The organism is Pseudobacteroides sp., from assembly GCF_036567765.1.
In the GTDB taxonomy this organism is placed as follows: domain Bacteria; phylum Bacillota; class Clostridia; order Acetivibrionales; family DSM-2933; genus Pseudobacteroides.
In genome coordinates this window covers 57672-115342 of sequence record NZ_DATCTU010000033.1, presented here as the reverse complement: position 1 = coordinate 115342, position 57671 = coordinate 57672, and the positions used below count along the sequence as shown (strand labels likewise).

The following is a 57671-nucleotide window of genomic DNA, read 5'->3' as shown; positions in this document are numbered from 1 at the left end:
TTCCCTAGATGCTGAGTTCATAAATGTTATTTTTTCTTAGAACTGGCAAACAACATCAGATGTTTTCAAATACAAAAAGCTTGTACACTTGAATCTCTAAAGCATTTGCCAGTTTTTCAATATTATCTAAAGATATGCTCCGAGTGCCTCTTTCAACATCAGAAATATATGTTCTGTGAAGCCCTGTTATTTCTGCCAGTTTCTCCTGGGAAAAGCCCTTTTCATTCCTGTACTTCCTGACATTAACTCCGAACTTCCCACATATACCACTTCCCACTTTTTTATATCCTCCCTATCTGATCCATCTCACTTAGTCTGTTCCTTATTTCTACTACTAGAAGCTCTTTACCTTGCTCTCTGTCTTCTCCGGTATATCTTAGCGAGAAAACTACTGTCTCATTGTTGGTACCACTTCTCTTCTTAATATAATATCTCGTTGAGCTCTGTTTAGACAAGAAAAGATCAGGACCCAAGTAGCACTGACTTTTGGCAAGATCTACAGGGTTCTTTAATGTTAAAACCGCCTTATTGCCTTCCATTTTGAATTCTCGGACGCCATTTCCAATTCTTTTTAAATAATCCTTGAGTTCTCTTTCTGCCCTTCCGAATTCCATTTTAGGCAGATGGGCTGACCCGCTTTTTTTCCTTCTAAGACAAGCAGTTACTTCAAAATATATTCCCAGACTATCGATAGGTATAAGTATCATATTACCATCAGGTTTTGTAGATGTTATAACAAATTTACTTTCTTTTGCCTTGTAATGATTTATAACCCAACTTATCAGGGTGCTGCTGAGACACTCTATGTTTATAGCAGACTGTACCACATTATTAAACTTTCCGTAGTTTGTATTTAGATAACCTATAATATCCTGTGCACTCTGGTAACTGCAATCAAGCTTATTACCCGGAGAGAATGTATAAGAACTGCCTGAATTTACTATAACAAACTGGCCGCCTTGAGAAGGAGACAGCTTTGACTCTACAGTAAAAACAACGTTACCGTCTTTACTTATTATTATATCAGCCTCATTACTATTGGCGCCTCCGCCTTGGGTCACGGTTACCCCTAAATTATTATCCTTACAAACCTCTCTAATATACCCAGCTGCATTTTGCTCAAATATCTCCCATTTCTTCATAATCTGCACCCCCTAGTAATAAAATTCCACTACATTTAATACCTCATAAAAATCAATTGATTTTTATGTAATTATATATATATCCTCCAATATATGTTATTAAAATTCTGCTTATAAGTCTACAGACAATAAGTTGCATGGTATATGTACAATCATTGTATAGTCATTGTATCTTTCATATTTAAGGTTTTTAACAAATCTTTTCATATATGGCCTTCTTAAAGCATAAATATACCATAGGATTTATCACCAATAATTCCATATACAATTTCAATGCTATACATATTTTACCAACAAAGGTGTGACAGGGGGGAATTCTGAATTGAAGGAGTACATAGAAGAGCGTGCTGTAGATTTGGCCAATTTTATTATTGAAAACAAGGCAACCGTTAGAGCAGCTGCAAAAAAGTTTGGTATAAGCAAAAGTACTGTACAAACAGCACTTATAAAAAGGAAAGGAATTGGTCATTTTTCTTCAAAATTGATTAAGGGGGAAAAACGACTATGAAAGAGTATATAAGTGAAAGGGTTTTGTCTCTAGCTAATTATACCATAGCTAATAAAGCTACCGTTAGAGATACGGCAAAAAATTTCGGCATTAGTAAGTCCACAGTTCATAAGGACATTGTTGAACGACTCATGGATTTATATCCGCAGCTTGCAGAAGAAGTAAAAATCATTTTAGAAATTAATAAAGCTGAAAGACATATCAGGGGTGGAAATGCAACACGTAATAAATACAAAATAAGTACCTAATAATTGTTTTATAAAAGTCTCTATGAGGGGTTACTCATGGTGACTTTTTTTTAAGTCTTTATTTTTAAGACGTTGGGTACTTTATTCAGTGACATATTCCTTTATAGTCAACACTATAAAATAAAAATATGACTGGAGTGAATTATTTATGAAAATGTATGGGTATGTTCGAACTTTTATATTGCCACAGGCTACATATTATCAAATGAAGTTAGCAAAGGAGAATAACGAAAAGATTTTAAATGAAAAGGTTATTGCATTATTAGCAATAGTACCAAAACAGAACATATTTGTTGATAAAAATATACGGAAATATGTACAGTTACCAATAAATGCTGACTTGCCAGGGTATGCCTCTTTGCTTCAAGTACTAAATAAGGGAGATGTTGTGGTTGCTATGGACATTAAAAGTATGGCATCATCTGTCCAAGAACTATTAGAGTTTATCAGTTTTTTAAGAAGCCAAGGTATATTTTTTAAATCTATTTCAGAACCGTATATAGATACATCAACAATAAGAGGAGACTTTGTTTTTGAATTTATAAAATTACTTGCGGAACTTGAAAAGCAAACAACTTCATTTTGTAATGGACGTTATGCAAAATACAATGATACTTGTTATTATAGGGTAATTGATACATTTGATATGTTTATGAACAAGGTTATACAGCTTTTTGGTTCACAGGGGTTATTTCAGAAAGACGTCACTCCTGTTGCTTGTAAACACTCTGATAGTATAAACTACGGAGGAACTAATGCTTGTAAATGGTATGCTTACAGCCAATACGCATTTCATGAACTATTAACGGATGCTGGTATTATAAATAGTACCAAGAAGTAGAATATCACATCCACTTGAATAACTCCGCTACAGTTAAGTAGAGGGGTTATTTTTGTATTTAAGCTCACTTTATGGTAAATCTTGTTCTTCAAGGATCAGACTAATAAACTTTGATATAATTTTTATGCTTTTTTCGTTGCACTTGTTAAGATTCTTCGCAATTTCGTCTTTTATATATTCTTTTGATGTATAAATTGAATCAATTAAAATATAGTCAGGTGTAACCTCCAAAGCATTGCAAATTTTGACTAATGTATCAAGGCTTGGTATAGAACGGTTTAACTCAATATTACTTATATAGTTATTTGACAGTTCTACCATTTCAGCAAGTTGTTCTTGAGTTAACCTTTTCTTTTCTCTTACAATACGAATTCTACTGCCAAGTTTTTTATAGTCAATTTGCATTTTTATCACCCCAGTAAACTGTAACAAGTTTTACTGGTCGTTAAAACACAACATAAGTGTAAATTACACTAATATATTAAATGTTGATATAATTATAAGTGTAATTTATACTTGTAATTTTATTGCTACTAAATTAAACTATAAGTGGAAATTACATTTATAGCAACATATAAAAGGAGGACTGCACATTGGATAACATGTCATTTGCAAATATTTTAATCTGTTCAGGGGTAATTTCTTTTGGATGCACATTTATTTTTAGTTTAATCTTTGCGATATTTCAACGAACTCTTGGGAATCGTTCTGTGTCTCATACGAAATATAGTACAGTTATAAAAGCTGGCTTTTTACTTTGGATACCAGTTTTTGTTATTGTGTCGCTAAAATCTTGCGGTTTATGATTTTAATTTGTATACTTATTATAATAAATAAACATATAGTTAAACATTAGAAATAATAAGGGGTTCTGATGATTAACTTAAATGATATGGTGTTACAATCCAACGACAATTTCGGCAACTTCTGGATTTGTTTTGGAGATTTTTTAGACATATTTTACAGTACCAAAACAAGTTATGCTGAAAGGATACTTGCAGTGGAAAAAGAGCTTGAATTTCAGTAAGTTTACCCAAATTCAGGCAACATCTGTTGTAGCATCCGTTAATTTTCTATGTGACAAGTACGGAATAGAAAACCCACTTTGGTTGTTTAACAAAAAATATTTTCTAGAGACATCATATTTCTCGTTAAATTCGAAGGGTAACTTGCGAATAATATTGTTAGCGGTGTCGCCTTTGCAGTACAAAATGTGACAAGTATAAGTGGTATTACTAAAAGTGCAACAGTTATTAACTATATGTTAAACTGAATACATATTACATATATAATAAATTTAAGTGGACTAGGAGGATTATTATGGGCACATATGAAGAACTATATAAACAGGTGATTCGCAGGATTGATGATTTAGAGTCGGGTAGCGAATTTTACTTGCGTGACATCATTACCATGCCACCTGCATTATTGGGAACGTGGTTATCTGTTGATGTTGAAAGCGGTAAAATACCTGATGTTGAGCGTCTAGGATTCGTAGTATCTGCTCAGAAATATCGAAAGAAGTAGTTTGATTTCAAATCCACCGAAAGATTATACTAGTTCAGTCAAGCAGGAGTGTATTTATGAGACATTTTATTCTTAAAAAGAAGGACATAGCGTTAATCGACTTCAATTTATCATGGAATGCACTTGGTGAGATTACTTATCAAGTAAACAACATATTGGTTAACGACGTACTATTACCATACAACTTTAAAGTGGATACCCTAATTTCTTGGTTACAGCACAGATTTGTACCTAAGAACAGGGCATTTGTCGAGAGTATTTTAGGCTCGTTAGTAGGAAATAACGAGCCTAGACTAATATCTCTATTAGGTATCACACTAGGGTTAAGTCTTGTAGATGATTATTGGGTAGTCCCTCATGATTCTAGCTACTTATGGAAGGACTACAACCTATACGACAATAACTTTTCTGAGGTTTTAGCATTATCTGCGTTTACAGGGCACATTACCAAAGTAAGTGGGGTTATAAGTTCGCCTGAGCCTACAACGAATGGAATGTTGAGAAAGTGTTGGAGAAGGATTAACAACGAGGTTTTGTTATACAAAGCTGGGACAGAAGGGTATTCTAATGCGGGCAAAGAACCCTACTCGGAGTATTATGCCAGTCAGGTAGCCTTAGCTATGGGGTTGGATGCTGTGACATATGACCTTGAGCGGTGGAAGGGGGTTTTATGTTCAACCTGTAAATTATTTACTTCTGAGAGTCTCTCTTTTATTTCGGCTTTTGATGTTTTTGGGAACATGCCAGTATCAGAAATACTTTCCAACTCAAGTGACAATACTAAAAACAAGCTACTTGACCTAATGGCTTTTGACGCTGTAGTAATAAATGAGGATAGGCACTTTAATAATTTCGGGTTTATAAGAAGCAACACAACTGGCGAACTGTTAGATGTTGCACCTATATTTGACAATGGGGTGTCGTTGCTAAATTACGGACTTGACAGTGATTTGCTGAACTTGGACGAGTATTTGCAGTCAAGGCAAATGACCTTTGCATTTATTCCTGCGACAAACTTGGACGTAGTGAGGGGTTATTTGACTTCTACCCAAAGAGGCAGATTGAGGAAGTTATTAGGCTTCGAATTTAAGAGACATTCAAATTACAACTTATCGGAAGAGCGTTTATCAGTCTTAACCCAGTTAGTAAGACATCGAGCTGGGGTTTTATTGGATAAGTCTTAAGCGTGACGGTGTATTCTATAAATTGGAGGGGTAACAAGTATAAATAAGGAGATGATTAAGTATGTTAACTTGTGATAGTTGCGGACGTACTATTGAGAAGGATGAAAAGTATAAGAAATGTCCTTTTTGTGGTGACATTTTGTGTATAAATTGTGCAGAAGATGGGGAACAGACACCATGTTGTGGTACTAATTGGGATGAAGAGAGTTTAATGTGGTAGTTGCCTTTGAATAAATTCAGTAGTTTAGAGCGAGCTATAAGAGCCTACATTGCATGGGCGGTTAGTTATGTTTAAAATTAATATCCTCGTTCGTGGTCTATTTGCCTTTACGGTTTCGTTAATTTGCCCGTAGGGGTTTTTATTTTGTTTTTGGGTAGTTTTCTTCAGAAAGTAAATAAGCGGTTTTAAAGGGCAATTTTGGCGGTTGATTTGTGATTTGTGAATGCAGACCAGTGGCTACAAAAGTAAGCTATAATAAACGTCGCAAATTCAAGTCTATAAAGGTTTATTATTGCTTTTTTAAACGTTCGATAAATATAAGTGAATTTTACGGACATTTTTATATAAACGATAAATAATAAATTTGAATAGAGGGGGCTGTATAAAATGTCCAAGATAGGTTATATTCGTGTAAGTTCATATGAGCAAAATACAGATAGACAGGAATTTGCCTTACAAGAAATAGGGGTTGAAAAAGTTTTTCTTGAAAAGGTAAGTGGAAAGGATACAGATAGAGCAGAACTTAAAAAGATGTTGGACTATATTCGTGAAGGTGATATTCTTTACATTGAGAGTATCAGCAGACTTGCTAGAAGTACAAAAGACCTTCTTTTTATAGTTGAACAATTACAAGAAAAGGGGGTTGGACTTGTTAGTTTAAAGGAGAGCATTGACACAAACACACCACAAGGCAAGTTTGTACTTACACTTTTTGGTGCTTTAGCTGAACTTGAAAGGGAGTATATTCTCCAAAGGCAAAAGGAAGGCATTGCCATTGCTAAAGCTAAGGGAAAGCATTTAGGAAGACCTAAAACAGAGTATCCGAAAGACTTTTGTAAAGTTTATCAGGATTGGAAGAAAAACGATATACAGGCAGTAGAAGCTATGAGACTTTTAAATTTAAAGAAGAGTACCTTTTACAAGTTAGTGAAAGAGCTTGAAAAAACTGTATGATTTTGTTTCTATATATGTTAAAATTTATACTGACTAGGGAGGATTGATAAATTAAATATTGATAGTGAGGGGACATAATGAATTTTAAGGTATCTATTTTAGGCAGTATAACCTTAGAGAAATGTGTGCAATCTGTCACTTTTTATGTAGAACCACCATCAGATGATTATACCAGTAGAAGAACTTACCCAATAAACTCTATGATAATTAATGGTAAAATCGACGCAGACGAAAAGACAATACCACTTTATGAGTGGGCATTAATTCCAGCAACTGACCCTAATTGTTATAAGGACATAACTGTTGAGGAAACCCAGTCCAATCAAGTGGTACGAAAGGTTAACTTTTCCAAAGCTTTTGTAGTAGACTACTCGGAACGGTTCTCAAATAATACAGGGGTTGGATACTTTTCGCTTTTTGTTAGGCAGTTAGCTGGAACTGATGTTGAATGCACTTCATCTGCACAGCAGACAGCCAAAGCAGAAATGAAGTCTCCAGAGATTAAAGGAACTAAGATTTTACCTCAAACACAGGAAGAACAAGTATTAGAAGATAAAAGTCTTGGAAAAACTACTGTAGGTGGAATCAGTTTCACTGATCGGCTTATTGCAAGTAAGAAAGAAATGCAATTTAATAATCAAGCTCCTACACTGGAAGACAAGCGTGCAGTGCAAGCAAGAGTTGATGATATTAAAAATGTTATGTCAGAGGAAGAAAAAAAGAGGACAACTTTTGGTGTAGCACTTGTTAGAACCAAAGATGGTAAAAAAGAATTTTGGGTTAGCTCCGCAGGACAAAAAGGCATAGTACGTACTGATATTCGTAAAAATGACAGGGTTATTAAGAATAAAGTACCTGAAGGTGATAGTATTAACCGCCTTAATGACGCAGAACAATCTTTGATGAGAGCAGCAGAAGAACAAGAAGTAGAAATTTTAGCAATGGGAGCAACAAGGGACATGTGTCCAGTCTGTCAAGAAGTCGCTATGTCAAAAGGTCTATTGAATAAAATGGTTACACCATTAAAAAAGTGATTTTAGGAGGGGTTATTTATGTTTACTACACAAGAAAAGAATTATATACAGGATATTAATGAGTTAACGGATTACATTAGGACTGATTCAGATTGGGATGAACTTAGGTCTATATTAATTGAAAAGGGGTTTGACATAGCCGAATTATTATTAGTTTCTTTTATGGAAGATGAAGAAATGAATGAATATGGTGTCGTTGTAACTTATAATAAAAAAGTATTTGAATATGAAAGGCAAGTTGGCGGCAAGATTGAGCAGTTTACACTAAAGGAAATAACAGATAATAATTGTAGACAAAACGATTTCCCACAAATCGCAACTGCACTTAAGATGATTGATGAAGAAAACAAATAGTCATATTGTATATTTGAATTTAATATAGTAGAATGCGGTATTGGAACAGGTGACAAAGCAATCACCTGTTTTTTTTGTGTCCATTTCTTCTTGAATTTACATGACACAGCGTTTTGTAAACTCAGTCTACAAAGAATTTAGACAGTACAGTAGATTTGTTACAGGAATTATTTTCATAAAATTTGGTTACGATGTAGTAGAAATCTTGTGACTGAATTTGTGACTTATTTTAGGTTAATTTAGCGTAACAAATATTTTTTAGCTGAAAAGTCCTTAAATTTCTGCGTTTATAAAAAAAATAGAATATAAAAAATTAATCTTTGTGACTAATTTTCTGATACAAAATATTTTTGAATGAAAAGATACAAAAGAAAAAGTTATATTTATTTGAAAGTTTTTTAATAATTTTTGTAACTTTTAGTGACTTTAGTTTCTATGCGTCTAACCTGAAAATATAATTTTTGAAAAAGCAACACATTTATCTTTTTAAATTTGCTTCTTGTGTTGCTTTTTGCAAAAAAGTTACATAAAAGTCATTAAATTAATTAATTCAGGAGGTGTCAAGAGTTGAAGTCAATTTTTAGAGAGTTGAAAGATGCACTAGCAAGAAAAGACTTATCTTTAGAAAGGGTAGAGCTTCTACAAGAAATTCAAGATTACATTTCAAGTGGAAGTTGGACTCAGAATCGTAAGTTTGCCAAAAAGGTAAGCATAGCTTTACAGCATGGAAATTCAAAAGCAGCAGACAGTCTTGGTATCAGCACAAGTGGAGTGCGGTTATTATTAGCAAGAGCTTCACAAGTAATTCGTAATGTTATTGGAAGCAATTTAATCCACTTAATAGCTGATGGTTCAGAAGAAGAGTTTTTAGCAGCTGAATTTCAATTTTTCTTAGTCAAATGTAACGTCAATCCAAGTATGTACTTTCAACCAGGTGTATTTCCCCTAATACCAAATACTCACAGCAGAGCATATTGCTTTGATGAATTAACTGCGGAAATTAGTTTTTTACGCAAGCAAACTTTTCGGGAAATACAGAAGGAGCTCGAAGTACTAAATGAGGATAAACTGGCTTTTTTAGTAAGTGAGCTATTTTCTGTACCTTCTGAGCTTACCACATTAAAAGTTAAATTGTTTAATCAGTTTTTTCAAAATAACTAAAGGGGGTTTTAAAATGATAAGAACAATTGTTGCAACTACACTTATAGTAACTACTTTTTTATTTCCGACTTCGTCAGTTTTGGCTCAAACAGCAGGGCTTGATAGTGTGAAATTGGTAAATACAGGAACAACAGAAAAAAGAGGCATATCTGACTACGGTTCAGGAGGAACTATATGGTCTGACGGTTCATGGCAGGATAACTTACCAGAAGGAAGAGTAAAAGTATCAAAACAGTTAACACCTATTGCTGATTATTTCAACCAAACTGCGTGGGCGAAGTACTCCATGCTGACATTAGACCAAAAGTGCAATTTAGACCCATTATCAATGATGGCCATAAGGTATGGGGAAAGCTTTCACAGCAGTAAGTATAATACAAAGTCATTAGAGTCCTTACCGCAGGGGGTTAATAAGGGAGCTACCATACTTGATATTATAAGCAACCCTAGAATACAAAGTCAGGTAAATGAAGCTGTAAAAAGAGCATTCCCTTACACCAATCCTAGCACTGGTAAACCTGATTTTACAGGTAACGAGTGGTATGCCAAGTACGTAGGTTTAGGTGTAGCAAGTGGAATGATCGGTGGGAGGTCAATAGATGCTAAATTATTCTTTGACGGAACTGCCGAAGTGACAAGAGCCGAATTTTTAAAGATGTTATATTTTTGTGCAACAGGTAGAGATGGCGAATATAAATATGGAGATACCCTTGATAAGGCTTCTATTGATGGAATTGTCACCAAAACGGATTGGTATAGACAAGCCTATAATTATTTTGTAGTGACTTCAGCTAGTCCTCTATATGGGTTATACAGTAAAGAAGAATTAGCCAAACCTATAACCAGAGCGGAGATGGCATATATCACTGCACGTTGTTGGAGACTGTGGGGTGGTATAGAGGCTAACAATAATAGCAAGTATAGAACAGGTTACTTTGCTGATTGGAGTAAGCCAAATGATTATAAAAGTATATTTAGTGACATGCAGATTAATATAGAAACTAAGTACATCACTTCAGTTGTTGAGGATGAAACAGGTGTTGTAGGCAGTAGTAAGCGTGTTTCAACCAATCTTAAGGATTATTTAAATGGAAGGTCTGTCAGTAAAGTGGTTTTCGATGCAAGTGTTAACAAATCCTCACTGCCATTGCCGTTGTACATGAGCATATTCGAGTTAAACAAGAGAGGCATTATAAATGGATTCGGTAACGGCCAAGTTGGAGCTTTGAAGACTTTAACTCGTGCCGAGGCTTTAACAGTAGTATTTAATATATCCAAAACAATAGGCAAATATTGGGGAGATAGTTTAGATAACTAAAAGAAAGGGGTTAAAATCATGAGCTTAAAAAGTAAAGTTTGTATATGTTTAATTGCTATTATGTTGTTAACTATATGCGTTCCTGTTACAGCATTACAAGTATTTCCAAGTGTAGATAGTTCACCTAGTGGTTCTACAATATCAGGAAAAACAGATATAAATGTTGACTGGTATGTATCTACTATAACTGGAGTAAGAATTTACCCAGTTGATTTTAAAAGGAATGAAGAGTATATTAACGACTTTAAAAGATTAAAATATCTGCCTTTAGCTTTATACTTCACAGAAGATGTTCCAGTCCATGTAAAAGGAGCGGCTTATAATTCACGTGTAGACAGTTCAGATAAAAAGATTAAGTTTGATATACTAACACCACACTATATAAACAATGTGTCAACAAGCAATAAGTTTATTAAAATGGTTAAAGAGCACCAGTCTAACGGATACACACTAGGAAGTAATCCTTGGATAGATTATTCAGGAGGTAAGGGGTCTGCCAGTCCAAATGACGGCTTAGTAGATAAGTTATTTGGAAGTAATAAAGATACAAATTCCGAGATTTTGGATGATTACATTAAGTACATCCAATCAGCTTTTGCAGGGAACAGTTTACTAACAAGTTTTTTATCTGACTTTACGCAGGTAGATGGTAGCGGTAACAGAACAATACAAAGAGACTGGGCACTTTGTATTGAGCCTATTATAACTATTCATCCACCCAACAAGTTAACTGGAGGTAACTCCTACTGGTTTTCAGGGACAGAATACGCTAAGGTAATGTACGATTTGGCTAAGCTTTATGAGCCAAATTTAGAGGGGTTAAACGATATTCTGCCTTACGAAAGCAGAAAAATATCAGAAATCACTTACAACAAGTACTGGTTCAATTATGGGGTAAGATTTGCATGGGCAAAGTCACTTGTTATAAAAGGTGCTGGCAATACCTACATGTTAAATGATGTAATGCGACCAAAACTCCATAATGATGATGGTCGAGTCGGTGGCTTTTCTTTAATCTACGTTCAGGATATTGCCAACACTACCTCTGTTGTACGATCAGTAAAAATCGGTGGTCTAATGGACTTAAATGCTGACGGTACTTGGAAATATAATACTAACAGTGCCACATTTGCAGAGGGATTACCAGAAGATATTAATACTATAACTGCTTTGTATAACAACCCTTTTGCTTCTCTTGTCGGATCTGTTGATAATCCTTCGTTACAAGAAGCATTAAACATTGTACAGGACAAATCGGTAATGACTTTACTATCTTCTCCAGTGAAAATGAAGATGGGCAATAGTTCAAGAGCAGTGTTACTGGGGTCAAATAATTTCTCTGACTATGTACAAGAAGGAAAACTAACTATTGGAATGTCGGGTTACAGGTATACTAAGTCAAACAATTTATCTTACACATCAGTATCATTCACAAGTTTGGACGATTATCATGAAAAAACAATGTCTGAACTAATGTCTAATGAGCCTTACAAGGATGCTGATATAACTGCTTTTGCATTTGGTTACATTACATTTAAAGACGCTTTGTTACCTAGCGGTTTCGCCATAGGTACAGCTAATCTTAAGGTTGGAAACACATCTAACATGACAAATAAAATCGCAGCTAGTTTCACCAATCTCAAGCCGAAAATGACAAAGGATACGTTGGAGAGCGGATTTTACATTGGTCAGGGTAAGTTTAACTTCGAATCTGCTGATGTGTTTAATACTATTCGGTCAGGCATTCAGTCTTATGTAAACGAATTAAAGGAGACTGATAATAAAAAGGCGGTGACAGCTTCGGGGTTGCCAGCAGGGGATATAAGTGTAGGCACAAGATTTGCTACCATCGGGTTAGAAGAGGTAATCCCAAACGGAGAAGCAGTTTTTAGCTCTAAGTTATTTTCAGCTTTATGGGCAAATATTAGTTCGGGTTTAAATGTCATACCTTTAGCAAGCTCTGTTACTGTTAAGAATGCTCAAGGTGCTGATGTTACGGTAAGTAAGTACAGTGGTGCAGTACCTGTAATATTTGCAATTAAGACTCAAGTTACAAGAGTTCCATTTAAGATTAGTTGGTCGATGTTAAGAGAAAACGGTGTAACACAGACAGTTGGAACTAAGAATGGTAATTTTCCAGTCAATGGGGTTGTACCAGTCTCACCACGACATGCTAATTTACCATCTAACGCAAACACTTTTGTAATAGGTTGGTCAGATCCTACCAAGGCTAAGTCTCCAACTGACATAGGTAAGTTAATCTCTAACGCTTGTAAAACGTCAGGAGTTTACGACTACAAATTGGTAAATGAAAGTTCAGTTAAGACAGCTACAGGTGCTGACTTTGTAAAGAAAGTTCCAGCAGATACCTTAGTTCAAGGGGTTTGTTCAATGACTGGAGGAAAATTCAACGGTTTTGAAGCTATAGTTATGGAAGTTGAAAATCCTGACTTAACTAAGGTAGATGCAACTGACGCTGACATTAATCAGCAAGAGTTAGCAAAGTGGTGGGGTAGTTTAGCTAAATCTGGAGGGTTGTCAAGCGTTTCACCTTCTGCTAGCTTACCTTCGTGCAGTGACTGTCCAGGGCACACTTGTACTCACGAGGATGGTTATTCGCATACTAATTACCATACCACAACACACTCGGTTAACAATTGGTCATACTCAGTAAAACCTAACATGACTTCAGCTAAAGATATTTTAAGTTATGTACTATCAGGTGAATGGAGTAAGACTGGAACAAGTTTAGGTATAACTTCAGTTACACCTAATATGAGTTTTATGTTAGCGAGAAGTTCAGATGCTTTTGAGGATTTACCTACTAATGCTGATTGGGTGCAACCTTTACCGACTTACTTACAAGGCTTAGGGTTTAAGGGTGGCTTATCGCCGAATGGTGGAAGAATTCATGGCACACCTAACAGTTCTACTATAAAAAATGCTTATGACACAGTTAGTGTAGGAGACTTCACAAGTTCTGTTTCATATCATCATAGTTACGGTTGTGGTTCAAAGAACTCTAATAGTACATTGGACGTTACTGATTTACCTGCGTATGGTATAGCTACAACTCTCGATAAATGGACTCCAAAGTCAATAGTTCCAGCACCTGCTGATGCTACTGAAAACGACATACAAACAGGAGCATTTAATAACGGGGAGTTATGGTTTACTGACGTGTCTAACAGTAAGTTACATGTACGCCCCGAAGTACTGATGAAGTACCAGTCATCGTCAGGTGGAGCTTGGGTTAACAACTACATGATGGGTGAGACAATGAGAGATTTTTACCCTACTGGTTACTTTAGTGTGGCATTAAGTAGCAGTGGTGAGGGTAAGGTTGACAGTGACACTATTGCAGTTGACAGCCGAGCTAGAGCCTTACAAAGTAAAATTGCAGGGTTTAGTGGAAGTCCTGTTATTTACTCTGGTGGTAACCTAAGAGTTGCGGCTAATAACAATTTCAAATTTACGTTAACTTCATACACTATGGATATAAGTACTAACATTAACGGGCACAACGTAAAGCAAGCATGGGGTAATACTACTTATAATTCTGCGGACGTTCACAGTTCTTTTGCGACCAAGGTTGAAAGTGTTCTGTCTCCTAACATGTACATTAATGTTAACGGTAAGGAGTATCAAATGAACACTAGATACACTCCTGCAAAGTCAACTAACCCTGTCTTATCCGATAGCTACAATATAAAGTTCCATAACGGGGTTGTGACAGACTGGGGTGGGTTACCTAACGACTTACGTACTGGCGGTGCAAGGTCAATGCGTATTGAAGAAACATTAAAGCAAGCACTGGAGTCAAAGAGTGGTTCAAATCCAGTAGGTTGGTATAACGAGGACACAACAGGTGTAGTTATTAACAAGTACACATCAACCTTTACAATTAACTCTGTAACTGCATCTGATAAATTAAACATTACATGGGGACCGAAAGCACCTTCTAACAGGAACAACTTATTCTCTAACGGGTATGGAGCGTTTATAACTTACAAAGTGTTACTTAAGAACAATTACGTACCAACTCCGTTTACTGGTAGTCAGCAAAACGCTAAACCTATTATAAGTGGCGAATTGCCTAACACGAGGTTTATCATACCTGACGCATCAATAAATGATATGCGATACTAGTTGGAGGTGTTAACTATGAATTTTTTAGAATATTTAAGTGCAATTAGTATTCAACCAATCGGAATTTTTTCTCCGCTTGTAACCACTTCGTTGAGTCTCATTATAGCAAATATATTTACAAACAAAGTTCCTAATGTAAAACACAAATACATTTTTATTCTATCAATAGTGCTTATTATAAGCACTATACTCTACTTTTTGCTGACTTATGCACTCTTTTTGTCTACTATATGTTTAAAATAAAACAATATTAGGAGGATGTTTTATGGAATTGTATTTTGTTGAAGTTATCAAAAAAACTGGTAAGATCATGGAAATTTCTTTAAATTTCTTTTCATATCTATTGCAGGAGTTTTTTACTGAAATTGAGACTGAAAAACTTATAGCAGATTTGAAAGAAGGAAAAACAGTGGAGCACAATAACGTTATTTTTTCTTTATCAAGAATTACAACTAACTAATAAGGAGGAGGTTTAAATGAAGAAGTTTTTTGTCCTATTATTTATTGCATTATTGCTTTTAGGTAGTACTTGCTTTGCAGTAGGTAGTGAGCCTTATAAAATGTACTATAGTGAACTTGAAGGTGCAGGACATGGAAGTTCATCGTACAATAAAAAGCATGAGTATAACTCACAACAAAATATATGGTATTACGAGAACTCATCGTCAGAGCCACATTACATAATTGAAAAAAGCGGAAGTAAAAATGTAATAAAAGAGGTAAGAAACGGTGGAGTTCACGAGTCAACAGCTAGCTTGCAGGGTTTAAATAAGACTTTTATAGGTGACATGACAGGTTATGTTACTAATGAGTTCTCAAGGGGTATGGACTCTATAACTCAGGTTAATTTAGGCTCGATAGGTAACTTTTTTAACTACTTTAGTAGTTTACAAACTCCGAGTATGAAGCGGTTACGTTCTAATAGTTTTACAGAAGAAGTTGAAGGCTTTGGTGAAAACCAAGTAACAAAGAAAATATGTACTGACTGTACAATTGGTATGCCTACATTTGAAATGGTTATTGGTGGTACTACTTACCCATTTGAAATTGGTAACAGGTCGCCTTCTTCTGGAAGTGATTCAGTTGTTACTAATGAAGAGTTATTTAACATGGCTAAGTTAGGTAAAGAAGCAACGGGGTGGTCGGCAGTACCATATGCATTTTCAATATATGACGTTACACCTAATAAAAGAATGAGCTTATCTGATTTTATAGGTTCTGACGGAGACCCTTTGCAACAGATAAAAAGTAAGAACTCCGGATCATTTGTGTTTAACAGGCACATACATCCATTTTACGGTGAATCTAAGGATATAAAGACTGATATTGTTAAAGTAAATGAAGCATACAAAGGAAGTTATATTGCTATCAATCCTGACTATCAGTACTTTGTAAAAAACACTGAGCCTAGAGGACTAACAAAGTCTACAAAAGAAATTTTGAAAGATTCTGGAGGATATCAGGATGTTTTGTTCAACGGTGAAAAGAAAGACCCAAATTTTATGGTTAATATGAGATACCCTGTTTCTGTACCTGCAAAATTAATTAACAATAATGGTAGTTATAGTTTTTCAGAAGATGTAAAGCTTTCAGATAATCTTAAAATTGATATAGGTACAAGTAAACTGTATAAAACTAATCCTAATGGTCGAGATGAAGAACTAGGAGACTATGCTAAGTACGGTTTAAGCAGGGATTACATTTACATCCAACCACAAAAAGCTAAGTCAGATAAAGCTATTGCAGATTGGGGTACACCTTCACTTGTAATTACTTCATTTAAGGAAGCAGTTAGGTCTAGGAGCGGCATTTTACTACCAACAGGTAGAACTATAAGGTTTAATAAGTTTGAAAATATAGATCAAGACACGTTAGATTCTGGAGTGGAGTATTTTAAAACATATTATGATATGAAGTTAAAATATTTGTTAACAACATTACCTTCAGGTGAACAGGGGTTGGATATAGAATATAATGAGCAAGTTGGGTATTGTGTGGTTCTTGACACATATTATGCCAATGATACTCAATTATTAAAGTGGTTGGAGACAAGCGAAGCAAAGGACTTTTTAGCGGAGCACCAAATACCTATGAGGGAAATAGTTGCCACGCTAAGAGGTTTATTTCCTGAAAATTGGGATAAAAGCCTCAGTTGGGAAGAAATGCAAAGACTATCAGTAATGAAGCAAGAAATGGAGAGTAAATCAGCCTTTAAGTTTGCTGAGGGTTACAGAGGGTTTATAACATTTGTAGGTATATTAATTATAGTATACTCAGTATTTCTACTCTTAGCCTTTTTTGGAGACATGGTAAATAATATAATAGAGTTTAAGTTTTTACCTACATTGACTTTTGGACGACTAAATGTTGCACCTGACGCAAATTCAACTACTCCATTCGTAGGTAGCGGTAAGAGGTTCATAAGACTAAAGACGATGATATTTATATTTATGGGTGGAGTGTTATTGGGTATATTTATAATAAGTGGGACAATTTATGCCCTAGTAGAATGGCTTTACTTTACTTTTAAATTAGGGTAAAGAGATAGCTGTAATAGAATTTCAATAAGATTTGTAATTGATGGAGAGGGTGGATTACAACAAATATCCACCCTCTAAATTTTTCTTGTTTTACAGGTTAAAATCGTTTTAAGATACGCTGAAATCGAAACAACTCTTTATATAATTGAAATAAGTTAGATAAAAATTGAAATATGTTTTTATAAAAACGTTTAAACCTGTAATTATTTTCTTTTAACAGTATTTACAAAACGTTAATAGTTTTTCTTTTTGTCGTTTTAATATGTTTTGTATGTGTATTAACATCTTTATATATAGTGTAACTGAATTGTATATGATAAAATAATTCCAAGTACTTAACAATTCTATGAAATGAGGTGTAACAATATGGACGAGGCATATAGTTTGGATTGTGAACAAATTGTTGATGCTGAGAAAGCGTATGACCTTTATTGGTCAGGGGTTATTAAGGATAAAAGAAATTTTGAGTGCCCAGATTACAAATGCTCTGCTAAGCTAACATGTGCAAACATTGATAAACCAAGATATGCAATGAAAAAACTACCGCATTTCCGACTTGTTGGCAAACACCATCCAGATTGTGAGCTTTCAGAAAATAAAGATGGAACAATAAAAGTTCCTGACAGTAGATTGGGTATTGGAAATAAGTATATAGATTCTCAGACTGATATATTTTTATCGGATAAACCAAAGAAAACAGCTCAAAGTAAAAGTTCAGATGGCGATGACAAAGAAGCAACTCATATTGAAAGAAAGAAGCGGACATATATTCAAAGGTCAGAGAATGTAACAAGACAGCCTGAGTATAATACAATTAAGCCATTAGTTTCAAAGTACGAAATATACTTATCTGAGTGTACTTTAGACAAACACTGTATTTGTATAAATAAAAAAGGTGTAAATATTCAATATGGTGAAATGTTCAAACCTGTTGAGGGACTTGATTTTAGCCATATTGATAAATATCCCAGAATATATTGGGGTGAAGCAACTATTTTCAAGATTTCCAAAAGCGATTCCTATTCAGTTACATTTAAAAATACGATACTTAAGGATGGGGTTGAATTAAAAGGTTCTATATTTTTAGCCAACTCTATAATTAATGAAAACTATCGAAAGAATATATGGCTGGATATGCTTAGTGAGTTGGCAAAGTCTAGGCAAAGGGCAGTTTTTTACATATACAGCAAGCCAATTTTAAACGAACAGAATAGTGATTATGTAAAATTTCCTATAATAAATTTAAATAATTTAGACTTTAGGATTATTGAAAACTAAAAATCATTAAGTTATTCACAAAATCCAGACCTATAAGGGGTTAATCTAAGTAAATGAACAAGACTAAAACACAAAAGTATAGTTTTCGTGCAAATCCGTTGATAATTGAAAATTTGCAAAAGAAGTATTTGACTGACAATACCAGTGAAGCTATAACATTGGCTATTCGAGAAGTTCTAGCTCCGAAGCCGGCAGAACATATTAAAGTAAAGCCCTTGTTTTCTATATTAGGCACGAAGTCTAAAACACTGGCTTCAAGAATAATTAAGATAATGCCCGAACATGTTACATATGTTGAACCATTTGGCGGTACTGGTGCTGTATTATTAGCAAAACAGGAAAGCAAGGTTGAAGTATATAATGATTTAAACGGACGCCTTTGTAACTTGTTTACTGTGCTGAAAAAACAACCTTTAGAATTCTATTTAAAATGTAAAGAGTTATTTATTGCCGACTCGATATTGAAAGAGCAAAAGCAGGTTATTGATTTTGCAAGTCCTCTTGAGGATGCGGTAAATTATTTTTACCTTACTGCGACTACTATATATGGCAATAAACAAAGTTTAAGGCATCAAGTTGGAAAGAATTTTTCAAAAACTTATCAGAACAGGCTTTCACTTATTAATTCTTTGTCTGAAAGATTAGAAAATGTTTCTATATTCAATAGAGACTTTTCTTATATAATTAAGAAATACGATAGTCCTAATACCTTATTCTATTGTGACCCACCTTATTATTCTAAGGAAGGATATTATGATGAAGTGTGTCTTGAACAGCATAATTTACTTGCGGATATGTTGCGTAACATTAAGGGCAAATTTATTCTTTCTTATTATGCTAATACTGCAATTTATAATTTATACCGAAGTAAGCGTATTTTCCATGTCAGTTATAGAATGAAGAGAAAGTCAGGCTTTAGCAAAACAGTCACTGAAAAAATAATCACGAACTTCTCATTCGATGGTTGTAAACCTATGGGGTAACATTATAATAAAAAGTGGAGTATAAAATTGTCCGACAATCTTTTCTATTACATATTAATAATAGGTCTTTAAAATGTTGAATCTAAAGGGAAGGCGATATTTATTCATGATAATTTCAAATACACAATGATTGACATGTTGAAAATTGTTTATAAATTAAAGCCTAAGCAAGCAAATTGAAGTTTAAGATAGATAAATTGATATGAACACTAAGAAGAATTGGTATTGTTCATCCCGATGTTTTTTAAGATTTTTAATGTGTTTTTACAGTATTTGCCTGACATAAGTATTTTGTATATTGAAGTTGAAAGTCTCTAGAGATGCTATATTACGAGTTTAAAAGAACAAAGGAACTTTTGATAAAGAAGGAACCTATGAGTGTGACAGGTTTTATAGCTAGTGAGTAGGAATGTAGAAAGTGTGATATATTGAGTAACGCATACATGAACTCAATACAGCAGTCATCCATATACGGGAATTTGTGTGTATGTTGAGTAATTCCGTATATATATAAATTCAATACAGTTAATTGCAGTGGAAACACTCAAAGTATAAAGTTCCGTGTACAGTAACTTGAAAATTAATTTGACTTAAGTAAAGAACTCCATATATCAGTCTCAAAACTGATGCGGAGGTATAATAATGAATGTTATCAACTGTATTTTGAAGTATACTACTGCTGCTTTACTAAATAGGAACAATATTAATTTTTTTGAAAATTGTAATAATACTAGGTTGTCCTCCTATAAACTGTACTATAGGGGGAACGATTACAATGTATAAGAAAAATAAACTTAAAATAAAAATTGTTTCTTCTGAAAGTGCCAGTAAGTTTTTAGAGGAAATACTTATTAAGAATATTGCAAAACAGATATTTGAAAAACCTGAGTTTCAAAGAATGTTAATAGACCTTGAAAAATGTGAAAAAGCCATGTAGGTTGCGATGTAAGTGAATATAATAGGATTTTTAAAGGGGTATATTGAATATACTCCTTTTGTATTTTATAATAATTATTAAATGGAACGTAGTACTTAGTATATGGAATGCAAAGTGAAGAAGGTGTCATATGAGAGTAGCATGCTATTGTCGAGTTTCTACAAAGAAAAAAGAACAGTTGGAGAGCCTTGAAAACCAAATAAAGTTTTTTAATGACTTGGTAAATAGTCATCCAAACTATGAACTTTTTCATATATATTATGACGAAGGTATCTCTGGAAAAGCAATGACAAAGAGAGATGATTTCTTGAGAATGATGGACGAAGCAAGGAAAGGGTCATTCGAAGCGATACTTGTCAAGGATATTACAAGATTTAGTAGAAACACTGTTGACTTTCTTGTTTCTATAAGGGAATTAAAATTAAGAGGTATTAATGTAATATTCGTAAGTTATGGACAAGAAACATTAAAAGAAGAAACTGAACTTAACCTTACTATGCAGATAGCATTTGCACAAGAAGAGTCCGCAAGATTATCAAGAAAGGTAAAGTTTGGAAAAGCACTTGCTGCAAAAGATGGAATAGTACCTAATTTTGTATTTGGTTTTGATAGGATTGATAAACATACTCTAGTTCCTAATCAGATTGAGGTAGGTGTAGTACAAAAAATATTTGATTTATATGTTAATGAAAGTTGGGGCACAGCCAGAATAGCTGGACACCTAAATGATTGTAATATACGTACAAAAAAGAACAAGAAAAATAAATGGTCTCAAGTTGTTATTACGCAAATACTAAGAAATGCTGTTTATATTGGAAAAATAGTTAATCACAAAAGTGAGGTTGCTGACTATATAACAGGCAAAAGAAAACGATACTCAAATGAAGAATATATTACTGTTGAAAAACCTGAGATAAGAATTATATCTGATGAGCTATTTTATCGAGCACAGGAAATACTTGAAAGCAGAAAAGAATCATTTAATTTAATGAATAAACGTGATAGTGTTAAATATCCATTGTCTAACTTAATTAAATGTTCAGAGTGTGGTTATAGTTTCAGAAGATGTCAAAGGAAGTATTCAGCAGAAGGTAAGACATATAAATGGTGGACATGTAGTATTCGGAATGCGAGAGGGGTTAATGCCTGCATCAACAATATAGTAGTAGATGAAGACGAATTACATAATGCTTTACTACAGTTTCTAAATCAATTTTTAATTAATAAACCAAAGACTATCAAAGCAATAAGCAAAGAGATTAAGAATTTAATTATTCAACATAATAAGAATACTATAGCTGAAAAGGATAATAAGCAAATACAAGCTGAGATTACTCGCCTAAATAAAGAAATAGAGAAGAATAAAGAAATGTATAAGAAAGACATAATAGGAATTGACGAATTGAAATATGAAGTATCAACACTAACAGAAAAATTAAATCAATTAAAATTAGCACAAGGTACATCAAGGACAATGTTTAAACTGTCGGTAGATATTGATAGTTTAGTAACAAGTTATATGTCTAAGGTTGAACACATATGTTTAAGTGAAGCATTGGACAACTCATTCTTAAAACAAATTATAGAAAGGATAACAGTGTATCCTGATGGTGTACTAAAAATAGTTTTAAAAGTAGACAATAAGAATAATCTAAACGTTGAAGTTCCTTTAGAGATATATGAAATTCCATTAGATGATATAGTTCCAATGACGAATGACGGCACACAAAGATGTTACCGAACGACTTGTTCTGGTAAATCATAACCTTGCAAATGATGTCAGGATCATTCTTGAGGAAAACAAAGCCGAAAGGCATATAAGAGGCGGTCAGGCAACAAAATCAAAATACAGGCAGGAAGATAAAAAGGATGAATAAAAGCCTGATATCAGGCTTTTTATCTTATACATTAATTTTTTCTCACAGAATTTTTTCCTAATTATTCAATCATTCCTCAAAAAATATTGCAATATTAAAATAGTGTGATAATATTAATATGAAATTATATTGAAAGGGAGATGCATTTTGTTTGGTTTCGGACAAGATATAGGTATTGACCTGGGGACAGCAAGCGTTTTGGTTTACATAAAGGGCAAGGGTATTGTACTGAAAGAACCTTCCGTTGTTGCAATAGATAAAAACACAAACAGGCTTCTTGCAGTTGGTGAAGACGCTAGAAAAATGCTCGGCAGGACACCGGGTAATATTGTTGCCATAAGACCCTTGAGAGAGGGTGTAATCTCTGATTATGACATAACTGAGAGAATGCTGAAATATTTTATAAATAAAGTATGCGGTAACAAGGCTTTTAAGCTGTTTAAGCCAAGAATAATGGTTTGCGTTCCCAGCGGGGTCACAGAAGTAGAAAAAAGAGCTGTTATAGATGCAGCGATGCAAGCCGGTGCCAGAAAGACATATCTTATAGAGGAGCCCATAGCTGCAGCGATAGGGGCTGGCATAGACATTGCAAAAGCATGTGGGAGTATGGTAGTAGATATTGGCGGCGGTACCACAGATATCGCAGTAATATCCCTTGGCGGAACTGTTGTAAGCTCATCTATAAAGATTGCCGGCGACAAATTTGATGAGGCAATAGTAAGATACATGCGCAAAAAGCATAACATTATGATTGGAGAGCGTACTGCAGAAGAGCTTAAAATCCATGTTGGTACGGTTTACCCAAGGGTGCAGGAAGTGACAATGGATATCAGAGGACGTAATCTCATATCAGGGCTTCCAAAAACAATAACCATTACATCAACTGAGATTATGGAAGCACTTGAGGAGCCTATTTCAAGTGTTGTGGAAGCGGTTCACTCTGTCCTCGAAAGGACACCCCCTGAATTGGCTGCAGATATTAGTGACAGAGGGATAGTAATGACGGGTGGAGGCAGTCTCATATACGGGTTGGACAAGCTATTGCAGGAAAAAACAGGTATCAATGTTCTCATAGCAGATGATGCAATCTCATGTGTTGCATTAGGTACAGGAAAGGCTTTGGACAACTTCGAAGCAATAGAAGAAAGTGCAAATGCAGAAAGTAAGGCATTAAGGAGATAAGATTTATAGCAATTAGCTTTCTAGACATTAATAAATGGAATTATAATATATAGATATGGTAGAGTTTATTATAATTTAGGAAAATAATGCTTGCACAAGTTTTATTTTTATGTTAAAATGTTTTTTGTCTCTTTGAGTTCAACAGACCAATGATGATCACAATGAATATTATCATATAAAGTTATATGCGAAAGAAGGTGAATATAATGAAGGAAGGAATTCATCCAAAATATGAGCAGGCTGCAGTAAAATGTGCGTGCGGAGAAACATTCACAACAGGTTCAACTAAGGGAAGTCTTCATGTTGAAATTTGTTCAAAATGCCATCCTTTTTTTACTGGTAAACAAAAGCTCATCGATACTGGTGGACGTGTTGACAAGTTTAAGAAAAAGTTTGGAATTGTTGATAAAGCTTAATTTATGTTTGAAAAAACTTTATAAACATGTTAAACTAAGGCTGAGATATATTTTTCAGCCTTTTATTTTTATGGGCAAAATTAACTTTAGAAATATACAGAGATATATTTATTACCGGAGGTCATAATGAAAAAAACCAGTATAGGCGGAGAAGCCCTCATCGAAGGCGTTATGATGAGAGGCCCTGATGATATTGCAATAGCAATAAGAAAATCAGACGGAGAAATAATTATAGATAAAAAACCTCTAAAAACACTTGCGAAAAAGCACAGTTTTTTTAAGCTTCCAATAATCCGCGGAGCCGTTGGCATGTTGGAATCTATGATTATAGGAATGAGGGCTCTTTTGTATTCCGCAGAGTTTGTAGAAGTTGAAGAAGAGGGCGGAAAAGAAGCAAAACCGTCAAAGGTTGACGCTTTCTTTGAGAAGATATTTGGCGACAAGTTTTTTGACGTTGTTATTTACTTTTCAGTATTCATATCAATGATATTTGTTATTGGACTTTTTATGCTGCTGCCAAGCTTTTTGGCGGGTCTGCTGCATTTCAACAAGGATACTACCTCGGGCCTTATTGGTCTTCACCTTTTTGAAGGTGTTATAAGGATAGTTCTGTTTGTAGGGTATATCGCACTGATATCCAACATGAAGGATATCAAAAGGGTTTTCCAGTATCACGGTGCAGAGCATAAAACAATTCATTGCTACGAAAGCGGACAAGAACTTACTGTTGAAAACGTAAAAAAATTCACAACAAGGCATCCTCGATGCGGTACCGCCTTCATGTTTGTAGTAATGATAGTAAGTATAATAGTTTTCTCATTTACAGGTTGGGGCACACTTTTATGGAGAGTGCTGTCAAGAATAATCCTTATTCCTTTGGTTGCAGGCCTCTCATACGAGGTTATAAAGTTTGCAGGCAGAAGTGATTCAAGGTTTATGGCCATTGTAAGTGCTCCAGGCCTTGCACTTCAGAAGTTCACCACAAGAGAGCCTGATGATCAACAAATCGAAGTGGCCATCACAGCATTAAAAAATGTTTTAGTTGAGGATTCTGATGCAGATAAATGGTAATATTACGTTAAAAGAATTATTTGATATAGGAATAACCAGCTTGAAGAAAGCTGCTAATAAAGCCCCGGTTTTTGAAGCCGGGGTTATGCTTTGCAATTTGCTTAAAATGGACAGGGCCTTTTTGTATTCAAGAGGGGACCAGATAATAAGCCCTGACGTATCCGCAAAATATCTTGAGTGTATTAAAAGAAGGTCGGAAGGATACCCACTCCAATATATAACGGGGCACCAGGAGTTTATGTCACTAGACTTTAAGGTTACTGAAGATGTGCTTATCCCTAGGCAGGATACTGAAATACTGGTGGAAACGGTGATTGAGCACGCCGAAAAAACTCCTGATAAAAACTTAAGAATCCTTGATATTGGCACAGGTTCAGGGTGTATAGCAATAAGCCTTGCATACTATATAAAAAACTGTCTTGTTACAGCTTTGGATATATCACCAGATGCACTTGAAACAGCCAGATATAATGCACAAGCCAATGGCGTAAAGGATAAGATTGCTTTTGTGGAGATAGATATTCTTAGTAACGACACAAATGTCTTAAAGGGTTTTTGCCCCTCCGAGCCGCAAATTGAAACTTCTCACTGCTTTGATATTATAGTTTCCAATCCGCCCTACATCCCTTCAATTGAAATATCTTTACTTCAAAAGGAAGTTCGGGATTATGAACCCAAAAATGCATTGGACGGCGGTGAGGACGGTCTGGACTTTTACAGAGAAATAATAAAGAAGAGCAGCTCACTGTTGCCAAAAGGAGGGCTTTTAGCCTTTGAAACAGGTTATAATCAAGCCCTTGCTGTTAAAGCACTTATGGGTGAAATGTCCTCTAATGTGACAATATATAATGATTTGTCCGGTATAGCCAGGGTAGTTGCCGGTGTCCGGGACAATTAGAGGGCCAGTTAGAATTGGCCCTTATTCATTCCAAAACCTAACAGCACCTGAATCCTGAAGCTTTTTAAGTATTATAATTGAAACAGGACCCACAAACATTCCTATAATTCCAAAAAAGCTTAATCCAACATACATTGCAATAAGCGTAACCAGCGGATGCAGTCCAATCTGATCACCAATGATCTTAGGTTCAAGTATTTGCCTTATCAAGACGCCTAGAACATATATTATCGAAAGCCCCACCACCATTCTGTAATCTCCTATAATAGCGTTCCAGGCTATCCACGGAACCATCACTACTCCTGTCCCAAGAATGGGCACAGCGTCGGAAAGGCCTGCAATAAAACCCATTAGAAGGGCATATGGTGCACCTAGGATGGTAAGTCCTATGCTGACCTCTGCAAATGTAATGAACATAAGTATAAGCAGTGCTCTTACATAGCCAAAAAGTGCAGTAAAAGTTCCTGACTTTACGTCAAGAAAATTGTTTCTCCAGCTTTCGGGAAACTGCTTGCTGAAAAATTCATATATCTTCTTCCTGTCACTACTTACAAAGTATGCAGACAAAATAGATACAATCAAAAATACCGTCAGCTTTGGTATTGATGAAATAGTGTTAATTAGGTACGTAACTATTGAGGAGATTATCTCCTGTACCCTTGGTGCCAGGCTGTTCACATTTTCGTTTATGGCACCGGAAATCCCTGGTGGAAGCTTGTTGTAAATGGTCTCCAATCTTTTTAAATAGTCGTTTATCTGATCGGATGTGTTATTAACATAATTTGTTACATTGTCCTTAAATATCAGAAGCTCATTATAAATTTTCACAAGACCGATAGTTAGCAGCACCCCTATAACCACGATTGTAAAGAGCAGGGAAATAAGTGCTGAAATCCTCCTTGGAAGCTTCATCTTTTTTTCCATGAGCTTTATCAGCGGCTCATTTATTAATGCTAAGAGTATTCCTATAACAAAAGGGGCAAAAAAAGGTATCAGGTAAGTAACAGATATATAAACAATACCTAAAAATATTACTATAAATAATAGTTTTAATGCACTTTTATAGTACTTTTGCACAATGTTATGCATATTTTAATATTACCCTTCGAAAATTTTTTGATTCAACATCGATAAAACTTTGCTGAATAACTAAAGTATAGTTTTGAATTGGCGATAAGCTTATACAATATTATAATATAGTATATTATAAAAGGCACTAGCATTTTTTATAAACTGACATTTATTTTTATTCCTAAAAGCAACATTGACTTAATTTATTCAAATAAAATATAATTTTATTTATATGTGGCTCTGCAATTCTCAATTTAAAAAGACAGGGTGATTGCCTATGGTTTTTATAGATATTATGGATATTGCCGGAACAGCGGCTTTTGCCATATCTGGTATACTGATGGGAATTAAAAGCAAGCTTGATTTCTTCGGCCTGTTTGTGCTTGGAGTCTTTACCGCTTGCGGTGGAGGGCTTATAAGAGATGTCATACTTAATAGGGGCATGCCGGTGCTTTTTACAGACTCAAAATATATGACAACCATAGTAATTTCCACCATACTAACATGCTTACTTTATAGGTTTATAACCAGACTTTCCACCTTCATACAAATTTTTGATGCACTGGGACTTGGCACCTTTACCATACTCACTGCTTATCAATGTATACTTCTGAAAGTGCCCCTTATAGGGATAATATTCATTTCTGTTTTAACAGGAGTAGGGGGCGGCATAGTACGAGATATTATGGTAAATGAAGTTCCATTAATATTTAGGGGTGAAATATATGCATTAGCTTCTATTATTGGTGCTTTTTCGTTTTATATCCTGTATAATAATCTGGATAGCATAATAAATTTGTATCTATGCATCCTTATTGTTTTTGCTGTTAGAATCATATCAATGTATTTTAATATTAACCTGCCTGTGCTAAAAACAGACGGCAAGCTATTTCAAAACGGCAAATCATAAGGAAACGAAGGAGGACCTTATGGAAATAAAAGTTTTAAAAAATATAATGCATGCAAATCAGCAGATCGCTGAAGACAACAGAAAGTCATTCAGCGAAAAACATATTACAGTCATAAATGTTATGGCATCCCCAGGTGCCGGCAAGACCAGCACAATTTTGAAGATTATTGATACACTTAAAGACAAGGTAGGTCTTGGGGTAATTGAGGGTGATATAGCCTCAAGCATTGATGCAGAAAAAGTCGACGCTCTTGGGATTCCGGTCATACAAATAAATACCGGAGGCGGTTGCCATCTTGATGCAAATATGATAAAGACAGTTATGCCTGACCTTAAAATTCAAGATAATTCTATTGTTTTTATAGAAAATGTAGGTAACCTTGTATGCCCTTCAACCTTTGACCTTGGAGAAAGCATTAAAATGGTCATAGCCAGCGTTCCTGAAGGCCATGACAAGCCCTTTAAGTATACTTCCATGTTTGAAGCTGCTGATATAATTGTCCTCAATAAGACCGATCTAATGCCATATATTGATTTTGATAAAGACATGTTCTATAAAGGAGTACAAGCCTTGAGCCAGAAAGCCACTGTAATAGAAGTATCGTGCAGGACAGGCGAGGGTGTTGACTCGCTGGTTGACTGGTTAATAGAAAGGCATAACAGTGCATCTTAGTACCGTGGTTTACGTTTTTATAAAAATGACATTCTGGCAGCCAGAATGTCATTTTTGATTTATGGTCCCTATGCATTATGAAGGCCTGACTCGCAGGCTCCCAAAAAGTTGATCATGCATTCTTTAGTCCCCATAATATTTTTATGTCAACCTTTCCCAACATATAACAAAACCGCCTACCATTCCGGTAAGCGGCTTTTCATGGTGTGCCCAAGAGGATTCGAACCTCCGGCCTGCGGTTTAGGAAACCGACGCTCTATCCTGCTGAGCTATGGGCACATGAGATAAAAATTAAGACTTATATATTATACAAGATTACTAAAAAATTTTCAAGCATTATTTTATGTTATTATTATCCAATAAGCTCATTTCGATCTGGACATGGACAAGATCACCAAGTGATTTTGTAACTTTGATCGTGGATTTCCTAGCTAGACATCAAAAAATACACGATGATAAACCGTGTATTTTCATTATTTTTTGAATTTAATAAGCTTATTTAGTCTTTCTCTTTCCAGATGTTTCATCCAAACCTTCTTCTTCATCTTCAAAAGTCATTTCTTTACATTCATTCCATTCAGGTGAACATACCATCATATGAAACGCCTCCTCTCATATTGTTTGTTAAATAATATATACCCAATGTTAAATTTCATAAACAAATATTTAAAATTTATTTCTTTACGCAGCAAAAAACCCCACAACCGTTAGATTGTGAGGTTTGGAGCTGGTGGACGGAATCGAACCCCCGACCTGCTGATTACAAGTCAGCTGCTCTACCTGCTGAGCTACACCAGCATATTTGCTTGTATAACAGTTTATTTCGATTTAAAAACCTTGCATAAACCGCTGACACTATGATAGTATAGCAGGTGAATAATAATGTGTCAACACTTTTTTCAAAGAAATTTAATCCACTTTCTAAAATTCACTGAAATCTGACAAAAGGAGCAAATATATTATGAGAAGCAATGAATTACAACAAAAACACAGTAAAGTATTGGGGTTTTTATCCACTCTCATGCCTGCTGCAATATTTCTTTTAATATTAAACTGGCTTTTTAACATAACACCGCTTCAAAAGCTTCAGGGTATGCCGTTATTAATGTCTCTACCATCTTTATTAGGTTTTATTCTTGCCGGCATTTCACTTAAAAGATCCCTTGGTAGAACAGGCAAGCTTGGAATGGTGATGAATTCCATATTGTTTATACTCCCATTTTTATACTGGACTTTAGGAACCGTATTTTTTGGTGCTTGACTGTTACCTTAGGTTATACGTTACTCTATATTAAAAGCAATAAATGTATTACATTTGTCTTTGGAGAATCCCAGAAAATCAATCGATATTTGCTCTGCCAAATGTAAGATTGCTAACACTTTTAATATAGAGACAGGAGATGATTATATGACTATTAGCGAAGCTATAAAAGAGACAGGGCTTACAAAGAGGGCAATACGTTTCTATGAGGAAGAAGGCCTTATAAATCCTGCAGCTAATCCTGAAAATGGCTATAGGAATTTTAGTTCAAAGGATATAGACAGGTTAATAAAAATTTCACTGTTAAGGCAGCTTGGGCTTAGCATTGATAACATAAAAGAGCTTATTAACTCACCTGACAGCATTATTGGAGTCCTTACTTCCCATCTTGACAAAATAGACAAAACCATTAAAACCCTTGAAAAGAGCAAAGATTTAATCAACGAGATTATTGCAGATAACAACATTAAAAATTCTAATGATTTTATGACTAAATTGAAAAGCCTTAGGGATCATTTTGAATATGAAGACAAGACCAAATCGGGTTATGTCAAAAGACAACTACTAAAAATATTTCCCGGTTCTTTTGGAAAGATGCTCATACTTCATTTTTCCCCCTTTTTAAACGACCCTATAGATAGCAAGGATAAAGAAAAGGCATGGGGTGAAATTGTAAGTTTCTTGGATAAGTCTGAGCCATTTAAGTATCCAGATGAATTCGGTAAAAATCTGGACTGTATTCCTGAAGATACTCTTTTAGAAATCGCAAAGGAGCAAAATAAAGAAATACAGGCCATTATTAATTATACTCCCCAAGAGCTGGAAGAATACAAAACAAAAATTATAGATTCAATAAGGTCCCTGAATCAAAATAAGGAATTTATTGAAAATCGTCAAAAGACATGGCAAACAAACTTGGATTTAAAAAACAGTCTTTTATCCGAAGGGTATTATGACCGATTTGTGAGAAATCTTAGAATAATCAGCAGTGATTATGACAAATATCAAGAAATACTTAATAAACTTAATGCCGATTTGGGTCTATATTATGATGAAACTGGAAATATTCAAATACCCCAGGATATACTGTAATATCCCAGACATAAACAAAAACAGTTTACTTCAAGAAGTAAACTGTTTTTTAATTGGTGGGCACTATAGGGCTCGAACCTATGACCCTCTGCTTGTAAGGCAGATGCTCTCCCAGCTGAGCTAAGCACCCGTCAAATTCACCGTGCAGATGTTATTATAGACCCTTTTTATATATAAGTCAACCCCTTTTTAAATTTTTTTTTGTTTTTTTATTAATATTTATTTATTACCGCAAAAATCATAAATAGCTGCATAAATCAAATTTTATAGCTTTCCCGGAAACATGGTAAAGCTTTGCTACTTTTATCCTATATGATATAATGGTAATACTGTTGAGAAACATTAAATATATGAAAAGTACCAATGAAGGGAAGATATTATGTTTTTTGAGTCGTATAAATCAATCCTCTATTCAGATACGCTTGTTCCGGATATTTTTATAAATGAGTACATGCCCTCAATGGATGGGGATTGTGTTAAAATATTTGTGCACTGCTTGTTCCTTAGCAAGTATAATAAATATGCTTCTGCCAAGGATCTTTCAAAAAAGCTTGGCATTGATTTAAACAAAGTAAAGGATTCACTGATATACCTGGAAAGTATAGGCGTTATTACAAGGAAGGAAAACAGCAGCAGCATCACCATCAGCGACCTGAAAGAAAAAGAAATCAAAAAAATATATAGACTTAAGCAAACTTCAACTCCTGAAGAAGCCATTCTTAGTTCCGAGAGAAATAAATCCAGGAATGCGATAATTAAGTCTATAAACAACAAATTTTTCCAAGGGGTAATGCCCCCATCATGGTATACTGATATTGATGCATGGTTTGATAAATACAATTTTGAGGATGATGTAATGTTTGCACTCTTTCAATATTGTTATGAGCATAACGGGCTTACCAAAAACTACATAGTAAAGGTAGCTGACAGCTGGAAAAGCAAAAATGTTCGCAATTCAATTGATCTTGATAATTATTCTTTGCAGTATGAGAGGTTTAAGAGCATCCGGGGCAAAATTGTGAAAAAACTTGGTCTTGGAAGAAACCTTACCGAATATGAAAGCGAATATGTTGAAAAATGGGTTGAGAAGTACAAATATGATTTTGAGATAATTGAATTGGCCCTTAAAAAAACGCCTAAAAAGGCTAATCCAAGCTTTGAATATCTCAACTCAATTATAACTGACTGGTACAATAACAACCTTAAGACTAAGGATGAAATACTGGCCTATGACAATGCGAGAAAGCAAAGTATGAAGCAGCAGTACAAGGTCTCGGAAGTGCCTCAGCATTCCAACTTCAACCAGCGAAAGTACGACAAGGATTACTTCGAAAATTTGTATGAAGAAATTTAAACCTTTCTGGAGGTTTTATGAGAAAAAACTTATATAGTATACTTAAAAATGAATATGACAAAAAGCAAAGGCTCGCTTATGATAACCTTACAGAACGGCGCAATGGGCTCTACCAAAAGGTACCCCGGCTGATGGAAATTGAAGACGAAATAAACAAGCTTGGTTTGAAATACAATAAAATGATTCTGCTTTCCGAAAACTCATACCTCCAAGCTGTTGATGAACTGACAAGGAATATTGATTCATTGAAGGCCGAACGGGAGGCTCTACTAGTACAGATGGGCTATTCCAGAGATTATCTCGAGGCTGTCTATGAATGCAGCCTTTGCAAGGATATGGGGTATATTGAAGGTGCTCATGGTTTCGAAAGCTGTGCCTGCTTTAAGCAGCAATTTGTTGCCCTAAGCTTTGAAAAATCCAATCTTAAGCTCACAGAGAGTGAAAACTTTGAGTGCTTTGATGAAACCTTGTTTCCTGATGACGTAGATGAAGAAAAATATGGGATCAAAAAATCTCCTCGAGATCACATCCTAGGTATAAAGGAAAAGTGCCTCAAATTTATAGATAACTTTTCAGATCCAGACGAGAAAAATTTGTATTTCTGCGGTCCCACAGGTATAGGCAAAACCTTTATGGCCAGTTGCATTGCTTCAGAAATACTTAAAAGAGGCGGTACCGTACTTTATCATACCGCCCCCATACTCTTTGACACAATAAGCAGTTTCAAACTTAAGTCATTAAAAGACGAAGGGGATGAGGATACAAAGTACAGCAGCATCTTTGATACCGACCTTCTTATAATAGACGATTTGGGAACTGAATCCCAAACAACTGCCAGGTATGCAGAGTTTTTAAATATTTTGAACATAAGACAGCTCAATAATCTTTCAAGGCCGTGTAAAATCATAATATCTACAAACATTGAGCCCGGCAAACTATATGACTACTATACCGAGAGGGTAGCCTCACGAATAATAGGCGGTTTTTCCTTTATTAAGTTTACCGGAGAAGACATCAGAGGCAAAACAAAACCTCAAAGAATAATAAAGCAAGTTAAAAACGGAATGGAATAAAGGATATGAATGGTTTAAAGTCAGTTTTAAAAGATCTTTTAAGCAATTTAATTATACCTGCTGTTATATTTGCAGCTATATTTATAATTGGGGTGATGTTGTGGGTCTTTAAGATTGAATTCCTGATTGACTACTTTGACTCATTAAAACAATTTTTACTTGTGTGGATCCTTTTTGATTTAATTATCACCATAATAGTTTATAACATTGTTCTCTATGGAATTGGAATAATATTAATCGCTTCAAAATTATTTCGCAAAAAATAACTGCAAATAGAGGCAGCATCAAATAATAATAAAGTATACCAAGGGGCTATTTATAGCCCCAATACTTTTATTATGCTTCTTAAAAACTCATTTTCCATCCCCGCCATGGAAACACCCTGAAGCAAATAAATCAAGACTATTACAGCAACGCCCGGTATGATCCACAGCAAACCTTTTACCTTGCTTTCATCTCGGGTCTCAAAATCTGTATCTGATGGTACTGTGGTAGTTTTCATAAATGCATAAACCAGGCCGCCTAAAGCTGCCAAAAAGCAAACAAACATTACTGCGAATATTCCAAGTGTGGTTATAAGCTGAATCTTAGGCATTGCTAAAAACATGGAAAGACTTTGATCTCCATCTGACGTCCCACCATTAGCTCCTGCTATTTTTCCCAGCGTTGAAAGTTTCCCAAGCCCATATGACAGCAATACAACAAGAGAATTATTTGTAAAATGTGCTACCATCCCTGCATATATGGAATCTGCCCTGTACACCAAAAAACCCATGAGTATACCCAAAAGAAATGTTCCTAAAAACCTTTGAAAATCATGATGCATCAACCCAAATAAAAAGGCAGTAATAATAATTGCTTTGGTATTACCAAGCTTTTCATATCCCCGCAATATAACTCCCCTAAAAAGGACTTCCTCGCATACTGCCGCTGACATACCTATTACAATAAAACCCTTTACAAGAGTTACTACGTCAGGTATATTTACCTGAGGTAAATTTATGCTGCCAAATATCAATTTAATTATAAGCATATTGGCAAAATTCAATATACCCACCACTGGTATTGAAAAGCAAGTTATGAATACTATTAATACAATGTTAATGAAGCTTATCTTATTTAGACGAAGTACTTTCCTTATATCGTACTTTTTGTGGAACAGGAATATAATAGGCGGCAGCAAAACCAATAGTATCTCCGCTGATATAGCCTTGATATAATAATCTCCAACAGGAAGTCTTACTATAAGATTGCTAAGCAGCATAAATATTATAAGTGCAATAGAGAACAATACACTTGCTTCCTTGATGGTAGGCTTGCTAAATGTTCTGCGTGTCCCTTCATGAGACATCCCACTATTTACATCTTCTTTTTCAAAACTGTTTTCATTCACAAGGAAATCCTCCATAAAGTATTTTTATTAATTATAATACAACTATGGCAAAATTTATGCAAGGACAAAACCGACATATACCTAATATCGGAGTATTATAAACATATAGTAACACCATAACTCCCCAGACATAATAAAATAGTCTGAAATTTTCCATCATTGATTGTTGTCGTGAGAAAATAAAAAACGGGCAATGAGCCCGGTTTTTTGTAATTTATTTAATTCTTATTGACAGAGGTTATATTTATAAATCTATATACCCAGTAATCAGAAAGTCAGAATACCCCTGTCAGTATCAACAATCATTAGGATATTTTCTTCTCTTCCTGTTTCCGCGTTTATATATACAAGAAAATTATTATTACCTAGTTTTCCCTTAAACTCATAAGTAAACAGCTCTGTTTTGTAGTCTGTTGGTATTATAGCCAAACCAGAAGATAAAACCTGCATCTTTTTATTTATCATACTCCGTGCCTGCTGCTCAGTCACCTTAGGCTGTGGTATGCTTCTTGTCATATGAGAAAAAAGGTACCCCTTGCTTTCAACACCAACAATTTCACCATTATCAAGAGCTATCTTTACTTTGATAAGGTCGGGATAGACTATGACATTATTCTGTTTGTACGCATAGTTTATGGTTGCAGTATTGTCCTCCTTAATGTAATAAGTATCCTCCATGCTGCTATAACCAAGCTTTTCAAGGTATTTTTTCCCGGCTGCCTTTGCTTCGTCTATATTGAGCTTGGCTTTTTCCGTAGGTCTGTTCATAAGCATCCAGTATACATGCCCACCCCTTTGAGTAACATCCACATTAGCAGCCTGATCATCAGGAACACCGTTGAATGTAACCCTAAAACCATAGGTTTTTATGGTATCGGACTTTACCTTATCTGTTTGAGTTATAGCCTTTACGTTTTTGTATTTAAATAGCTCTGAAACCTTTTGCTTTGCTTGTTGTACTGTAAGCATATTTCCTGTAATGCCTCTTGGTTGTGCACTTGCTATATGGTCGGAAAAAGGACCGTCATAAATAAGAGTCGGGTACGCTTGAAAAGTTTTATCAATATTTTCAAACTCCTTAGACGGCAGTGTAGTCGAGGTTCTTTTAAATACACTGGCTCCTTTTTTAGAGAGCTCTCCCCATTTTAATCGCCCCGCAGAGAGTTCTCCTTGCAGGTTGCCCAGGCTTGACCCCAGCTTCACTGCATAATCATGGAGCTGCTCCAAAGTTTTGTATTGTTTGTCGGATAAAGGCTTTCCCTGCAGGTTCTGGTTGTTCATAGAGTATGAAAAATCCCCTACCTGGGTAAGGAACTTTGATGTGTTTGCCAAAATTCCCGATGAAATGGGCAACTGCCCCAAATTGTACTGTGCAAGATTGGCCTGTCTCCACGCCTCCTGCAATGTTGATGCTGTTTTTTGGGGTGATGAGGTTATAAGTGATTTAACCAAAAGCACCTCAACATTTCTTACATAGCCTGCCATATCGAAAAAAGCCCTGTTATACTGGTTATCCAGTTCCTGCCTCAGATTGCCGGAGTGCTTGTACTGATACATTCCCCAAACCCCTAATGCACCAATAATAACGATAACAATACTATACATTTTTCTATCGGATAACCTTCGCTTAAAATCTAACAGTTTATCTCTAATGCCCAAAATAATACCTCCTGTCCAAATTGAATTAGCATATAAAACTTTTATTTCCTAGACATTTAAAAATATATTCATATGTATTTTTAAACAAAATGCAATATTTTATGATATTTTTTTATTTTCAGAGAAAAATAAAAATGTTAATACCGATTAAAATCAATTTAATAAGGGGTTTGATTCGAATGAAAATACTTATACTTACAGTCTCTGCTGGAGCAGGACATATTAAAGCAGCTGAAGCAATTAGTGAGCAGATTAAATTAAAATACCCTGACTCCAATATAATGATTATCGATACATATAAATACATAAGCCCTTTATTGGATAGAATCATTGTTGGTGGGTACTTGAGCATTCTTAAAATGTCTCCAAGAATCTATGACAAGTATTACTCATTATCCGAGCCGATAGGAAGTAGATACAATTTTGGAAGCATGCTAAACAGGTTTTTGGCTATAAAGCTGATGGAGCTAATAGATGAATTTAATCCATCGGTTATTGCATGCACCAATTTTATCCCACTCCAGATACTGTCAACGCTTCATAAAAAGAGCAGGCTTAAGACCCCCACAATATCTGTTATAACAGACTACACAACCCATTCCTATTGGGTACATGAGTATGTGTCTGCCTATGTAGTGGCTAACGACTTTATCAAAACCGAGCTTATAAATAAAGGTATTTCAAGCGATATAATTCATCCATTAGGAATCCCTGTAGGGACGAGCTTTTATCAAAATAACGACAAGCACAAGCTTCTATCAAAATATGGTATGAAAAACAAGCCTACAATACTCATAATGGGTGGCAGTCTAGGATTTGGTAATATAAAGAATACTTTCCTGTCTCTATTAAAATTAAAGAGAGATATCCAAATTGTGGTTATAACAGGCACAAATAATAAGCTTCGCAGTCAGCTTGAAAGATATTCAAAAAACTCCGAAAAGTGCATCCATATTATAGGGTATACTGATAAGATTTCAGATTATATGGAAATGTCGGATATATTGATAACAAAGCCCGGAGGAATGACGGTTTCTGAGGCATTGACCAAAAACATACCTCTGCTTCTTATCTCTCCTATCCCAGGTCAGGAAGAAAGAAACGCACAATTTCTTTCTAACATAGGAGCAGCTGCAAGAGCTATTAAAAAGGGTGATCTTGAAAATATACTACACCAGCTAATAGACAATCCCTTAAGAATGTGCCATATGAAAGAAATGGCCAAGTTTCTTGCAAAACCTGATGCAACAGAAAAAATTGCAGGTCTACTTGCAGAAATGTCCCTGGCATTTAAAGAAGAACACAGCCATGTAAAACCAGAACTTCAAAAAAACTCCATATCCCAGAGTAAAAATACACTTAATATATCAAGTCCCGATAATCAGCCTTGGGCTTACTGAACCTCTTGTGAACCTAGATAAAGTAAAAGCATTAAGTATTAACTTATAGGTCTTACTTAATGCTTTTACTCTTTATTTGGCAGAAAACAGTCCTCAATTTATCAATGGTAAATCCTATTGAATAATGCCTCTTGATAAAATAGGGTAAAACCGGAGATGAATTGTAATTCAATTATATCAAAACCTCACTCAATATTTACCCTGTTAAGTTGGTCTTCTTTAGGCTTACCTTCCTTCGGATGCTTATCAACATAATCTTTCGTCACATCACTCAACGCCTCTAAGAATGAATCGAATCCCATCTTAGCATGGCTTCCCAGCTGTCCCGGCAGAATATCCAGTATAAGCTTTGTTTTCAATATTTCAAGCTTCACAATCTCCTTGATTAATCTCTTATTATCCATTCTTTTCACCACCAAACACAATATTTAAAGTGTCCTGCTCAAACTTTGCCGATGTGATTGAAAGGTACTGCAATGTTTTGGGAAGAGTAATATTTCTCTTAATTCTGCCCGCCCTTATTATGAGTTCATCCGCCTTTTGAGCCAGGCTTAGATCACTCTTTTCACAAAAGGGCATATTTATTTTTAATAAATAGTTTTTTCCGCTTTTCTCAATTGTCTGAGTTTTTATGTTGTATAATATCCCTTCAGGACTAAGGTCTGCAAAAACCTTTTCTCCAAGCCTTTCCAACATATCCACCCCCACTATTTCCTTTTCAAAAAGCGGTGCATACATTATTGGAATAGGCGAGAAGCATTGCCGAGCTTCTTCAATATAGCTGCTTTGAATTTCCTTCCAAAGCGTAAAATAGCTGTCCGTTATGTCACTGGGTATAACCCTGTTTACAACAATTGCATCAACATTGAAGTTATATATATTGAGATAGGTAAAGCTTCTCTTTGCCTCTTTGATAACCATTTTTTCAGGATTCACAACTATTCTGATGCTGGTGGACTTCCGGTCTGTAAATATTTTTTTCATTTCATCCAATTGATTGAATATGTTTTCAATTTCACCCATAACTCCATCCGAAGGCATGGGTATCCCTAATAAGGGCTCTATTACAGGCCTGGTGAGGTTAATTGCCTTTCTTTTAATCGGAAAAAGTTTATCCATCCACCACCTGAAAAGATCAGGATAGCTTAAAAGTGCCAGGGTTTCACCAGTAGGAGCACAGTCTATTACAATGAGGTCAAAAAAACCTTTCTTGTAATGTTCCAGAATTCTTATGAGGCTCAGCAGTTCGTCCATCCCAGGAAATACTGTTAGTTCTTCTGTTGAAATATCTTTCACCGATTTGGATGTGAAAAGCATGGTCAGGTATTCCTGAACCTTCCCCCATCCCTTTTCAATTTCATGAACAGTATCAATCTCTTGAGCCCAGAGGTTCTCTTCAATTTTAACGGGTTCCGATCCCAGCTCAATATCTAGGGAATCCCCAAGACTGTGTGCTGCATCTGTGCTTATTATTAGCGTCTTAAGCCCTTTTCTTGCCGATCTCAAAGCTGTAGCTGCGGCTATACTTGTTTTTCCCACTCCGCCTTTGCCTGTGTAAACAATAATTCTCATAACGGTTCACTCCTTTTGTTGGTAGTTAAAGTAACATTATAATAAAAACTTTAATACTCGCTATTTCGCTAATCCAATATTTCGCCTATCGAAGTATTTTTTTTAATTTTGGCCCTTTTAAAAAGGGCCTGATTATTAGCTTAAATTTTATCGTCAATCTATTTGAATTTTTCTTATCTCATTTCCATTATCCTTAGGCTTGCGGTCTGAGGCTTTTTTCCTCTCTACTACATGTATTACCTTATAAAATATTTTTATAAGCATATCAATTTCTTCAGGTTCAAGCTCACTGCAAATGTCATCTATATATCCTAATGCAAGGGTATGTATCTTTGAGACCAGACTTTTTCCTTTGTCTGTCAGCTTTATTACGACAATTCTCCTGTCATTTTCACTTTTATCCCTTAATACATAGCTGCTTTTAACCAGCCTTTCAACTATACCTGTTGCTGTACTCATTGGAACATTAAGGCTGTCCGATACCTTTGACATCATGAGCTCGCCCTGTTTTTCAAGCTGTAAAAGGAGAACTATTTCAGACTTGGATAGCTCCAAATCTATATTAATAATATCCCTAGGATAAAAAATCTTATTTATATTATTAAAAATCAAATCAAATATAGTAGAGTTTATTTGCATGAACCAATCTCCTTTTGCAGAATACTTCGCATATCGAAATATTCTAATTACAGAATACCCTTTTTATAGTACTTTGTCAACCCCTTTTAGTAATATGACAATTTTGTGCTATTTCATATTCATTTAAGAAGCATAACAATTTTATCCAGTATTATAACAAAAATTTCAGTATCACATTGGTATATATTGTATTATAATTAGAAATACTTTAAATATCTCCTTGTATTTTTATTAGCGACATTTTCGTATTTTCGGTAATATACCCGGAGTTTCCTCGGCAGCGGTCTCCGGGTACTTTAAACCGACCTAAGAATAATTCGAACTTTAATTCCCACTCTTTACCCTTCTCTTTCTTATAAATACCACTGAGATTGTTACAAGTACAGCATAAATAAGAATAACAACTGCCAAAGTTGCCACTCTCTCACTGTCTGGTCCGTCTGCTAACAAAACCGGTCCAAGTCCGAAGAATGTTACGAGCAAAAATGCGGCAGCCATAAGTATACCGAAGAATAAATTCATAATCATAGCGAAACCTCCCTTTATACTTATAATTTTATCACTATTTATAATTTATATTTATATTATTACCACAAAATTTATATAGCATATTGACTATCGACCTCACGGGTGATATACTACATTACATAACTAATGCAGCATAGGTGGTGATGTAATGAAAATTGATCAAGGCAGTATTAAGCCTATATATCTTCAGATTGCCGAAGGTATTGAGGATGATATATTAAACGGTTTACTGACTGTCGATGACCAGGCCTATTCCCAATATCAGATAGCTAGGCAGTTCAACATTAATCCTGCCACTGCCGCAAAGGGAATTAATCTCCTGGTCTCTGAGGGAATTTTATATAAGAAAAGGGGTTTAGGTATGCATGTCTCGGAAAATGCAATGAATATAATTCAAAATAAAAGAAAACAAAACTTTTTATCCAGTCTTCTCAAGGAAATTATTCACGAGGCACAAAAGTTGGGAATCTCACGGGAAGAATTAAAAAGCATGATAGACAGATTTGAAGGAGGGGAGTAACATGAGTGACGTTATAATCTGTAACCAATTAACAAAGACATATAAGGATAAGAAAGCCCTTGACTCAATTGATCTTTACCTTGGTGAAAATAAAATAATAGGTCTTATTGGAAGAAACGGGGCAGGCAAAACTACCTTCCTGAAAACATGTGCAGGATATTTAAGACCAACCTCCGGCTCCATAAGCATATTTGGCAGCAAGCCTTTTGATAATATTGATGTATTGTCAAAGCTGACATTTATAGATGAGGAAATTCAATATGATGAATCCCTTACCCTCAATGATATATTAAGCCTCGGAAAGCTTTTTTATCAAAATTGGGATGGTGCATATGCAGATAAGCTTATACGATATTTTAACCTTGATGGCAGGAAAAAATATAAAAAGCTATCAAGAGGTATGAAAACTCAGTTTAATATTATAATGAGCCTAGCTTGCAGAGCACCCCTTACACTTATGGATGAACCAACCCTTGGTCTTGATGTTACTGTAAGAAAAGAATTCTACAATATTTTGATAAAGGATTATGTGGAGAATCCAAGAACCCTTATTATCTCAAGCCACCTGATGAGCGAGCTGGAAAACATGCTGGAAGAAATGGTGTTAATCCACGGCGGCAGGCTTGTTTTTCATAAAAGTATTGAAGAATTGCAAAGTTATGGTATTATCCTGAATGGAAAAAAAGAAATAGTTGAGCCATTTATAAAAGGCAAGAATATTCTGAAAACAGAAACTTTTGGTGCAGGCTTCATTGCAGGCATTGAAAACAACTTGTCTAAAGAAGATTTCAGTTACCTCAAAGAAAACAATGTGGATGTAAGCAAAGCTTCCATAGAGGATGTATATATATGGACAACAAGCAACGGAAAGGGTGGTTTTGATGCTTTTAACTAACAACGAGATGAGATCATTGAAGGGTTATATTTTAAGTGAGCTTCTTGTTTCCAAGAGAACTTATATAACAGGTGCTTGTATAATTTTCGCAAACCTTTTTATAGCTATAGTTCTTCAGGTAATTATGCTATCAACAGGGCAAGATAGCTCCAATAATGGGGGACCCCTGGTTGTAGGCTCTGGTGTTGCTTATATTGTCATGCTTATATCTTCAATATTAATTTCCCAAAAGAAAATTCTTAAAACAAAGTTTTTATTTCCAATCAACAGAAAAATATATACATTGGGTAACTTTATAGTTTTTTGTATAAATACGTTTATCCTTTTATTAATTACATGTAATGCCTATTTATTAGAAATTCTATCCTCCTTAATACTTAAGTCTATTTACAAGGATTTTGTTTATATAAATCAAATTACCTTCGATTCCTTCAGTATAGGCTTTATTATGTCGGTTTTATATATAGTAGCACTCACAGTTTTTACCTACTTATTATTCATAGTTATTTTCAGATATGGTCTTAAGAGCATAATAACCCTTTCCACAGCTATAGCAATATTATTAATTTTTCCCTTTGGCAGAAACCTGTTATTTGGCATAATAATGTTTTTTGCAGGTGAACAGTCGGCTCCGCTGCTGGCTGTAAAGCTTATTGGATGTGCCCTTATATTGCAGATTTTAAGTTACCTGCCATTAAAAAGCATGGAGGTGAGTCAATAATGAAAAAAGCTTTTATCGTTTTATTGTTTTTTGCAGTATTATCTCTTTTGTCAACACTTTATCCAATAAGCAGCATCGAAGATGCCAGAGAAAGGCTTCATACCGAGGAGATCAGTAATAAAGTAGTTAATTCAAGCTGGCCCTGGCTTCCCATGATACAGTTCGATAAATACAGATCATTATTTGATATAGACAATAAAACACCTTGATTTTCCTGATATAAATGCAGCATCCGCTGTCATCTCATACAACTTTATATAAGAGAATTACAGCGGATGTTATATATTTATTTTTTAATTTTTATTCCTTTTGTCAATAATCATTTGTATCGGGTTATCTTCCCACACCTTTATAACAACTCTCTTGTACCTTGTTTTTATTGAAGGCATGCTGCTTTCAAGGACTTTCACCATTATAAACAGAAACTCTCTAAGGCTTTTTGCTATCACATATTTCCTGTTTTCATCGCTGCCATAATTTATAATCTGACCAACGGTACCATTTTCATCAGGATCTAGGTCAATACCTATATAGTTTCCTTCCTGGTCATGTGCGAATGGTATCCACTTTCTATTGACATAAACTTTCCTGACAGCATTTTCCGGAACAGATTCTGCTTCTTTTTCACAGGCCTTCATAAGCTCCTTGTCCTTTAATACATATAGCCAATCACACCAACTAAGAAACATTTCACCTACAGAAAGAAATCTTAGGCCAAGAATGCTTCCTTCAAGGTTTTCTTTTTCACCGTTGTTACATAAGTAAAGTGACTTTAATTCATCGGGTAACTGGATCCCCATCTTTTCTTCGATAGTACTGACTTCTTTCAATTCAACCGCCGGATTCAGATATGATTTATAGTCCGGTTTTTCTTTTTCGTATACTGCTGTTACAAGGTCCCAAAGTTCCTTAACACTAAGTTGCTCCATATTCTTCATCAGTGCATGCCTCTTTCAATATATTATTTCTTTATAATAATATATTATGAAGCATCCTAAGTAAATATAAATAAAAACTTTATTGTAAATTATAAAGGATGATCTTCAGACAGGTTTTTAATATACGTTTGAATGAAATTTAATGTTTCATAGCTTTCATATTCTATTCTCATACCATATTCAAAAAAATCCTTATGTGGAATTTTTCTTAATATTACGGCTTTTAAAAATATTATTTTCTGCTGCATATACAAGTCAATTTGGAGAATATCATTAACATAAAATGATTCCTTCGAGTATATTTTAATTCCAAATGCACTTATATCCTTTATCACTGCAATATATTTCTTATCTTTGCCTTTTTGCCTAACATCTGCATATAAAGAGACCGGTTTTCTTTCATGAAGTCTCATTTCTGAGCCCGGTTCTATAGTATCAATTCGCAATTTTATTATATTTGCTTTGGAGTCTATCGATGTAACATTGCATCCAATATTTATTAAATTATTTTGTTCTTTTATCATGATGACTGCAGGGTCTCCCTCAAGAAAGTTCAGAATAGAAAATTGCTTTGTTAACCGGAGAGTAATTGATGAATCACTTGCATCTATTATGTCACATCTAAATGGCTTTACTGCTGAGTAGTGGCTAATTAAAACGATCTTGTCCGTCTTCAACATTTTATCACCCCAATATGCAGATGTTACATCATATATTCAATTTGTATTGTTTCCAATTTGGCAACGCTAATGCATAAGCTTCAAATTCATTGCTTATGAAAGTTGTATTTTGCAATATATTTAGATTATATAGATATTCTATAGAAGCTTAATAAAATCCTTCTTTACGTGCTAAAAGATTCGACTTACACCGATAAAACGCTGCTTAAAATAATCCTCCTCAGATTCATGCACTGCTACAGAATAATCGGTTTTGCTAGCTAGTAGAAACTGGGTATTATTGACAAAAATGCCCACCATCGATATATCTTTCCTGTGTTCGTTTGAGCTGAAAAAAACAAGATCTCCTGCAATGGGTTTTTCTTTGCTGATATCAATGGCCCTACCCATTTTGTATTGCTTGTCTATACTCCTTGGAAGCTCAATTCCATTTATCCTGCTGCAAATATATGCAAGGCCTGCACTATCTATACCCCAGGCACTTATTCCTCCCTGAAGAAAAACCGTTCCCTTGAATTTTAGTGCAGTAGCAACAAATGATTGGGCAGAAGTCTTCTCCACTTTTTTCCCGGCATCTATATGAATAGTACCATTTTCACTGATCCATCCTGTTTTATCATCCGGTAAAGCAATTTCATACCAGTCCTGAACACTATTTATTACTGAAAACTCGGTACCCATGACAACATCCTTAATAAGCGATCCGTTTGCAACCTGAGACAGAACATTCGCTTTTCTGACAGTAACTATAATCCTAGGTTCGGAGTTATCTTCATCAAGTGAGGACGTCTCACTAGTTATGTACCTAGTCTTTATCCACCCCTGTAGCCCATCCACAGCCTCTACCTTTGACCAGGATTCCTTAGTCTCTATTATATTGACCGGCTGATTGTACAAAACCTGTGTTACCTTTTCCGACTGAACAGTAGCCTCTTTAAATAAATCCACAATTGTTTCAGTTATAACTCCTATGTTGTTCCAGGCTTTTCCTGTTGTAAAGGTACCGGAAAAACCTGCACCTGAATTGGCACTCTTTTCTTTTTTCCCACATCCGCTGAATGCCATCGTTAAAATTAAAATCATAAATATAACTTTTTTACTCATTTTTACCCCACTCTATTACAGCTTGATAACATTAATACCGCTTTGGCACATTTGGCAAATCTTATCCATCTCCCATTCCTTGCAGGTAAAAAGAATTATTTGCCTCCCTGCTGATATACCTTTAAGCATTTCCAAAGTTCCTGCAATCCTTTTATCATCGTAAAAGGAAAATACCTCATCCAGCATAAGAGGCAAGGTCTCTCCCATTAAAAGCTCCGATGCTGCAATTCTTAATGCAAGATAAACCTGTTCAACCGTTCCATAACTCAGCATATCAAGTGATATTACAGCTCCAGTTTGCGGCTCCACAAGCCTTATAACAAGATTGTCATCAAGTTTAAGCTTTTCATATTTATTTCCTGTCATTTTCCTTAGTATATACCCGGTTTTATCATTCAATGCAGGAACAAAATCCCTGTGGATTTCCACACTTGCTTCATTAAGGGTTTCATGAGCAGTTTTAAGTGAATACAATAGGCTTTCAAGGTCATCCTTCCTTGTTTCCAATTCATTTATCTCTTCCACCGTTCTCTGAAGTTCCTCATCCTTCAAGGAATTTTTTAAAATAGTTTCAATTTCTTTTATCCTTAAGAGAGTTTCCTGAAGCTCTTGCTCATGTGTCTTTTGGGATTTATCCAGTGACTCATCAAGGTCATTCAAGGAAGCCTCACTGGATAATATGCTCACTCCTTTTTCTTCATACAACGCACAGTCTTTCTCAATTATGCTCACATTTTGTGTTATTCTATTGAGCTCATTATAAACATCATCAGGTCGCATTATTGAGGTACTACCCGTAATCTGTGCAGCCTTTTCAATACATTTTTCATGCTCTAATAATATATCTGCTTTTCTTGATTCCCTGTATTGCCTGTCGGAATTCTGTGACATCTTTTTGCTATATACATTTTTAACTATATTAAAGAATTCCGTATTTATGTACTCTTGTGCTATATCAATGCCTGCCCGGTAAAGCTTCTCCTGTATATTGTTCCACGATGCATTCTGCTGCTTTTCAATGGAAATGAGCTTCCCTTCAAGCATGCAAAGATCATTATTCAAATCGTTAAAATAGATCACACTGCTCTTGTACAAAGCATGAAGTCTGAAGAATTCTTCAATTGACGCCACTTTAACTGTAAGGAGTATGGATTCAATTCTCTCCTCAAGCTTATTCATCTCTGCTTCTAATGGGTTGCTCTCCTTTTTTTCCAATTCTGGCAAATCCACTTTTTGATGATTGTGTTTCATTACGTAAAGGACTATGGCAATTGCTGAAAAAACAGGCCCCCCTACTAGAAGCAATGGATTTATAAAAAAACCGCCAGTAAATAGAACCGCCAGTATTATGCACAATATAATGGCAACTCCATAAACGCCTAGGCTTTTTTTCCTATTATACAGGCTCAGGCCATTTTTAACACTACTTTCAAAAAAGGATTCTCCTCTTATATTATTAATTTGTTTTTTTATATTGTCAACTTTAATATTCAATTCCAGCATTTCTTCATCCACATTGCTGCCAAGATGCTTAAATGCGGCTATTCTATCTATGGAGCTTTCCGCCTCTTCCAGCTCCCCTTTCTTCTTGCAAAATCTTTCTTTTTGAATCTTCAGCTCTTCACCATAATCCAGGTAGCACCTACAGTCATTTATTAGTTCCTCCAGTTCATCAATTGAAAGCATCCTGAGCGTTGAATACGTGCTTTCACCAGCATCAGCCCCTTCAGTATTTCGCTGCAGCAAAGCTTTCTCAGCCTCAAGTGTTTTGATTCTGCTCAAAATATCTTTGAGATCGTTTTCTCTAGCTTTTGCGGTTTTCAAATCCCTTCTCAGCTTCAAATAAGACCTTGTATCATAAATACCATTCATGGCACTTTTAAGCATTTCCAGGTGAGCATGTTGTTCTTTAAGTTCCTTATCCAGCAGCATAAGCCTGTCTCTTTCTCTTTCCATTCCTGCCTTTGCAGCTTTAAGCTCCATCAATCTGGCATTAATCCTGTCAAGAGACATATCTGAACTCCTGGCATTTCCTGTATGTTTCTTTATAGCCTCCTTTAATGCTTTCTCTGCCTTTATGAAGGAAACATCCTCAAAACCCGTCTGTGCAAGGTTTATAAGCATATTCTTAAGCTCACTGAGGCCTGCAACATCCACCAGTGCACCTGCCTGCCTTACAAAAACAGTCTTTTCGAAGCATACCTCATTTATCCCCAAATGTTTTTGGGCAAATAATACGCTTTTGTTTTTCCCCATCTCAAAAGTATTCGTTATATCATTAAAAAAAGAGTCATAGACCCTTACACTATTATCCTCAAAGTTCCTATTGACCGTTATTACCGGGCCATTGTCAAGAGCATATTCCATTGTGCCGGAAAATCCGCTGTCCTTCCAGGGCTTGTATCTTTTTGGATTATCATACCCCTTTAACTGTTTAGAACCTTTAACACCATATAACATATATTTTATGAAATTTTGCAGAGTTGTTTTACCAGCCTCATTTTCCCCAAATATTAAATTTAAACCCTCGTCAAATTCCACTATGTGATTTTTGAATTTACCGAATGCTGTCAGTTCCAGCCTTTTTATTTTCATCAATCTATCTTACCTTTCTCCAAGGCTTTAAGTCCCAGATCCAAAGATTTTTTTAGCCTTGCTCTAACTTCATCGTCCTTCTCTTCTTCTATCTTTTTAAGCATTTTCCGGACAAACAATCCCCTAAGGCCTGGCTCATGGGATATTTCACCTACATTGTAAGAAGGACTTGTAGCATCTGCCAGTTTAATATAAAATATCCTTTCATTCAAACATTCCTCTATGTACCTTATGTTTGGGTTGAAATCGTTTTCTGTAAAGCCCTTTAAACATATATTAATAAGGCTGGTTAAAGGAACATTATTTATCTGCTCCTTTAGAGCTTCCAATATCTGCTCATCTGTATTAAAGCCTGAAATATCCAGTTCCAGATTATAGTACTGCCTTTTAGAAGTCCTGACAAATTCATATTCAAGCCTTTTTCTATTACCATAAGCATCCATGTATAAAGTGCATAAAAATACGCCATGTTCACCTTCCTCGTCAAATCCTAAAGGTTCAGGACTGCCGGGGTTAAATACCCTTCCATGGCCCCCGATGTCAGAAGTCTTCTTGTGAAAATGTCCAAGTGCTATATAATCCATACCCGATCCAGCTAAACTGCTACTTGACACGGGATTTAAAACAGTTTTGCCAAAATTCATGTCTACAGTACCATGAAGCATTAAAATATTAAAATACTCGGGGTTAATGGATATCTGCGGGATAGCCGGTTCTATCCTGTTACTGTTTTCAAATCCCATTCCAAAAACACATGCATTTATATCTTTAAAACAAAAAAAACTATTTTGGGGTGATAAAATATAAACATTATCCGCCCAAGAGTAGTTTTGATAAAAGGAGTTTGATGCATAAGGGTCATGATTTCCAGGTATCATGATGACCTTTATATCTGGTATGCTTTTAAAAAGCTCATTGACGTAGTTAATTGTTGAGCGTCTTATATAGGCATGCTCGTACAAATCCCCGCAAATTAGAATCATATGGACCTTCTCATTTTTTGCCAAGCCCACAATACAGGATACAACTTCCTTAAGATCCTGCCGTCTGTCGGAGGATCTCTTTGTGTCGGCTCCCAATGTAGTAAACGTCATATCAAGATGTATATCGGAGCAGTGCAGAAATTTAAGTTTATTCATTCAAAACACCCGGTAAACTGTTTATAGCTTTTAAAATCCTTTCCAAACACGAATATCCGTGAATCAAAATTATATATTTCCTTCAGCTTAACAATTTTTTCTTTCACATCTTCATAAGGCTCATTTGTAATCGCAAATAAATTATTATTTGAAATTGGAAAAACCTTAATGAATTTTTCTTTTATTTTATCAATAAATGGATTATTTTCAAATAGTGATTTAAAATTTTTATCCTCAAAGTAAACCACATTAAGTTCGATAAAAAGATTCTGTGCCTCATTCATTTCCTTTTCAAGGTCCGCCTTAAACAGGTAATTGTAATCGGGACAGGTTACCTTTTTATTTTTTTCCGCTGTATTCATACATGAAATCACAGGAGCTATATGCCCTGCTATGGTTTCTAATATCAGCATATACTCATCATCACAAATCAGTGAGTCCTTATATTTGAAAACAATTATGGCTCCTAATATTTCCAATTCCAGCTTTTCAAGAAAAATTGGAATTATAAGAATACCCGAGCATTTACCTATCTCATCTACAAGGGATTTTTTAATATACTTAAGTGGAGCTATTTCTCTCGCATCAAATACAGTATCACCCTCCATCACCTTTTTCCAGCATGTTCCAATATTAATTTTCTTCTTACTGGTTTTTATGTTTAGACAATTTTGAATTTTGAATGTGTTTTTATCCTCATCATAAAGTGTCACCATTGCTTTTTCAACATCAAAGGATAAATTTAGGGTCTTAAGTGTCAAGTCAAAAAGCGTGTCAATGTCCTTGGAGCTGTTAACATTTTTCATAAGACTGTTTAGTGAAATAAGATCTGAAAGCTTGTTCTCCAAAAGCTTTTTCTGATCATTTACCTTTTTAAAAAACTGAGCATTTGAAAGTGCAATATATGCAGCTGATGCAAGGCTTTCAGTCAGCTCAAAAACACCTTTATTATAAGGAACTCCTGTTGTTGTTGGACCTAGAGATACAAATCCCAGAACTTTATTATATTTTATAATAAGTATTATAAACTTGCTTTCTAAAAATTTAATTGAATCAAGGCCTTCAACAAATAAAGTGTTAAAATAGTCTATAGATTCCTTTTCATCCATATCCAGTATAACCCTAGATGCATCGACTGTCGCTTGTCCTCTAGCGTTTAATCCAATAATAAAATCCGCATCCTTAAAATGAATATCCTTGAACGCCTTCAGTTTGTAGTCTTCACTCATCTCATCATAGATAACAAATCCTGTTATGGAACTTTGGGTAAGTTCAGAAAAAACATCTATGGAAAGATTGTAGAGTGCATTTAAGTTCAACTCGCTTAAGAGGGCTTTAGATGACTGATTTATTGCAAAGAGATTAAACACCTTTTCATCTAATTCCCTGTTCATATCCTGAAGGTCTTCAAACCTCTTATGATTCTCAAGGGCATTATTAAATAACTTCATCAATGCTTCTGCTATTATGAAGTCTTCACTTTCAAGCTGTCCCATAGCTTTGTTAGAGATAAATATAAATCCAAACAGGAAATCATCTATAATTAGTGGAATAACCATAGTAACATTATATGCTTTGATTATGGCTTCATCAAAGTATTTATTAAGTACATCCTGCTCATAAAGAAGATAACCGTAATACTTAGGCAAGTTGGAAAGCTCCTTGGTATTTTTTATCCTGGCAATACCATTACTATCACCTTTAACATTTCTTGCTACAAAGTCTTTGCCCTGTAGAGAAAATATTGCAGAATGCTCTATGGTTAAAAGCTCATTTGTAAAATCAAAGGCTCCATCGACTATCTGTTCGAAGGTCAATCTTTGGGAAAAAAACTCAATGGCTTTAATTATGCCGGAATACCTGAATATTTTAGTGGATAGAAGTCTCTCTTTATTTTCCTGCTCAATTCGGCTTAAAATTTGGTTATACTCCATGTTTATCCTCCCTACAGCTCATTAATCCCATCATTTTGATAATAAAAGGTTGTACCAAGGATTACTTCTTTTATTTCTCGCACATGTTTCTTTATATCAATCACTGTATTTGGATACGCCTTCTTAAGTATGGTAATCTCCCCTTCTCCCTTTGTCCGTAAATAATTTGCTGTTGCTTTTTTTTCATCCTCATTATACTTCAAACGATTTTTTATATCGAAATAACGCTCCTTAATCCTTTCAAGGGCTAGCATCTGTTCACTGCTAAGAGAGGCTACGGAATATAGAGACATCTCCTGCTTGGCCTTAATTAAATCTTCTTTTAATTTTTGTATGTTCAGCTCAATCTTTTCAAAGCTACCCTTTAGGGCTGCCCTATTAAAACCCTTTACGCTGATTTGTGTCTTAGCTTCGCTTGGAGACCCTATTGCAGTAGCTACAACCTTGTATTCGGCCTGAATATTTCCGCCTATAATCTGTCCCTTTGGCGAGTCCACGATAACCTCTCTCGCTATTATTGTACTGTTAATACAGTAATAGCCTATATGTACACGTCCTTCACAGATAATTACCGCATCAGATACAAACTTGGTATAAATATCTTTATAGGACTTTATAATAGCCTTATTCTTACCTGCAATTCCCCCTTTAATATATACACTTCCTTCACGGCTGACAATTTCCCTTATGCTTCCTACGCCATAAACGCCTAAAATCTCAATATCCTTGTCCGCTACTACAGAAAAGTTATCCTCAACCGAGCCTTTTACAGTAAGAAATCCGTCAAAATCTATATTGCCGGTTTTAAAATCTACGTTTTCAGGCAGCTCAAGGTGGTTTGATACACTTATTTTATCCCCCATATAATTGACAGCACCGCTCCTTAGAGCATACAAACGGGTAACTCCACCCTCATAACTCTCCCTAACTGAATTTTTGTCATAAAGAAGTGGATATTTTTTCCCAGTCATAGCCATTATAATGGTTCCCCTAACGGATTTTCCCGGAACACCGGGAGAAGGGTCAATTCTTTCCCCAAGCCAATCGCCCCCCTTTACATGGTTAATAAGACTTAATTCATAATGGTTTACCTTGTCGTTATCTGTTACACTAGGCTTTGGCTCATTTATCTCATACATTCTTATTTCGGAGTCCCCACCGTTTACAGGCTCAATGCCTTCAGCTATTAGTATTTTAGTATGGTTTGGCAGCACATCCAGTAAGGCATCCTGTTTTATCCCAAAAACAACACCTTTATCGCTGAGCTTTTTCAAAATTTCTTTTAAAAGTTTGGTATTTGTCCCATTATTTAATTCATTATCCAATACAAACAATGTGATATATGCTTTAAGACCATCATCAGATATTTCAACAACAACCCTTTCCTTTACATCAGCAAACTTTGTCTTCTTCACAGGGGAAAAAAGTACAGCACTTTTAACTGCCATAAAACTAGTAATCTGCATCTCGGGATATTCGGCAATAATCTGCTTAAAAGCATCCATTGTCATTCCTTTAGAGAAGGATTCAATGAAAAACTCTTCATTTTCTTTTGTAATTTTTATAAAATGGTCTTCATATATTACCTCTTCCATTAAATCCTCTCCTACCAGCTTAACTGTTTATAGCAGCTAATATTTTATGGAAGCAAGGAGCCCCAAAATCCACTATTATAATAGTTATCGGCAGTTTATTGCTCTGTACTAAGGAGAATTTTTATTTTACTTGATAGGAAGGAAGTTCGCTCAATATGATATTTATATATTACGTTTCATAGCATATTAAAAGTATTAATCTTCCAAATGCTCAGGTTGAATAAAATAATAAGGCTGCTTCCATTAAACATATGTCAGCAGCCTAAACAAACCATTATAATAATCACTATCTCATTGATCGAAACATTGTATATTTTTAAACTTATCAAATACTATTTACTTTATACTTTAATTAATAAATATCATATCTGTAATTCTTAAGTCCACTTTCATTTCTATAAACTTACCATTTGAATCATCATATATGTACAATACTCTTTTACCATATGTTTTAGTACTTTCATCCATATTTGTGGAATCTATCAGAAAGTAATTTCCGTTTACTTTTATCATTTTAGTAACCAAAATTTTGTCGTTAATAGATACAGGGTTACTATCTTTAAATTTATAAAGGTTTTTTGTATTAGTATCATTATTTGTACCGCTTACAAACAGTCCGCTTTCAAACTTTTCCCAATAAGATAAGTTAAAGTTGCTGGCAAGCTCTTTAAACTCCGTTCCATATGAATACAGCTTATATCTTTCTATATCTTTTTCAAACCCGTACATTATCAAGCTTTCACCGATGCTATCCCACTTTTTGGTCTGCATTCCAACAACCAGGTTTGTTATTACATTATCTTTATAAAAAAGTACTGTATTCCTCTTTTGATTGTTAATCCTGTTTTTATCCTCTACATCAATAAATGTATTCTGACCAATAGAAAGTTTGTCTGTTATTTCGGATACATCCAGTGCTTTTGTAAATTTGGTGCCGTTAAAAACATTTAAAGCTAAATCAGAATCATCTGTTTCCTGCCCTAGGATTAACAGCTTATCACTCTCTAAAACTGCTTTCGAAGCTTTAAAATTATCCAAAACAGTTTTAAAATACGTACTGCTTGCTACAGTAACATAATCATTTCCGTTTATCTTGTAAATGACACTTTCACTATAACCATCCACAACTTCCATAATAAAACCTTTGGTTGCTGAAGGTTTATTTACTTTCTTATTGTTTGGATCATAATAGATAGAATCCTTTACTACCCCAAGATACATCTTCCCGTTATAAAGTTTTATCATATTAAAATCATATTTTACTTTATCGGAACCTTGAGGTGCAGGAAATAAAATTCCGTATATACCTGTTTCCTTGATGCAAACAAGGTCTGATCCCAATAATGCATGGATCTTACCGTTAAACATAACAATTTTATTTAAATCCACACTCAGGTCCTCGCGAAGGATTTTAACGGTATTTCCGTCGTAAACTGCCAGGGGCTTATTCCCGCCTTCCTGCTTACTTGCAGTCATATAAAGATTGTTTTTATCCTCAAAAGTATCATTTAAAATAAATTTTTCCATAAGCACAATTGGAACCCATGAACTTTTGTTAAATGCAAGGAGTGTATATTCTCTCTTATTGTCATATTTACTTATAACCAGCTTATCCTTAAAGATAATACTCTTTCCAACATAAAAATTATCCTGTACTAAATAGAGGTTTCGTCCATCAAATCTACATAATTTGTTAAACTTTTGATTTCTGTCATAACAATGGATTAATAAATTATCATTGTATTCAAAAGTTTCCTTCATATCAAAGCTGTCTAGTTTATTTCCTTTATCGTCGGTTAATACCACAAAATTTTCACCGTCAAATATCTCAAAGCTATTTGTGTTCCTTGCCTTATCAAACATCGTGGCTAAAACCTGGCCTTTAAAGCTATACCAGTTGACAATCTCCTTGTTTACCATAGGTATAGTAGTGATATCGTTCCCATCATATACATAAATAAGATTTTTTGCTTTTTCATAAAACATTACTTTTCCGGTATCATAGCGTCCAACTTTTGTTATGTAAATTTTCTTTTCAGAAGGTTCCCAAACTACTTTTGCCCCGGAGTTTTCAGATATAAATCTTAAGGGCACAACGGTCCTTCCGTCTATAACTTTTGGAGCGACTGTCATATCCTGTTGTACACCGTTTACGGTTGCTTTTTTATTGTTTATTTTAAGTATTATGGAGTCATCCTCTTTTGTTGCATTAATGGTTGAGGTTTTGCTATCCCATTCAATTACATATCCTAATTCTTCGAGTATTGCTCTGAAGGGAACCAACGTGGATCCATTTTCAATAAATGGTGGAATATCTAACTTGTTTTGAGTACTTTTTGACATGTATGTTTTTGAATCTACAGTAAACACTAAGTCGATAAATTCAGTTGTAACAGTGTCGGCATATGCCATAAACTTCGTTACTGAAAAACTCAGTAAAAAAGCAAAAAGGCACAAGAAAAACATTAACGTTTTTCTTGACTTTCTTTTATAAGTGTCAAAATACATTAATTAGTCCCCCCTACAAAATAGTTAACTTTATACTTAAATTAACATATTGCAGCTTTAAAGTCAAATGTAATAGAGCCCCAGGAAATAGAGCACTGCTGTGATTAAGTTAGAAATATATCAATATTTGAAACACCTTAGCTTTACAAATCATATATCCTTTTTTTCATAAATTCTAACTGAGACATGGTACGAAATCAGAAGGATAGCAAAGGCTCCGAATAAAAATAGCATACAAGCCAGAGTCTGTTGTACTTCTACCAATCTTATAAATTCCCTTAGGAGTTTTCCTATGGTACTTTCTGAGGGAATCAGGGTAATCAGGGGTACCAAAAATCCAATCACCAGCAATGGAAGGAAGGTAAGAACCTTGGCTTTTGTGTATCCAATTTTAAAGTACATAGGAATTTGAAAAGATATAACCAATGAAAAAATCAAAAATCCAAAGCTTGTAACAAACAGCAAGGGCTTAAGCTCTACACTTCTGCTAAAAAAGAACGACAAAAAGTATACTGTAGCTAACGCAAATAGCGTTGCAACCGATACCCCAAGTAATGAGAATATGTATCTTCCTGCAACAATATCTCTTCTCTTCAAGGAAAATGTGCCCAGAAGATTCTCAATGGAATTCCTCTCACCTATTGAAAATGGATACGCCACAAAAAACGATGCCCATATCATGAACATAGGCGGTACCATATATGAATCTTGATTCCCCAAACCAACAATAATACCTACAGCTAAAAGAACAAAAAATATCTTTGAATATGGCTTGACAGTAAGAAAATCAAACTTCGCAACATTTAACGCTTTAATCATGCAATTACCCTCCCCTTATTCATAAAAACAATTATATCATCTATTGTACATGGTTCTATAAAGGCTTTATTTCCCATCATGCTGATTTTATCTGTTGTGATAAGCCCCTCAAAACCGGCACTATGTTCTCTTAATCCCAATATCATCTTCTTTTGTTCCTCACTAATATCTCCAATGCCGCCTTTTATCAAGCTGTAGCTTTCCAAAAGCTTATCTTTTGTTCCTGTATAGACAATTTCTCCATTATTGATAAATGTTATATAGTCTGCAATTTTATCAAGATCAGATGTTATGTGAGTAGAGAAAAGAACGCTTTTTTCTTCTGAAACTACAAAATCACTCAATATATCCATTAGTTCATCCCTGGCAACCGGGTCAAGACCACTTGTAGGTTCATCAAGGATTAAAAACCTTGCATCATGGGACATGGCAACTGCTACCATTAGCTTCATTTTCATTCCCCTTGACAAATCCTTAACCTTTTTATTCCTTTTCAATTTAAAGCTTTTAAGGTAATCATCATATTTTCTGCTGTCCCATTTTTTATAAAACAACTTTACAGCCTTTTCAACATCGTTCAGATTCCACTCATCTACAAAAAAGGGCTGATCAAATACCACTCCTATTTGTTCCTTTATATCATCCTCATAGGCAATATTATCAAGTCCCAACACCTTGATTTCTCCACCTTTTCTGTTAATCATGTTTAAAATAAGCTTAATTGTTGTCGTTTTCCCTGAACCATTCGGCCCTATAAATCCCATTATATAACCTTGGGGTATGACAAAGCTTACATTTTTTATTGAAAAATCCCCAAAGCTAGCATTTAAATTGCCAATCTCCAATATATTACTCATAGTTCTCCTCCTTAAGCATTGCATCAAATATACTCTGCAGTTCGCTTTTAGTGATCTTTGCAATTTTTGCACAATTAATAGCTTCAGCAAAGCTTCCCTCAATATCTCTTAATAGCTGCTCACGAACCATTTCTGTGTTTTTGGGAAGAACATAGCAGCCCTTACCCTGCACATTTGATACAAACCCTTCCTGTTCAAGATCCCCATATGCCCGGGTTGTTGTTATAACACTTATTTTAAGGTCCTTTGCAAGCTGCCTTATTGATGGCAGCAGCTCACCCTCCGACACATCGCCACTTAATATTGCGTTTTTGATCTGCTCTTTAATTTGCTCATATATCGGAACCCCACTGCTGTTTGAAATTATTATCCTCACACTCGTGCCACCTTATCATACAGTTTATAGTGTACATATACTATATATACATTATAAGCTGTTTGTTTTTGGATGTCAATCGCAAAGATAATAATCTGTCTTGAAATAAAACAAGGACATTGACTGGGGGTGAAATATGTTGGAAAGCAGAATTAAGGAACTTCGTGAAAAACATAAATTAACACAAGATTACCAAAAGGAATTTACATTTACACTGAGCTACACTCTTTACAAACCTATTGCCTGCTTAATATAATATGAAATGGAGGGATACATATGAGAAAATCAAAGAGAAAAAACAGAAAGATTGAAAGCTTTACAGGTACAAAACCCGTAATAATTTTTTCAGGAATTTTTATTGCAATATTTGCAGGCTCAATGGCACTTTATTTTTTTAGTGACAAGAGTACGTCAAATACTACTCAGGTTACTAATTCTTCCCCAAGCAGTGCGGTTGAAATAAACAACAGTCCCCTTAACTCAAGTATTGTTTTAAACAGTACTCCTGTACCGGAATCGGTAACTCAATCAACTGCAACTGAT

57 protein-coding genes, 3 tRNA genes and 1 pseudogene (2 of these 61 cut by a window edge) are annotated in these 57671 nt (G+C 35.0%); 37 read left to right on the top strand and 24 right to left on the bottom strand.

Annotation, left to right across the window (positions count from 1 at the left end):
* A protein-coding gene (gene dcm, locus VIO64_RS06060; RefSeq protein WP_331916191.1) for a DNA (cytosine-5-)-methyltransferase crosses the window boundary here: on the top strand, window positions 1-8 show its final stretch. The gene continues 988 nt to the left of window position 1, outside the view; the window shows 8 of its 996 coding nt (coding positions 989-996); its start codon lies beyond the left edge, outside the window; it ends in the stop codon at window positions 6-8.
* Between the two features lie 47 nt (window positions 9-55).
* On the opposite strand, the gene VIO64_RS06055 is transcribed toward dcm, so the two are convergent.
* Together VIO64_RS06055 and VIO64_RS06050 are read right to left on the bottom strand one after the other, a co-directional pair.
* On the bottom strand, window positions 56-277 hold the full coding sequence (locus tag VIO64_RS06055) for a helix-turn-helix transcriptional regulator (protein ID WP_331916189.1): 222 nt from the start codon (window positions 275-277) through the stop codon (window positions 56-58).
* 4 nt (window positions 278-281) lie between these two features.
* Window positions 282-1142 (bottom strand): hypothetical protein, encoded by an 861-nt coding sequence (locus VIO64_RS06050; protein ID WP_331916187.1) that lies wholly within the window; start codon window positions 1140-1142, stop codon window positions 282-284.
* Window positions 1143-1464: 322 nt separating this feature from the next.
* Between VIO64_RS06050 and VIO64_RS06045 the strand changes: the two genes are divergently transcribed.
* From VIO64_RS06045 to VIO64_RS06035, 3 genes are all read left to right on the top strand, one after another.
* Complete coding sequence (locus VIO64_RS06045) at window positions 1465-1650, top strand: sporulation transcriptional regulator SpoIIID (protein ID WP_331916185.1); 186 nt, start codon at window positions 1465-1467, stop codon at window positions 1648-1650.
* The gene (spoIIID, locus tag VIO64_RS06040) at window positions 1647-1898 is read left to right on the top strand and encodes a sporulation transcriptional regulator SpoIIID (protein ID WP_331916183.1); all 252 of its coding nucleotides are present in this window, start codon (window positions 1647-1649) and stop codon (window positions 1896-1898) included. Before VIO64_RS06045 ends, spoIIID begins: the two co-directional genes overlap by 4 nt.
* A 148-nt stretch (window positions 1899-2046) precedes the next feature.
* On the top strand, window positions 2047-2739 hold the full coding sequence (locus VIO64_RS06035) for a recombinase family protein (RefSeq protein WP_331916181.1): 693 nt from the start codon (window positions 2047-2049) through the stop codon (window positions 2737-2739).
* Window positions 2740-2808: 69 nt separating this feature from the next.
* Here VIO64_RS06035 and VIO64_RS06030 read toward each other — a convergent pair whose 3' ends face one another.
* Entirely contained in the window at window positions 2809-3144 is a 336-nt protein-coding gene (locus tag VIO64_RS06030; protein WP_331916179.1) for a helix-turn-helix transcriptional regulator, read from the bottom strand.
* A gap of 469 nt (window positions 3145-3613) precedes the next feature.
* Between VIO64_RS06030 and VIO64_RS06025 the strand changes: the two genes are divergently transcribed.
* From VIO64_RS06025 to prmC, 21 genes and pseudogenes are all read left to right on the top strand, one after another.
* On the top strand, window positions 3614-3766 hold the full coding sequence (locus VIO64_RS06025) for a hypothetical protein (protein WP_331916177.1): 153 nt from the start codon (window positions 3614-3616) through the stop codon (window positions 3764-3766).
* A gap of 293 nt (window positions 3767-4059) precedes the next feature.
* On the top strand, window positions 4060-4266 hold the full coding sequence (locus VIO64_RS06020; protein ID WP_331916175.1) for a hypothetical protein: 207 nt from the start codon (window positions 4060-4062) through the stop codon (window positions 4264-4266).
* A 56-nt stretch (window positions 4267-4322) separates the two neighbouring features.
* Entirely contained in the window at window positions 4323-5450 is a 1128-nt protein-coding gene (locus VIO64_RS06015; protein WP_331916173.1) for an XRE family transcriptional regulator, read from the top strand.
* Window positions 5451-5511: 61 nt separating this feature from the next.
* Window positions 5512-5670 carry a hypothetical protein gene (locus tag VIO64_RS06010; RefSeq protein ID WP_331916171.1) on the top strand — a complete coding sequence of 53 codons (159 nt, stop codon included), beginning with the start codon at window positions 5512-5514 and terminating at the stop codon, window positions 5668-5670.
* A gap of 387 nt (window positions 5671-6057) precedes the next feature.
* Complete coding sequence (locus VIO64_RS06005) at window positions 6058-6624, top strand: recombinase family protein (RefSeq protein ID WP_331916169.1); 567 nt, start codon at window positions 6058-6060, stop codon at window positions 6622-6624.
* 77 nt (window positions 6625-6701) lie between these two features.
* On the top strand, window positions 6702-7658 hold the full coding sequence (locus tag VIO64_RS06000) for a hypothetical protein (protein ID WP_331916167.1): 957 nt from the start codon (window positions 6702-6704) through the stop codon (window positions 7656-7658).
* A gap of 18 nt (window positions 7659-7676) precedes the next feature.
* Complete coding sequence (locus tag VIO64_RS05995) at window positions 7677-8012, top strand: hypothetical protein (RefSeq protein WP_331916165.1); 336 nt, start codon at window positions 7677-7679, stop codon at window positions 8010-8012.
* Between the two features lie 567 nt (window positions 8013-8579).
* Window positions 8580-9173: a hypothetical protein gene (locus tag VIO64_RS05990; RefSeq protein ID WP_331916163.1), complete on the top strand. Its 594-nt coding sequence runs from the start codon at window positions 8580-8582 to the stop codon at window positions 9171-9173.
* 13 nt (window positions 9174-9186) lie between these two features.
* Window positions 9187-10491 (top strand): S-layer homology domain-containing protein, encoded by a 1305-nt coding sequence (locus VIO64_RS05985; protein ID WP_331916161.1) that lies wholly within the window; start codon window positions 9187-9189, stop codon window positions 10489-10491.
* Window positions 10492-10509: 18 nt separating this feature from the next.
* Entirely contained in the window at window positions 10510-14640 is a 4131-nt protein-coding gene (locus VIO64_RS05980; RefSeq protein ID WP_331916159.1) for a hypothetical protein, read from the top strand.
* 265 nt (window positions 14641-14905) lie between these two features.
* Window positions 14906-15100 (top strand): hypothetical protein, encoded by a 195-nt coding sequence (locus VIO64_RS05975; protein ID WP_331916157.1) that lies wholly within the window; start codon window positions 14906-14908, stop codon window positions 15098-15100.
* Window positions 15101-15116: 16 nt separating this feature from the next.
* On the top strand, window positions 15117-17180 hold the full coding sequence (locus VIO64_RS05970) for a hypothetical protein (protein WP_331916155.1): 2064 nt from the start codon (window positions 15117-15119) through the stop codon (window positions 17178-17180).
* A gap of 366 nt (window positions 17181-17546) precedes the next feature.
* Entirely contained in the window at window positions 17547-18458 is a 912-nt protein-coding gene (locus VIO64_RS05965) for a hypothetical protein (RefSeq protein WP_331916153.1), read from the top strand.
* 53 nt (window positions 18459-18511) lie between these two features.
* On the top strand, window positions 18512-19441 hold the full coding sequence (locus tag VIO64_RS05960) for a DNA adenine methylase (protein WP_331916151.1): 930 nt from the start codon (window positions 18512-18514) through the stop codon (window positions 19439-19441).
* A gap of 775 nt (window positions 19442-20216) precedes the next feature.
* Entirely contained in the window at window positions 20217-20378 is a 162-nt protein-coding gene (locus tag VIO64_RS05955; protein ID WP_331916149.1) for a hypothetical protein, read from the top strand.
* Window positions 20379-20508: 130 nt separating this feature from the next.
* Entirely contained in the window at window positions 20509-22143 is a 1635-nt protein-coding gene (locus tag VIO64_RS05950; protein WP_331916147.1) for a recombinase family protein, read from the top strand.
* A pseudogene (locus VIO64_RS05945) lies at window positions 22091-22255 on the top strand (sporulation transcriptional regulator SpoIIID); the annotation flags it as partial. The gene VIO64_RS05950 and the pseudogene VIO64_RS05945, both read left to right, overlap by 53 nt.
* 147 nt (window positions 22256-22402) lie before the next feature.
* A complete protein-coding gene (locus VIO64_RS05940; protein ID WP_331916145.1) occupies window positions 22403-23437 on the top strand; it encodes a rod shape-determining protein in 1035 nt (344 codons plus the stop codon).
* A 206-nt stretch (window positions 23438-23643) separates the two neighbouring features.
* Window positions 23644-23853: a 50S ribosomal protein L31 gene (gene rpmE / locus VIO64_RS05935; RefSeq protein WP_331916143.1), complete on the top strand. Its 210-nt coding sequence runs from the start codon at window positions 23644-23646 to the stop codon at window positions 23851-23853.
* A 126-nt stretch (window positions 23854-23979) separates the two neighbouring features.
* The gene (locus VIO64_RS05930; protein WP_331916141.1) at window positions 23980-24924 is read left to right on the top strand and encodes a DUF1385 domain-containing protein; all 945 of its coding nucleotides are present in this window, start codon (window positions 23980-23982) and stop codon (window positions 24922-24924) included.
* Window positions 24908-25822 carry a peptide chain release factor N(5)-glutamine methyltransferase gene (gene prmC / locus VIO64_RS05925; RefSeq protein ID WP_331916139.1) on the top strand — a complete coding sequence of 305 codons (915 nt, stop codon included), beginning with the start codon at window positions 24908-24910 and terminating at the stop codon, window positions 25820-25822. Before VIO64_RS05930 ends, prmC begins: the two co-directional genes overlap by 17 nt.
* A gap of 21 nt (window positions 25823-25843) precedes the next feature.
* On the opposite strand, the gene ytvI is transcribed toward prmC, so the two are convergent.
* Window positions 25844-26911, bottom strand: a complete 1068-nt coding sequence (gene ytvI, locus VIO64_RS05920) for a sporulation integral membrane protein YtvI (RefSeq protein ID WP_331916137.1) — start codon at window positions 26909-26911, stop codon at window positions 25844-25846.
* Window positions 26912-27170: 259 nt separating this feature from the next.
* Here ytvI and VIO64_RS05915 point away from each other — a divergent pair, with 259 nt between their 5' ends.
* Both VIO64_RS05915 and hypB read left to right on the top strand, forming a co-directional pair.
* Window positions 27171-27803, top strand: a complete 633-nt coding sequence (locus VIO64_RS05915) for a trimeric intracellular cation channel family protein (protein WP_331916135.1) — start codon at window positions 27171-27173, stop codon at window positions 27801-27803.
* Window positions 27804-27822: 19 nt separating this feature from the next.
* The gene (gene hypB, locus VIO64_RS05910) at window positions 27823-28476 is read left to right on the top strand and encodes a hydrogenase nickel incorporation protein HypB (protein ID WP_331916133.1); all 654 of its coding nucleotides are present in this window, start codon (window positions 27823-27825) and stop codon (window positions 28474-28476) included.
* A gap of 202 nt (window positions 28477-28678) precedes the next feature.
* Here the strand turns inward: hypB and VIO64_RS05905 are convergent.
* Together VIO64_RS05905 and VIO64_RS05900 are read right to left on the bottom strand one after the other, a co-directional pair.
* Window positions 28679-28755 (bottom strand) — tRNA-Arg (locus VIO64_RS05905).
* Window positions 28756-29198: 443 nt separating this feature from the next.
* Window positions 29199-29274: transfer RNA gene (locus tag VIO64_RS05900), tRNA-Thr, on the bottom strand.
* A gap of 163 nt (window positions 29275-29437) precedes the next feature.
* On the opposite strand from VIO64_RS05900, the gene VIO64_RS05895 reads away from it, so the two are divergent.
* Both VIO64_RS05895 and VIO64_RS05890 read left to right on the top strand, forming a co-directional pair.
* Entirely contained in the window at window positions 29438-29737 is a 300-nt protein-coding gene (locus VIO64_RS05895) for a hypothetical protein (RefSeq protein ID WP_331916131.1), read from the top strand.
* Window positions 29738-29884: 147 nt separating this feature from the next.
* The gene (locus VIO64_RS05890) at window positions 29885-30829 is read left to right on the top strand and encodes a MerR family transcriptional regulator (protein WP_331916129.1); all 945 of its coding nucleotides are present in this window, start codon (window positions 29885-29887) and stop codon (window positions 30827-30829) included.
* Window positions 30830-30883: 54 nt separating this feature from the next.
* Here VIO64_RS05890 and VIO64_RS05885 read toward each other — a convergent pair.
* Window positions 30884-30959, bottom strand: a tRNA-Val gene (locus VIO64_RS05885).
* A 249-nt stretch (window positions 30960-31208) separates the two neighbouring features.
* Between VIO64_RS05885 and VIO64_RS05880 the strand changes: the two genes are divergently transcribed.
* Complete coding sequence (locus VIO64_RS05880; RefSeq protein WP_331916127.1) at window positions 31209-32183, top strand: DnaD domain protein; 975 nt, start codon at window positions 31209-31211, stop codon at window positions 32181-32183.
* Between the two features lie 17 nt (window positions 32184-32200).
* Window positions 32201-33256 (top strand): ATP-binding protein, encoded by a 1056-nt coding sequence (locus VIO64_RS05875; protein ID WP_331916125.1) that lies wholly within the window; start codon window positions 32201-32203, stop codon window positions 33254-33256.
* Window positions 33257-33572: 316 nt separating this feature from the next.
* Here VIO64_RS05875 and VIO64_RS05870 read toward each other — a convergent pair whose 3' ends face one another.
* Together VIO64_RS05870 and ypeB are read right to left on the bottom strand one after the other, a co-directional pair.
* Complete coding sequence (locus VIO64_RS05870; RefSeq protein WP_331916123.1) at window positions 33573-34649, bottom strand: type II CAAX endopeptidase family protein; 1077 nt, start codon at window positions 34647-34649, stop codon at window positions 33573-33575.
* Window positions 34650-34916: 267 nt separating this feature from the next.
* Entirely contained in the window at window positions 34917-36308 is a 1392-nt protein-coding gene (gene ypeB, locus VIO64_RS05865; RefSeq protein WP_331916121.1) for a germination protein YpeB, read from the bottom strand.
* Between the two features lie 179 nt (window positions 36309-36487).
* On the opposite strand from ypeB, the gene VIO64_RS05860 reads away from it, so the two are divergent.
* The gene (locus VIO64_RS05860; protein ID WP_331916119.1) at window positions 36488-37708 is read left to right on the top strand and encodes an MGDG synthase family glycosyltransferase; all 1221 of its coding nucleotides are present in this window, start codon (window positions 36488-36490) and stop codon (window positions 37706-37708) included.
* 185 nt (window positions 37709-37893) lie between these two features.
* Here the strand turns inward: VIO64_RS05860 and VIO64_RS05855 are convergent, their stop codons facing one another.
* From VIO64_RS05855 to VIO64_RS05840, 4 genes are all read right to left on the bottom strand, one after another.
* Window positions 37894-38112: a hypothetical protein gene (locus tag VIO64_RS05855; protein ID WP_331916117.1), complete on the bottom strand. Its 219-nt coding sequence runs from the start codon at window positions 38110-38112 to the stop codon at window positions 37894-37896.
* Window positions 38105-39280, bottom strand: a complete 1176-nt coding sequence (locus tag VIO64_RS05850; RefSeq protein WP_331916115.1) for an ArsA family ATPase — start codon at window positions 39278-39280, stop codon at window positions 38105-38107. The genes VIO64_RS05855 and VIO64_RS05850 overlap by 8 nt, the downstream gene beginning before the upstream one ends.
* 153 nt (window positions 39281-39433) lie before the next feature.
* On the bottom strand, window positions 39434-39919 hold the full coding sequence (locus tag VIO64_RS05845; protein ID WP_331916113.1) for a MarR family transcriptional regulator: 486 nt from the start codon (window positions 39917-39919) through the stop codon (window positions 39434-39436).
* Window positions 39920-40243: 324 nt separating this feature from the next.
* The gene (locus tag VIO64_RS05840) at window positions 40244-40447 is read right to left on the bottom strand and encodes a DUF6954 family protein (RefSeq protein WP_331916111.1); all 204 of its coding nucleotides are present in this window, start codon (window positions 40445-40447) and stop codon (window positions 40244-40246) included.
* Between the two features lie 148 nt (window positions 40448-40595).
* Between VIO64_RS05840 and VIO64_RS05835 the strand changes: the two genes are divergently transcribed.
* The 4 genes from VIO64_RS05835 to VIO64_RS05820 are packed head-to-tail and all read left to right on the top strand — an operon-like array spanning window position 40596 to window position 42792.
* Complete coding sequence (locus VIO64_RS05835; protein WP_331916109.1) at window positions 40596-40967, top strand: GntR family transcriptional regulator; 372 nt, start codon at window positions 40596-40598, stop codon at window positions 40965-40967.
* Window position 40968: 1 nt separating this feature from the next.
* Window positions 40969-41862, top strand: coding sequence for an ABC transporter ATP-binding protein (locus VIO64_RS05830; protein ID WP_331916107.1), 894 nt, complete (start codon window positions 40969-40971; stop codon window positions 41860-41862).
* Complete coding sequence (locus VIO64_RS05825) at window positions 41849-42583, top strand: hypothetical protein (protein ID WP_331916105.1); 735 nt, start codon at window positions 41849-41851, stop codon at window positions 42581-42583. The genes VIO64_RS05830 and VIO64_RS05825 overlap by 14 nt, the downstream gene beginning before the upstream one ends.
* Window positions 42583-42792 carry a hypothetical protein gene (locus tag VIO64_RS05820; protein ID WP_331916103.1) on the top strand — a complete coding sequence of 70 codons (210 nt, stop codon included), beginning with the start codon at window positions 42583-42585 and terminating at the stop codon, window positions 42790-42792. Before VIO64_RS05825 ends, VIO64_RS05820 begins: the two co-directional genes overlap by 1 nt.
* A gap of 84 nt (window positions 42793-42876) precedes the next feature.
* On the opposite strand, the gene VIO64_RS05815 is transcribed toward VIO64_RS05820, so the two are convergent.
* From VIO64_RS05815 to VIO64_RS05765, 11 genes are all read right to left on the bottom strand, one after another.
* On the bottom strand, window positions 42877-43521 hold the full coding sequence (locus tag VIO64_RS05815) for an SMI1/KNR4 family protein (protein WP_331916101.1): 645 nt from the start codon (window positions 43519-43521) through the stop codon (window positions 42877-42879).
* A gap of 89 nt (window positions 43522-43610) precedes the next feature.
* Window positions 43611-44201: a PilZ domain-containing protein gene (locus VIO64_RS05810; protein ID WP_331916099.1), complete on the bottom strand. Its 591-nt coding sequence runs from the start codon at window positions 44199-44201 to the stop codon at window positions 43611-43613.
* Window positions 44202-44372: 171 nt separating this feature from the next.
* Window positions 44373-45305, bottom strand: a complete 933-nt coding sequence (locus tag VIO64_RS05805; RefSeq protein WP_331916097.1) for an NlpC/P60 family protein — start codon at window positions 45303-45305, stop codon at window positions 44373-44375.
* A gap of 15 nt (window positions 45306-45320) precedes the next feature.
* Window positions 45321-47900, bottom strand: coding sequence for an ATP-binding protein (locus tag VIO64_RS05800; protein ID WP_331916251.1), 2580 nt, complete (start codon window positions 47898-47900; stop codon window positions 45321-45323).
* Window positions 47900-49039, bottom strand: a complete 1140-nt coding sequence (locus VIO64_RS05795; RefSeq protein WP_331916095.1) for a DNA repair exonuclease — start codon at window positions 49037-49039, stop codon at window positions 47900-47902. Before VIO64_RS05795 ends, VIO64_RS05800 begins: the two co-directional genes overlap by 1 nt.
* Complete coding sequence (locus tag VIO64_RS05790; RefSeq protein ID WP_331916093.1) at window positions 49036-50973, bottom strand: GAF domain-containing protein; 1938 nt, start codon at window positions 50971-50973, stop codon at window positions 49036-49038. The genes VIO64_RS05795 and VIO64_RS05790 overlap by 4 nt, the downstream gene beginning before the upstream one ends.
* 11 nt (window positions 50974-50984) lie before the next feature.
* Window positions 50985-52568: a FapA family protein gene (locus tag VIO64_RS05785; protein ID WP_331916091.1), complete on the bottom strand. Its 1584-nt coding sequence runs from the start codon at window positions 52566-52568 to the stop codon at window positions 50985-50987.
* Window positions 52569-52916: 348 nt separating this feature from the next.
* Window positions 52917-55076 (bottom strand): stalk domain-containing protein, encoded by a 2160-nt coding sequence (locus VIO64_RS05780; protein ID WP_331916089.1) that lies wholly within the window; start codon window positions 55074-55076, stop codon window positions 52917-52919.
* Between the two features lie 150 nt (window positions 55077-55226).
* Window positions 55227-55895, bottom strand: a complete 669-nt coding sequence (locus tag VIO64_RS05775; RefSeq protein WP_331916087.1) for an ABC-2 transporter permease — start codon at window positions 55893-55895, stop codon at window positions 55227-55229.
* Window positions 55892-56752, bottom strand: a complete 861-nt coding sequence (locus tag VIO64_RS05770) for an ABC transporter ATP-binding protein (protein ID WP_331916085.1) — start codon at window positions 56750-56752, stop codon at window positions 55892-55894. The genes VIO64_RS05775 and VIO64_RS05770 overlap by 4 nt, the downstream gene beginning before the upstream one ends.
* Window positions 56745-57128 (bottom strand): GntR family transcriptional regulator, encoded by a 384-nt coding sequence (locus tag VIO64_RS05765; protein ID WP_331916082.1) that lies wholly within the window; start codon window positions 57126-57128, stop codon window positions 56745-56747. The genes VIO64_RS05770 and VIO64_RS05765 overlap by 8 nt, the downstream gene beginning before the upstream one ends.
* A 276-nt stretch (window positions 57129-57404) precedes the next feature.
* On the opposite strand from VIO64_RS05765, the gene VIO64_RS05760 reads away from it, so the two are divergent.
* On the top strand, window positions 57405-57671 hold the 5' portion of the coding sequence (locus VIO64_RS05760; protein ID WP_331916080.1) for a hypothetical protein. 687 nt of this gene lie beyond the right edge of the window; the window shows 267 of its 954 coding nt (coding positions 1-267); its start codon is at window positions 57405-57407; its stop codon lies off the right edge, out of view.

What these genes read in the sequence shown, in the direction of transcription:
- VIO64_RS06050 (WP_331916187.1), bottom strand. Translation starts at nt 1,142, where the DNA reads ATGAAGAAATGGGAGATATTTGAGCAAAATGCAGCTGGGTATATTAGA.
- spoIIID (WP_331916183.1), top strand. Translation starts at nt 1,647, where the DNA reads ATGAAAGAGTATATAAGTGAAAGGGTTTTGTCTCTAGCTAATTATACC.
- VIO64_RS06035 (WP_331916181.1), top strand. Translation starts at nt 2,047, where the DNA reads ATGAAAATGTATGGGTATGTTCGAACTTTTATATTGCCACAGGCTACA.
- VIO64_RS06030 (WP_331916179.1), bottom strand. Translation starts at nt 3,144, where the DNA reads ATGCAAATTGACTATAAAAAACTTGGCAGTAGAATTCGTATTGTAAGA.
- VIO64_RS06025 (WP_331916177.1), top strand. Translation starts at nt 3,614, where the DNA reads ATGATTAACTTAAATGATATGGTGTTACAATCCAACGACAATTTCGGC.
- VIO64_RS06020 (WP_331916175.1), top strand. Translation starts at nt 4,060, where the DNA reads ATGGGCACATATGAAGAACTATATAAACAGGTGATTCGCAGGATTGAT.
- VIO64_RS06015 (WP_331916173.1), top strand. Translation starts at nt 4,323, where the DNA reads ATGAGACATTTTATTCTTAAAAAGAAGGACATAGCGTTAATCGACTTC.
- VIO64_RS06010 (WP_331916171.1), top strand. Translation starts at nt 5,512, where the DNA reads ATGTTAACTTGTGATAGTTGCGGACGTACTATTGAGAAGGATGAAAAG.
- VIO64_RS06005 (WP_331916169.1), top strand. Translation starts at nt 6,058, where the DNA reads ATGTCCAAGATAGGTTATATTCGTGTAAGTTCATATGAGCAAAATACA.
- VIO64_RS06000 (WP_331916167.1), top strand. Translation starts at nt 6,702, where the DNA reads ATGAATTTTAAGGTATCTATTTTAGGCAGTATAACCTTAGAGAAATGT.
- VIO64_RS05995 (WP_331916165.1), top strand. Translation starts at nt 7,677, where the DNA reads ATGTTTACTACACAAGAAAAGAATTATATACAGGATATTAATGAGTTA.
- VIO64_RS05985 (WP_331916161.1), top strand. Translation starts at nt 9,187, where the DNA reads ATGATAAGAACAATTGTTGCAACTACACTTATAGTAACTACTTTTTTA.
- VIO64_RS05980 (WP_331916159.1), top strand. Translation starts at nt 10,510, where the DNA reads ATGAGCTTAAAAAGTAAAGTTTGTATATGTTTAATTGCTATTATGTTG.
- VIO64_RS05975 (WP_331916157.1), top strand. Translation starts at nt 14,906, where the DNA reads ATGGAATTGTATTTTGTTGAAGTTATCAAAAAAACTGGTAAGATCATG.
- VIO64_RS05970 (WP_331916155.1), top strand. Translation starts at nt 15,117, where the DNA reads ATGAAGAAGTTTTTTGTCCTATTATTTATTGCATTATTGCTTTTAGGT.
- VIO64_RS05965 (WP_331916153.1), top strand. Translation starts at nt 17,547, where the DNA reads ATGGACGAGGCATATAGTTTGGATTGTGAACAAATTGTTGATGCTGAG.
- VIO64_RS05960 (WP_331916151.1), top strand. Translation starts at nt 18,512, where the DNA reads ATGAACAAGACTAAAACACAAAAGTATAGTTTTCGTGCAAATCCGTTG.
- VIO64_RS05955 (WP_331916149.1), top strand. Translation starts at nt 20,217, where the DNA reads ATGTATAAGAAAAATAAACTTAAAATAAAAATTGTTTCTTCTGAAAGT.
- VIO64_RS05950 (WP_331916147.1), top strand. Translation starts at nt 20,509, where the DNA reads ATGAGAGTAGCATGCTATTGTCGAGTTTCTACAAAGAAAAAAGAACAG.
- rpmE (WP_331916143.1), top strand. Translation starts at nt 23,644, where the DNA reads ATGAAGGAAGGAATTCATCCAAAATATGAGCAGGCTGCAGTAAAATGT.
- VIO64_RS05930 (WP_331916141.1), top strand. Translation starts at nt 23,980, where the DNA reads ATGAAAAAAACCAGTATAGGCGGAGAAGCCCTCATCGAAGGCGTTATG.
- prmC (WP_331916139.1), top strand. Translation starts at nt 24,908, where the DNA reads ATGCAGATAAATGGTAATATTACGTTAAAAGAATTATTTGATATAGGA.
- ytvI (WP_331916137.1), bottom strand. Translation starts at nt 26,911, where the DNA reads ATGCATAACATTGTGCAAAAGTACTATAAAAGTGCATTAAAACTATTA.
- VIO64_RS05915 (WP_331916135.1), top strand. Translation starts at nt 27,171, where the DNA reads ATGGTTTTTATAGATATTATGGATATTGCCGGAACAGCGGCTTTTGCC.
- hypB (WP_331916133.1), top strand. Translation starts at nt 27,823, where the DNA reads ATGGAAATAAAAGTTTTAAAAAATATAATGCATGCAAATCAGCAGATC.
- VIO64_RS05895 (WP_331916131.1), top strand. Translation starts at nt 29,438, where the DNA reads ATGAGAAGCAATGAATTACAACAAAAACACAGTAAAGTATTGGGGTTT.
- VIO64_RS05890 (WP_331916129.1), top strand. Translation starts at nt 29,885, where the DNA reads ATGACTATTAGCGAAGCTATAAAAGAGACAGGGCTTACAAAGAGGGCA.
- VIO64_RS05880 (WP_331916127.1), top strand. Translation starts at nt 31,209, where the DNA reads ATGTTTTTTGAGTCGTATAAATCAATCCTCTATTCAGATACGCTTGTT.
- VIO64_RS05875 (WP_331916125.1), top strand. Translation starts at nt 32,201, where the DNA reads ATGAGAAAAAACTTATATAGTATACTTAAAAATGAATATGACAAAAAG.
- VIO64_RS05860 (WP_331916119.1), top strand. Translation starts at nt 36,488, where the DNA reads ATGAAAATACTTATACTTACAGTCTCTGCTGGAGCAGGACATATTAAA.
- VIO64_RS05855 (WP_331916117.1), bottom strand. Translation starts at nt 38,112, where the DNA reads ATGGATAATAAGAGATTAATCAAGGAGATTGTGAAGCTTGAAATATTG.
- VIO64_RS05850 (WP_331916115.1), bottom strand. Translation starts at nt 39,280, where the DNA reads ATGAGAATTATTGTTTACACAGGCAAAGGCGGAGTGGGAAAAACAAGT.
- VIO64_RS05845 (WP_331916113.1), bottom strand. Translation starts at nt 39,919, where the DNA reads ATGCAAATAAACTCTACTATATTTGATTTGATTTTTAATAATATAAAT.
- VIO64_RS05840 (WP_331916111.1), bottom strand. Translation starts at nt 40,447, where the DNA reads ATGATTATGAATTTATTCTTCGGTATACTTATGGCTGCCGCATTTTTG.
- VIO64_RS05835 (WP_331916109.1), top strand. Translation starts at nt 40,596, where the DNA reads ATGAAAATTGATCAAGGCAGTATTAAGCCTATATATCTTCAGATTGCC.
- VIO64_RS05830 (WP_331916107.1), top strand. Translation starts at nt 40,969, where the DNA reads ATGAGTGACGTTATAATCTGTAACCAATTAACAAAGACATATAAGGAT.
- VIO64_RS05825 (WP_331916105.1), top strand. Translation starts at nt 41,849, where the DNA reads ATGCTTTTAACTAACAACGAGATGAGATCATTGAAGGGTTATATTTTA.
- VIO64_RS05820 (WP_331916103.1), top strand. Translation starts at nt 42,583, where the DNA reads ATGAAAAAAGCTTTTATCGTTTTATTGTTTTTTGCAGTATTATCTCTT.
- VIO64_RS05815 (WP_331916101.1), bottom strand. Translation starts at nt 43,521, where the DNA reads ATGAAGAATATGGAGCAACTTAGTGTTAAGGAACTTTGGGACCTTGTA.
- VIO64_RS05810 (WP_331916099.1), bottom strand. Translation starts at nt 44,201, where the DNA reads ATGTTGAAGACGGACAAGATCGTTTTAATTAGCCACTACTCAGCAGTA.
- VIO64_RS05805 (WP_331916097.1), bottom strand. Translation starts at nt 45,305, where the DNA reads ATGAGTAAAAAAGTTATATTTATGATTTTAATTTTAACGATGGCATTC.
- VIO64_RS05800 (WP_331916251.1), bottom strand. Translation starts at nt 47,900, where the DNA reads ATGAAAATAAAAAGGCTGGAACTGACAGCATTCGGTAAATTCAAAAAT.
- VIO64_RS05795 (WP_331916095.1), bottom strand. Translation starts at nt 49,039, where the DNA reads ATGAATAAACTTAAATTTCTGCACTGCTCCGATATACATCTTGATATG.
- VIO64_RS05790 (WP_331916093.1), bottom strand. Translation starts at nt 50,973, where the DNA reads ATGGAGTATAACCAAATTTTAAGCCGAATTGAGCAGGAAAATAAAGAG.
- VIO64_RS05785 (WP_331916091.1), bottom strand. Translation starts at nt 52,568, where the DNA reads ATGGAAGAGGTAATATATGAAGACCATTTTATAAAAATTACAAAAGAA.
- VIO64_RS05780 (WP_331916089.1), bottom strand. Translation starts at nt 55,076, where the DNA reads ATGTATTTTGACACTTATAAAAGAAAGTCAAGAAAAACGTTAATGTTT.
- VIO64_RS05775 (WP_331916087.1), bottom strand. Translation starts at nt 55,895, where the DNA reads ATGATTAAAGCGTTAAATGTTGCGAAGTTTGATTTTCTTACTGTCAAG.
- VIO64_RS05770 (WP_331916085.1), bottom strand. Translation starts at nt 56,752, where the DNA reads ATGAGTAATATATTGGAGATTGGCAATTTAAATGCTAGCTTTGGGGAT.